The 57,065-nt window shown below is 61.2% G+C and carries 51 protein-coding genes (2 of these 51 cut by a window edge); 29 read left to right on the top strand and 22 right to left on the bottom strand.

Going from position 1 to position 57,065, the window contains the following annotated elements:
* A protein-coding gene (locus tag ABTV29_RS11090; protein ID WP_433770138.1) for a GlxA family transcriptional regulator crosses the window boundary here: on the top strand, positions 1–189 show its 3' portion. Its footprint begins 852 nt before the window's first position; 189 of the gene's 1,041 nt are visible here — the last part of the coding sequence; its start codon lies off the left edge, out of view; its stop codon occupies positions 187–189.
* A gap of 125 nt (positions 190–314) precedes the next feature.
* Positions 315–1,988, top strand: a complete 1,674-nt coding sequence (locus tag ABTV29_RS11095) for a tetratricopeptide repeat protein (protein WP_433770140.1) — start codon at positions 315–317, stop codon at positions 1,986–1,988.
* Between the two features lie 62 nt (positions 1,989–2,050).
* Here the strand turns inward: ABTV29_RS11095 and ABTV29_RS11100 are convergent, their stop codons facing one another.
* A complete protein-coding gene (locus ABTV29_RS11100; RefSeq protein ID WP_433770142.1) occupies positions 2,051–2,536 on the bottom strand; it encodes a hypothetical protein in 486 nt (161 codons plus the stop codon).
* 486 nt (positions 2,537–3,022) lie between these two features.
* Between ABTV29_RS11100 and ABTV29_RS11105 the strand changes: the two genes are divergently transcribed.
* The 3 genes from ABTV29_RS11105 (at position 3,023) to ABTV29_RS11115 (ending at position 6,322) form a co-directional block, all read left to right on the top strand.
* A complete protein-coding gene (locus ABTV29_RS11105; protein WP_433770143.1) occupies positions 3,023–3,505 on the top strand; it encodes a cupin domain-containing protein in 483 nt (160 codons plus the stop codon).
* A gap of 772 nt (positions 3,506–4,277) precedes the next feature.
* Positions 4,278–6,053, top strand: coding sequence for an S-type pyocin domain-containing protein (locus tag ABTV29_RS11110; protein WP_433770145.1), 1,776 nt, complete (start codon positions 4,278–4,280; stop codon positions 6,051–6,053).
* 35 nt (positions 6,054–6,088) lie between these two features.
* Positions 6,089–6,322, top strand: coding sequence for a hypothetical protein (locus ABTV29_RS11115; RefSeq protein ID WP_433770147.1), 234 nt, complete (start codon positions 6,089–6,091; stop codon positions 6,320–6,322).
* 71 nt (positions 6,323–6,393) lie between these two features.
* Here the strand turns inward: ABTV29_RS11115 and ABTV29_RS11120 are convergent, their stop codons facing one another.
* The gene (locus ABTV29_RS11120) at positions 6,394–6,666 is read right to left on the bottom strand and encodes a hypothetical protein (RefSeq protein WP_433770149.1); all 273 of its coding nucleotides are present in this window, start codon (positions 6,664–6,666) and stop codon (positions 6,394–6,396) included.
* Positions 6,667–7,109: 443 nt separating this feature from the next.
* On the opposite strand from ABTV29_RS11120, the gene ABTV29_RS11125 reads away from it, so the two are divergent.
* From ABTV29_RS11125 to ABTV29_RS11140, 4 genes are all read left to right on the top strand, one after another.
* Positions 7,110–8,471 (top strand): MATE family efflux transporter, encoded by a 1,362-nt coding sequence (locus ABTV29_RS11125; RefSeq protein WP_433770150.1) that lies wholly within the window; start codon positions 7,110–7,112, stop codon positions 8,469–8,471.
* A 168-nt stretch (positions 8,472–8,639) separates the two neighbouring features.
* The gene (locus ABTV29_RS11130) at positions 8,640–9,320 is read left to right on the top strand and encodes a phosphoribosyltransferase (protein ID WP_433770151.1); all 681 of its coding nucleotides are present in this window, start codon (positions 8,640–8,642) and stop codon (positions 9,318–9,320) included.
* A 115-nt stretch (positions 9,321–9,435) separates the two neighbouring features.
* Complete coding sequence (locus tag ABTV29_RS11135; RefSeq protein WP_433770153.1) at positions 9,436–10,005, top strand: YceI family protein; 570 nt, start codon at positions 9,436–9,438, stop codon at positions 10,003–10,005.
* A 291-nt stretch (positions 10,006–10,296) separates the two neighbouring features.
* Complete coding sequence (locus tag ABTV29_RS11140; RefSeq protein WP_433770155.1) at positions 10,297–11,400, top strand: DUF3616 domain-containing protein; 1,104 nt, start codon at positions 10,297–10,299, stop codon at positions 11,398–11,400.
* A 21-nt stretch (positions 11,401–11,421) separates the two neighbouring features.
* Here the strand turns inward: ABTV29_RS11140 and ABTV29_RS11145 are convergent, their stop codons facing one another.
* On the bottom strand, positions 11,422–11,835 hold the full coding sequence (locus ABTV29_RS11145) for a hypothetical protein (protein ID WP_433770156.1): 414 nt from the start codon (positions 11,833–11,835) through the stop codon (positions 11,422–11,424).
* A complete protein-coding gene (locus ABTV29_RS11150; protein ID WP_433770158.1) occupies positions 11,832–13,961 on the bottom strand; it encodes a C1 family peptidase in 2,130 nt (709 codons plus the stop codon). The genes ABTV29_RS11145 and ABTV29_RS11150 overlap by 4 nt, the downstream gene beginning before the upstream one ends.
* Positions 13,962–14,307: 346 nt before the next feature.
* On the opposite strand from ABTV29_RS11150, the gene ABTV29_RS11155 reads away from it, so the two are divergent.
* Positions 14,308–15,534, top strand: a complete 1,227-nt coding sequence (locus ABTV29_RS11155; protein ID WP_433770160.1) for an MFS transporter — start codon at positions 14,308–14,310, stop codon at positions 15,532–15,534.
* Between the two features lies 1 nt (position 15,535).
* On the opposite strand, the gene ABTV29_RS11160 is transcribed toward ABTV29_RS11155, so the two are convergent.
* From ABTV29_RS11160 to ABTV29_RS11170, 3 genes are all read right to left on the bottom strand, one after another.
* On the bottom strand, positions 15,536–16,423 hold the full coding sequence (locus tag ABTV29_RS11160; protein ID WP_433771835.1) for a LysR family transcriptional regulator: 888 nt from the start codon (positions 16,421–16,423) through the stop codon (positions 15,536–15,538).
* Positions 16,424–16,635: 212 nt separating this feature from the next.
* Positions 16,636–17,742 (bottom strand): alkene reductase, encoded by a 1,107-nt coding sequence (locus ABTV29_RS11165; protein ID WP_433770162.1) that lies wholly within the window; start codon positions 17,740–17,742, stop codon positions 16,636–16,638.
* 150 nt (positions 17,743–17,892) lie between these two features.
* Positions 17,893–21,261: an Ig-like domain-containing protein gene (locus tag ABTV29_RS11170; RefSeq protein WP_433771836.1), complete on the bottom strand. Its 3,369-nt coding sequence runs from the start codon at positions 21,259–21,261 to the stop codon at positions 17,893–17,895.
* Positions 21,262–21,753: 492 nt separating this feature from the next.
* Here ABTV29_RS11170 and ABTV29_RS11175 point away from each other — a divergent pair, with 492 nt between their 5' ends.
* On the top strand, positions 21,754–22,476 hold the full coding sequence (locus ABTV29_RS11175) for a GNAT family N-acetyltransferase (protein ID WP_433770164.1): 723 nt from the start codon (positions 21,754–21,756) through the stop codon (positions 22,474–22,476).
* Positions 22,477–22,618: 142 nt separating this feature from the next.
* Here the strand turns inward: ABTV29_RS11175 and ABTV29_RS11180 are convergent, their stop codons facing one another.
* Positions 22,619–23,059: a hotdog fold domain-containing protein gene (locus ABTV29_RS11180; protein ID WP_433770166.1), complete on the bottom strand. Its 441-nt coding sequence runs from the start codon at positions 23,057–23,059 to the stop codon at positions 22,619–22,621.
* 161 nt (positions 23,060–23,220) lie between these two features.
* Here ABTV29_RS11180 and ABTV29_RS11185 point away from each other — a divergent pair, with 161 nt between their 5' ends.
* Positions 23,221–23,838: a TetR/AcrR family transcriptional regulator gene (locus tag ABTV29_RS11185; protein WP_433770168.1), complete on the top strand. Its 618-nt coding sequence runs from the start codon at positions 23,221–23,223 to the stop codon at positions 23,836–23,838.
* A gap of 387 nt (positions 23,839–24,225) precedes the next feature.
* On the opposite strand, the gene ABTV29_RS11190 is transcribed toward ABTV29_RS11185, so the two are convergent.
* Together ABTV29_RS11190 and ABTV29_RS11195 are read right to left on the bottom strand one after the other, a co-directional pair.
* Entirely contained in the window at positions 24,226–25,356 is a 1,131-nt protein-coding gene (locus ABTV29_RS11190; protein ID WP_433770170.1) for a P1 family peptidase, read from the bottom strand.
* A 150-nt stretch (positions 25,357–25,506) separates the two neighbouring features.
* Complete coding sequence (locus tag ABTV29_RS11195; protein ID WP_433770172.1) at positions 25,507–26,610, bottom strand: polyamine ABC transporter substrate-binding protein; 1,104 nt, start codon at positions 26,608–26,610, stop codon at positions 25,507–25,509.
* Positions 26,611–26,720: 110 nt separating this feature from the next.
* On the opposite strand from ABTV29_RS11195, the gene ABTV29_RS11200 reads away from it, so the two are divergent.
* The gene (locus tag ABTV29_RS11200; RefSeq protein WP_433770174.1) at positions 26,721–27,494 is read left to right on the top strand and encodes a helix-turn-helix transcriptional regulator; all 774 of its coding nucleotides are present in this window, start codon (positions 26,721–26,723) and stop codon (positions 27,492–27,494) included.
* A gap of 108 nt (positions 27,495–27,602) precedes the next feature.
* On the opposite strand, the gene ABTV29_RS11205 is transcribed toward ABTV29_RS11200, so the two are convergent.
* Positions 27,603–28,541, bottom strand: a complete 939-nt coding sequence (locus ABTV29_RS11205) for a class I SAM-dependent methyltransferase (protein WP_433770175.1) — start codon at positions 28,539–28,541, stop codon at positions 27,603–27,605.
* A gap of 277 nt (positions 28,542–28,818) precedes the next feature.
* Here ABTV29_RS11205 and ABTV29_RS11210 point away from each other — a divergent pair, with 277 nt between their 5' ends.
* From ABTV29_RS11210 to ABTV29_RS11240, 7 genes are all read left to right on the top strand, one after another.
* Positions 28,819–29,436 (top strand): cytochrome b/b6 domain-containing protein, encoded by a 618-nt coding sequence (locus ABTV29_RS11210; protein WP_433770177.1) that lies wholly within the window; start codon positions 28,819–28,821, stop codon positions 29,434–29,436.
* On the top strand, positions 29,433–30,218 hold the full coding sequence (locus ABTV29_RS11215) for a molybdopterin-dependent oxidoreductase (RefSeq protein ID WP_433770178.1): 786 nt from the start codon (positions 29,433–29,435) through the stop codon (positions 30,216–30,218). Before ABTV29_RS11210 ends, ABTV29_RS11215 begins: the two co-directional genes overlap by 4 nt.
* Before the next feature lie 51 nt (positions 30,219–30,269).
* Entirely contained in the window at positions 30,270–30,539 is a 270-nt protein-coding gene (locus ABTV29_RS11220) for a pentapeptide MXKDX repeat protein (protein ID WP_433770180.1), read from the top strand.
* Positions 30,540–30,927: 388 nt separating this feature from the next.
* Positions 30,928–31,440: a formaldehyde-activating enzyme gene (gene fae / locus ABTV29_RS11225; RefSeq protein ID WP_433770182.1), complete on the top strand. Its 513-nt coding sequence runs from the start codon at positions 30,928–30,930 to the stop codon at positions 31,438–31,440.
* Between the two features lie 10 nt (positions 31,441–31,450).
* A complete protein-coding gene (locus ABTV29_RS11230) occupies positions 31,451–32,485 on the top strand; it encodes an aldo/keto reductase (RefSeq protein ID WP_433770184.1) in 1,035 nt (344 codons plus the stop codon).
* On the top strand, positions 32,482–33,915 hold the full coding sequence (locus ABTV29_RS11235) for an NAD-dependent succinate-semialdehyde dehydrogenase (protein ID WP_433770186.1): 1,434 nt from the start codon (positions 32,482–32,484) through the stop codon (positions 33,913–33,915). Before ABTV29_RS11230 ends, ABTV29_RS11235 begins: the two co-directional genes overlap by 4 nt.
* 172 nt (positions 33,916–34,087) lie before the next feature.
* The gene (locus ABTV29_RS11240) at positions 34,088–35,452 is read left to right on the top strand and encodes an MFS transporter (protein ID WP_433770188.1); all 1,365 of its coding nucleotides are present in this window, start codon (positions 34,088–34,090) and stop codon (positions 35,450–35,452) included.
* A gap of 123 nt (positions 35,453–35,575) precedes the next feature.
* Here ABTV29_RS11240 and ABTV29_RS11245 read toward each other — a convergent pair whose 3' ends face one another.
* The 6 genes from ABTV29_RS11245 to ABTV29_RS11270 form a co-directional block, all read right to left on the bottom strand.
* A complete protein-coding gene (locus ABTV29_RS11245) occupies positions 35,576–36,451 on the bottom strand; it encodes a LysR substrate-binding domain-containing protein (protein WP_433770190.1) in 876 nt (291 codons plus the stop codon).
* Positions 36,452–36,658: 207 nt separating this feature from the next.
* Positions 36,659–37,837, bottom strand: a complete 1,179-nt coding sequence (locus tag ABTV29_RS11250) for a hypothetical protein (protein WP_433770192.1) — start codon at positions 37,835–37,837, stop codon at positions 36,659–36,661.
* A 99-nt stretch (positions 37,838–37,936) separates the two neighbouring features.
* Positions 37,937–39,586: a dipeptide ABC transporter ATP-binding protein gene (locus tag ABTV29_RS11255; protein ID WP_433770193.1), complete on the bottom strand. Its 1,650-nt coding sequence runs from the start codon at positions 39,584–39,586 to the stop codon at positions 37,937–37,939.
* Positions 39,587–39,588: 2 nt separating this feature from the next.
* On the bottom strand, positions 39,589–40,425 hold the full coding sequence (locus ABTV29_RS11260; protein WP_433770195.1) for an ABC transporter permease: 837 nt from the start codon (positions 40,423–40,425) through the stop codon (positions 39,589–39,591).
* Complete coding sequence (locus tag ABTV29_RS11265) at positions 40,422–41,375, bottom strand: ABC transporter permease (protein ID WP_433770196.1); 954 nt, start codon at positions 41,373–41,375, stop codon at positions 40,422–40,424. The genes ABTV29_RS11260 and ABTV29_RS11265 overlap by 4 nt, the downstream gene beginning before the upstream one ends.
* A gap of 75 nt (positions 41,376–41,450) precedes the next feature.
* Entirely contained in the window at positions 41,451–43,094 is a 1,644-nt protein-coding gene (locus ABTV29_RS11270; RefSeq protein WP_433770198.1) for an ABC transporter substrate-binding protein, read from the bottom strand.
* Positions 43,095–43,475: 381 nt separating this feature from the next.
* Between ABTV29_RS11270 and ABTV29_RS11275 the strand changes: the two genes are divergently transcribed.
* The 7 genes from ABTV29_RS11275 to ABTV29_RS11305 all read left to right on the top strand — a co-directional run bounded on the left by ABTV29_RS11275 (position 43,476) and on the right by ABTV29_RS11305 (position 51,813).
* Positions 43,476–44,408: a LysR substrate-binding domain-containing protein gene (locus tag ABTV29_RS11275; RefSeq protein WP_433770200.1), complete on the top strand. Its 933-nt coding sequence runs from the start codon at positions 43,476–43,478 to the stop codon at positions 44,406–44,408.
* Between the two features lie 230 nt (positions 44,409–44,638).
* Complete coding sequence (gene aldA / locus ABTV29_RS11280) at positions 44,639–46,063, top strand: aldehyde dehydrogenase (protein ID WP_433770201.1); 1,425 nt, start codon at positions 44,639–44,641, stop codon at positions 46,061–46,063.
* 81 nt (positions 46,064–46,144) lie between these two features.
* Positions 46,145–47,476, top strand: a complete 1,332-nt coding sequence (locus ABTV29_RS11285) for an MFS transporter (RefSeq protein ID WP_433770202.1) — start codon at positions 46,145–46,147, stop codon at positions 47,474–47,476.
* A 1-nt stretch (position 47,477) separates the two neighbouring features.
* Positions 47,478–48,695, top strand: coding sequence for a mandelate racemase/muconate lactonizing enzyme family protein (locus ABTV29_RS11290; protein WP_433770204.1), 1,218 nt, complete (start codon positions 47,478–47,480; stop codon positions 48,693–48,695).
* A 179-nt stretch (positions 48,696–48,874) separates the two neighbouring features.
* On the top strand, positions 48,875–50,485 hold the full coding sequence (locus tag ABTV29_RS11295) for a GMC family oxidoreductase (protein WP_433770206.1): 1,611 nt from the start codon (positions 48,875–48,877) through the stop codon (positions 50,483–50,485).
* A 112-nt stretch (positions 50,486–50,597) separates the two neighbouring features.
* On the top strand, positions 50,598–51,005 hold the full coding sequence (locus ABTV29_RS11300) for a response regulator (protein WP_433770208.1): 408 nt from the start codon (positions 50,598–50,600) through the stop codon (positions 51,003–51,005).
* Positions 51,006–51,144: 139 nt separating this feature from the next.
* Positions 51,145–51,813 (top strand): HAD-IA family hydrolase, encoded by a 669-nt coding sequence (locus ABTV29_RS11305; protein ID WP_433770209.1) that lies wholly within the window; start codon positions 51,145–51,147, stop codon positions 51,811–51,813.
* Positions 51,814–51,932: 119 nt separating this feature from the next.
* Here the strand turns inward: ABTV29_RS11305 and ABTV29_RS11310 are convergent, their stop codons facing one another.
* Entirely contained in the window at positions 51,933–52,592 is a 660-nt protein-coding gene (locus tag ABTV29_RS11310) for a methyltransferase family protein (protein ID WP_433770211.1), read from the bottom strand.
* A gap of 146 nt (positions 52,593–52,738) precedes the next feature.
* Positions 52,739–53,686 (bottom strand): GlxA family transcriptional regulator, encoded by a 948-nt coding sequence (locus ABTV29_RS11315; protein WP_433770212.1) that lies wholly within the window; start codon positions 53,684–53,686, stop codon positions 52,739–52,741.
* A 124-nt stretch (positions 53,687–53,810) separates the two neighbouring features.
* Between ABTV29_RS11315 and ABTV29_RS11320 the strand changes: the two genes are divergently transcribed.
* Positions 53,811–54,602 carry an SDR family NAD(P)-dependent oxidoreductase gene (locus ABTV29_RS11320; RefSeq protein WP_433770214.1) on the top strand — a complete coding sequence of 264 codons (792 nt, stop codon included), beginning with the start codon at positions 53,811–53,813 and terminating at the stop codon, positions 54,600–54,602.
* A 208-nt stretch (positions 54,603–54,810) separates the two neighbouring features.
* A complete protein-coding gene (locus ABTV29_RS11325) occupies positions 54,811–55,719 on the top strand; it encodes a pyridoxal-phosphate dependent enzyme (RefSeq protein ID WP_433770216.1) in 909 nt (302 codons plus the stop codon).
* Between the two features lie 122 nt (positions 55,720–55,841).
* Here ABTV29_RS11325 and ABTV29_RS11330 read toward each other — a convergent pair whose 3' ends face one another.
* The 3 genes from ABTV29_RS11330 to ABTV29_RS11340 form a co-directional block, all read right to left on the bottom strand.
* Complete coding sequence (locus ABTV29_RS11330; protein ID WP_433770218.1) at positions 55,842–56,162, bottom strand: DUF2388 domain-containing protein; 321 nt, start codon at positions 56,160–56,162, stop codon at positions 55,842–55,844.
* A gap of 217 nt (positions 56,163–56,379) precedes the next feature.
* Entirely contained in the window at positions 56,380–56,733 is a 354-nt protein-coding gene (locus ABTV29_RS11335; RefSeq protein WP_433770219.1) for a RidA family protein, read from the bottom strand.
* A gap of 80 nt (positions 56,734–56,813) precedes the next feature.
* On the bottom strand, positions 56,814–57,065 hold the 3' end of the coding sequence (locus tag ABTV29_RS11340) for an NAD(P)/FAD-dependent oxidoreductase (RefSeq protein WP_433770220.1). The gene runs 993 nt beyond the window's last position; only the last 252 of its 1,245 coding nucleotides appear in the window; the start codon falls outside the window, past its right edge; it ends in the stop codon at positions 56,814–56,816.

The raw sequence follows: 57,065 nt of genomic DNA on the forward strand, positions 1-57,065 counted from the left end.
GTTCGACTGGAGGCCGCGTGCCGGGCGTTCGAGATGGGAGGGCGCTCGATGGAGGAGATCGCGCGCCGATGCGGCTACAACAGCATCGATGTGCTGCGCAAAGCCTTCGTCCGACGTCTGGGAGTCAGTCCCAAGGAATACGCAATGCGTTTCGCGCGCGATGACAGGGCTGCCCGGGCCTGGGGTTGACGGGCAGGGGTTGAGAGGGTCGGGCGGCGCTGACGCGGCATGTCGTCGGCTGCAACGACTGGCCACCGGGGCGGGGGTATGCTGGTGCTTCGCAGGTTTCATGCTCTGGTCGAGAGGATAAACCGATGCACGACTATTACGATTTGGGCACCTACAGCCGTCCGGTGACGACCCGTTCGCCGCAAGCCCAGCTCTGGTTCGACCGTGGACTGATGTGGTGCTACGGCTACAACCACGACGAATCCATCCGCTGTTTCCAGGAAGCCCTAAAGCACGACCGCAATTGCGCGATGGCCTACTGGGGCATCGCCTATGCCTCGGGTCCCAACTACAACAAGCGCTGGGACGCCTTCATCGAACGCGAGCTGAAAGAAGCCGTGGCCCAGGCCCGATTGGCCACGCAAATCGCCCTGGTGCATCTCGACGGCGCAACGCCGGTGGAACAGGCACTGATCCGCGCAATCCAGCAGCGCTACCAGGCCGAAGAGGCCGCCAGCGTTGAAGAGCTTTTCACTTGGAACGATGCCTATGCGACGTCCATGCGCGATGTCTACAACGCCTTCCCCGATGACCCCGACGTGGTCGCGCTGTTCGCCGAAGCCCTGATCGACTGCACGCCCTGGCAGTTGTGGGATTTGAAAACCGGTGAGCCGGCAGCCGGCGCCGATACCCTGGAGACCGTGGCCGTGCTCGAACGGGCCCTGCAACACATGGAGCAACAGGGCGCCGAGCCACACCCCGGCGTGCTGCATATGTACCTGCACACGATGGAGATGTCGCCGTATCCGGAGCGGGCCTTGCGCGCTGGCGATCTGCTGCGCGACCTGGTGCCGGACGCCGGTCACCTGCGCCATATGCCGTCGCACATCGACGTGCTCTGCGGCGATTACCGCGGGGCCATGATCACCAATCACCGGGCGATCCAGGCCGACAGCCAATACCTGGCGCAGGAAGGGCCGATCAACTTTTACACGCTGTACCGCAGCCACAACTACCACTTCAAACTCTACTCGGCGATGTTCCTCGGCCAATATCGACCGGCCCTGGACGCCGCCGAACAATTGAGCGAAACCATCAAGGAAGAACTGCTGCGCGTGGAGCAACCGCCCATGGCCGACTGGCTGGAAAGCTTCGTATCGATGAAGGTCCACGTACAGATCCGTTTCGGCAAATGGCCCGACATCCTCGCCACACCGCTGCCTGAAGACCAGGCGCTGTACTGCGTGACCACCGCCATGCTGCATTACGCCAAGGGCGTGGCCCACGCCGCCTGCGGGCAAGTCGCTGCCGCCGAAAACGAGCATCACCTGTTTCTGGAAGCCTGGGCCCGGGTGCCGGACACGCGCTACCTCTTCAACAATAAATGCAACGACATCCTGGCGGTGGCGGCCGGCATGCTGCGCGGCGAAATCGAGTACCGCAAAGGCAACGTCGACGAAGCCTTCGCCCACCTGCGCGAGGCGCAATCGCTGGACGATCACTTGCCCTATGACGAGCCCTGGGGCTGGATGCAACCGGTGCGTCACGCACTGGGCGCGGTGCTGCTGGAACAGGGCAGGGTGGAAGAAGCCTTGCACGCCTACAGCGCCGACCTCGGCCTGGACAACACCCTCAGCCGCGCGTCCTGGCATCTGGACAACGTGTGGAGCCTGCATGGGTATGTGGAGTGTCTGAAACGACTGGGGCGCGAAGTGGAAGCGGCGGCTGCGCAAGTGCGGCTCAACCTGGCCATGGCGCGAGCGGATGTGGAGATCAAGGCATCGTGTTTTTGTCGGATCGGGAAGGGGTGCTGCCAGTAAAAATGAAAAAGCCCGGCTGATCAGACCGGGCTTTTTGTGGGTGTTGCGGTGAAGCGAAGTCTTCAGGCGACAGTGTTGCCGTGCAGGCGGTCGGAACCGTCGGCGGCCACGGTGTTGCCTTGCAGGCGGTCAGAGCCATCGGCAGCGACGGTGTTGCCTTGCAGGCGGTCGGAGCCATCGGCGGCAACGGTGTTGCCTTGCAGGCGGTCGGAGCCGTCAGCGGCGACTGTGTTGCCTTGCAGGCGGTCGGAGCCATCGGCGGCGACAGTGTTGCCTTGCAGGCGGTCAGAGCCGTCAGCGGCCACTTCGTTGCCTTTCAAACGATCCGAACCATCGGCAGCTACTGCGTTACGTTTTTCCAGCAGGCGATCAGCGCCACCTTCTGCAACACGATTCTGTTGCAGGCGATCGGAACCACCTTCAGCCACACGGCTTTCGATCAGACGATCCGAGCCGCCTTCAGCGACCACGGGTTGAACGGAGGTAGCGGCGAAAGCGTTAACTGCGAAAACCGAGAAAGCGATGCTGAGGATGGTTTGGCGTTTCATGATCGTGTGCTCCGAGGGTGTTCTTGGTTGGTATGGAGCAATTGTTACCCCGCAAGCTTTTCAATAGAACTTGATTGACGTGATTGCGAACATCGACGGCATTGATAGAACGAACGGCGCACCGCTCGTGGCCGTGATGATGCACTCAGTACCTGCGAACGCGACCCCTGTGGGAGCGAGCCTGCTCGCGATGGACGCCAACGATGACGCGGGCTGTCTGGAGAAATGCGGTGTATTGGCAACCATCGCGAGCAGGCTCGCTCCTACAGGGGGATTGGCTGTGTACCCAAATCCCCGGTTCGGCACAGAACACTGTAGGAGCGAGCAAGCTCGCTCCTACAGAGGGAAATGCGGTCAGACCGTTGATTACATTGCGTATCAACTGTATTGCGCCACCCCATCGTTATCATCCTTGGCGATCACTAATACAGTGAACCAAACGGTTTCGTATGAGTGACGGAGTAGGGGTCTTTGATGAACAAAAACATGTTTAAAACCGCAGGCCTGACAGCATTGCTTGCCGCCAGCGCAGCCATCCCCTTGGCCCAGGCAGAGCCATTGCCACTGGATAAAACGGGTTCTCTGCATAACGAAGACGTGGAATGGCGCAGCTTTCCCGCCTTCCCGAAAGAAGTAAAACTCGCTGTCATCGCCGGCGACCCGAGCAAACCGGCGCCTTACGTGGTACGCGTCAAAGTCCCCAACGGCATCAAGCTGATGCCCCATGTCCATCCTGAAAATCGCATCTACACCGTCATGTCCGGTGTTTTCTACATCGGTTTCGGCACGGTTTTCGACCCCGACAAACTGGTTGCCTACGGCCCAGGCAGCGTAGTGATCCTGCCGGCCAACACCCCGCATTTCCATTGGGCCAGATCAGGGGAATACATCTCCCAGGTCTACGGGACCGGGCCGTTGGGGATCGAGTACATCGATAAACAGGATGATCCTCGCAATTCGCCGAAGTAAGAAAGAGATCTGGACGCTGGCATGCGAGCCTGCTCGCGAATTCGGTGCAGAGGCTGGCAGGCAAACGTATTGCCGGGGGACTCGGTGATACGAAAAGCCCGGCTGATCAGGCCGGGCATTTTGGGTTCGTCAGAAATCCAGGGGGCTGCAGGACGTCTGATTTGCGCGTTATCGTTCACGGTCATCGCGAGCAAGCTCGCTCCTACAGGTAGACGATTTTCTTCACATTTAATTTCACATTTAGATTCTTTGTATACATCTGATTTTATTGGGATTAATTCAAGTTATCGACCTGTTGAACCTGAGTTTTCTGCACATTTTTATTCATCAGGTATTGGTAACCGGCGCAGGCTTTGTGGGTCGATTTAGCAAGTAAATGCGTAATTTCAACCCGCAAAAAAAAGGATGCCATCAAGGCTGCAGGTTTTGTTCACTCCGCCACCTGCGCCCGAAGACGTCGTCCAATCGCATCCATCAAATCGCAACCATCTCTTTGTTTTCTGAACCAGAGGTAGATCGGTTGTATGTGTTTTGCTGCTGAGCAAGTCCGGGCAACAGTTATTGATCCCTACAACGTGCACCAAATTATCCGCTTGAAATCGGAATTTTTTATGTAGGAATTTTACTGGCGGCAGTGATTGGTATTGAAGTATGCCCATCTCTAAACATGGCATACGCGGTAAACAATTTGCTGTTGATAGGGTTCCGTTGTTGCGGCATAAATCGGCGGCTTCAATTCACATGGAATTCAAATTATTGCAAGGGATGCTGCATGCAAAAATCCAACGCTTCTCCACCGCCTTTGAAATCGTCGAATGTTCTGCTCAACCCACATAAGGAATACTCAGGAATTCCTTCAGATTTTGACAGCGCTCTAAATTGGGATGGAACTCTCCCAGCGGTTACTTTGGCTCATCGTATTGAAACTATCGATCAACAGCGTAATGCATACTCAAAGTTGGTCGCTATAGGGCGTTCGGTGCAAGATCAGATAGGAAGTGCTTTTTCGAATGGCACGACGGGTGTGCGAAATGAAATAGAAAGGCGCATAAACTTAGTTGCTGATAGTAATTCATGCAATGAGCTGGAGTGCGCAATAAAAAAGAAAGTGATTATTGTCGAGCTTCTGCAGCAAGTTAGAATGAATAGGAGTTGGCATGAAGCGAATATTTTTTTTGGTGTTGATCCATTGTCGTTGGACAGTAGGGAAAATGCCGAGGCATTCGCGGCTAGTGTGGATACGGCAGAACACGAGGAAGAACGCCTAGGCTATTACGAAGATTTTCTGAGATCTCTGACAGCCGCTTACGTTAAACGAATCCTTGTCGAGGCTGTTTCCGTTCTAGAGAACGCTTCTCCAGCTATAGATGCTGCGATCCATTCTGCCTTGGCTAGAGGTGAAACTGCCTACAACTTTAATTTAACCCTTAGTCAAGCCGCACAAGTGGTAACTGTGGCGGGTGCCGCTTCGCTCCAACACGCGGGCGGTTGGACCTTCGAGGCGGTAATCCGTAAAGGCACTCTGTTGTTGGCAGGGTTGGGAGAAGCACTTCTCAGTCGAGCGACAGCCGTAGGAATCGGTACTTTGCTCTACTCACCCGAACTGGGAAATGGCGAGCGCTATCCTCAAACTGTTCTCAAACTATCTGGTAGTGCAGTTTTGCCAGGTGCATCGACTAACCTGAATGAAATCGCCGCTGTCGAAGGAACCATCGATCTTCCCTATCGTATTTATGGCGACCGTGGCCAATACTCACTCGTTGCAACACCGGTGGGAGGGAGCATTTCGCCAGCGGTGCCAGTTCGGGCGATGGAGTTCGACCAGAAAACTAACAGCTACAGTTTCACCTCCGCCGACACACCGCCCATCACCCTCGGTTTTCCCATTATCCACTGGGATAACAGTTCGACAACTTCACCTGTCAGACCAGTGGAAGTACCGCATTACACTGGCGTTGAACTGTTGCCAATACTCGTGCAGCCCGAAACTTTGCCTGCTTTGAAGTTGCCAGACTTCAGGGATTGTATTTACTGCTTTCCGATCAGCAGTGGATTGCCGCCAATCTATGTTGTTTTCAATAGTCCTTATGAGGGGGCTACCACGAGAGGAAAGTACAGCGGTCGTCTGTTCAATCCCGCCAAGGCCGGAGGCCAAATTCTGGATTTGAATTGGACTAATGCCACCGTTACGCAAGTGGGTGTTGATCTAGTGAAATTGCATACGGGCAGATTCGGACCATCGGATGCCAATGCCATCATGATTGAGCGTTTGGAAAAAATTCTCCAAGGTAAATTAGTAGTTACGGCTATCGATAAACGTTTCTATACTCATGAACTGAGAGAGCTAGAACGTTTCAGGGCATTAGGTGTGGCAGACGGTGTAAAGCCGAATGATCAGGGTGTTACTTGGAACAATGCTCATGCCGCAACGCTGGAAGACTACAAGCTAAAAGATGATTTTGAGTTGCTCTATACGTCCGAAGCTTTAGCTGCAGAAAAAAAACAAGCTGACAGAGAGTACAAAGAAATGGGAGGAACAAAACGATGAGCGTCATAGGAACTATCGTGCTCGAGGAAGAACCCATGGAAGTAATTTTGTTTCTGACGAAAAATGAACTGGGAACCTCACTGCCTCGAGTGGACAGACTTTATAATATGGCTGGTTGGGCACATGTGGGAGACAACATGGGGTTATTAAATCTCCTGAGAAAAATGCATGAAGCTGGTTTTGTAAATTTGAGTGGCGTTGGAGTGGTGAGGGGGCCTAACTGGAGAGAACCGACATTCATGGTAGAGGGTAAATATACCTTCGATTGACATTACCAAGTGTCTGCCTCTTTAAGAGGCGATGATCAACAAGAAACGGGCGCCTTGGCGCCCGTTTTCATTTACTCCACCGCCTGCGCTCGCAAGCGCCGCCCAATCACATCCATCAAATCACAGCCATCACGCAACGGAATGGCCAGCAATTTGGAAAAGTCCGACAACACCACCGTGTCGCAGCCAATCTCGGCACGGAAGGCGATGTTCTCCAACACTTGAGTCACCGCGCGAATACGGTAATCCGCAGTGGCTTGCAGGACGTCGAGTGGGGCGTGGGTGTCGATGAGCAGGGAGGCCGGAACCAGGTCGATTCCGGTGAGGGGGATGTATCGATTCATATTGAAGGTCTCTGTTTGATTGCTTAAAGCCGCTACTCAGTCGTCGCCAAACGATTGGGTGGCGGCCGTGCGCAGGTTGGCGAACCGGCACAGAGAAAACCGGCAGACCCGAGGGTCTCCCGCGCACAGCCGCCATGACAGCGGCTTTGCGGGTGCGATGATACCTGCAATGAAGCGGGTAGCCTTCGCATTCTCTGTAACTCGAGTCGCCAAACCCGAATCGCCAATAGGGCGACGGGGCGGACTATAAGCCGCGTTCAATCAACAAAAACAGGTGAGGCATTCCGAGCTTCATGTAAGACCAGGCTGATGAAATCCCGGATCTTTCACATCACTTCAATGAAACTTTAAACACGCCCCACAAATGCTCATTGCCCCTCGGGCACATCTCGCCGAAGCTATCCTCTATTCGCACCCCTGCCGTCGAGATGGACCTCTATCCCATGCAAAACCCCGCCCAATCCCAACGCCCCCTCTGGAAAACCTACCTGCTTTTCCTCGCGCCCATGGTGCTGTCGAACTTCCTGCAATCCATGTCCGGCACGGTCAACAGCATTTACATCGGGCAGATGCTCGGCACCCAGGCGCTGGCGGCAGTGTCCGGGATGTTCCCGATCATTTTCTTTTTCATCGCCCTGGTGATTGGCCTTGGTGCGGGCGCTGGCGTTTTGATCGGGCAGGCGTGGGGCGCGCGGGAGACGCATCTGGTGAAGGCGATTGCCGGTGCGACCTTGTTGTTGGGGGTGTTGATCGGACTGGTGGCGGCGGTGGTGGGCAGTGTGTTTGCGCGGCCTTCGTTGATGGGCCTGGGCACGCCCGGGGATGTGCTGGACGACGCGGTGGCGTATGCCCATGTGATGTTGTGGTTCATGCCGTCGCTGTTGGTGTTTGTGTTGTTCACGCAGTTGCTGCGCGGGGTGAGTGACACGCTGTCGCCGTTGCTGGCGCTGCTGGTGTCGACCGTGATCGGCCTGGCGCTCACGCCGGCGTTGATTCGTGGCTGGTTGGGCATTCCCCCACTGGGGATTCAGAGTGCGGCGTTCGCCGGGCTGGCGGGCAACCTCGCGGCGATGGGCTGGCTGGCGTGGCGGCTGATTCGCAAGGGGCATCCGATGGCGCCGGACCGGGAGTTTTTCGCGGCCATGAAGCTCGATTGGGCGATCCTCGGCAAAGTGCTGCGCATCGGTTTGCCCACCGGCTTGCAGATGGTGGTGTTGTCGCTGTCGGAGCTGGTGATCCTGGCGCTGGTGAACCAGCACGGTTCCCAGGCGACGGCGGCCTACGGTGCGGTCACGCAAATCGTCAATTACGTGCAGTTCCCGGCGCTGTCGATTGCCATCACGGCGTCGATCCTCGGTGCGCAGGCGATCGGGGCAGGGCGGATCGAGCGCATCGGTGCGATCCTGCGCACGGGCTTGATGATCAATGTGTGTCTGACCGGCGGCCTGGTGGTGTTGGGGTACTTGCTGTCGCACTGGCTGCTGGGTTCGTTCCTCACCGAGGAAGCGACGCTGACCATGGCCGATCACCTGCTGCACATCATGCTCTGGAGCCTGTTGGTGTTCGGCTTCCAGGCGATCATCGGCGGCATCATGCGCGCCAGCGGCACGGTGATGGTGCCGGTGGGGATTTCGATTGTCTGCGTGGTGGGCGTGCAGTTGCCGGTGGCTTACCTGCTGGATGCGCGGTTCGGCCTGCAAGGGGTGTGGATGGCGTTTCCGGTGGCGTATCTGGGGATGCTGGCGTTGCAGACGTTGTATTACAAACTGGTGTGGCAGCATCAGAAGATTGAGCGGTTGGTGTAGGAGGTTTCGCAGCCATTCTGGCGCGGTTCAGGGTTGACTGGACTGGCCTCATCGCGAGCAGGCTCGCTCCTACAGTGATTTTGTGGTGGGTGTGGTTTTTGTGTTCCCGGCGCAAAATTGTGGGCGAAGGTGTTGACCGACAGGCCTGATCGCCTGGGGAGGTTTTCAGTGAGCCCTTTATCGCATTCTATCCTGCAGGATCGCCCGGACGCCGGCCGGCGCCTGGTGGAGCTTTTGCAGCATTACGCCCATCGCTCCGATGTGATCCTGCTGGCCCTGCCCCGTGGCGGGGTGCCGGTGGCCTATGAAGTGGCCACGGCGCTGGGCGTCCGTCTTGACCTGATGCTGGTGCGCAAGCTTGGTGTACCGTCCCGCCCGGAGTACGCCATGGGCGCGATTGCCAGCGGGGGCGTGCAGATTCGCAATGAGGAGGCGTTGCGCATGCACCCGATCGATAAGGCTGGATTCGACGCGGTGGTCGCCCGGGAAAGCCAGGAGCTGCTGCGGCGCGAGCAGGTGTATCGCGGCTCGCGTGCGCCGTTGCAGCTCAAGGAGCAGGTGGTGATCCTGATCGACGACGGCCTGGCCACCGGCGCCTCGATGCGGGCGGCGATCCGGGCAGTGCGGGCGCAGGCACCGTCACGCATCGTGGTGGCGGTGCCGGTGGCGCCGGTTGAAACGGCCGAGGCGCTGCGCGGGGAAGTGGACGAGCTGGTGTGCCCGCTGTACCCGGAGTGGTTCACCTCGATCGGGCACTGGTACGTGGATTTTTCCCAGACGTCAGACCGGGAAGTCATCGATCTGTTACAGCGGGCGTGGCAGCGCGAGGCGGGTGCCAGCGAGCGGTGAGGGCCAAGGCGACGTTCAGCTGGCACAAACAGCCGTTCTTTGCTTTAGTCCTCCTGTCATTGGCTGCGTGTGTTCAGCACTTCAACCCATCAGGGCGCCCGGCCCGGAGTGTTCCATGAGCCCCAGATTCCAGCGTTTCACTGCATTGATCGCCCTCGTTGCACTCAATGCCTTGCCTGGCGCCCATGCGGTCGAATACAGCGACGTCAATTCCAGGGCCAGCACCATCAGTTTCACCTATAACCAGATGGGGTCGAGGGTGTACGGCACCTTCGGCAAGTTTGAAGGCGACCTCGATTTCGACACCGCCCAGCCCGAGGCGGCCCACGCCAAACTGACCATCGAACTGAACAGCATCGATGCCGGCAGTGAAGACGCCAATACCGAATTGCAAAAGCCTGCCTGGTTTGACACCGCCACCTACCCGGTGGCGACCTTTGAATCGAGCCGATTCAAGAATCTGGGCAACAACCGCTACCAGATCACCGGCAATCTCACCCTTCGGGGACTCACACGGGAAGTGACGGTGCCGGTGTTATTGAAAGCGGAAAACACCATTGGCATTTTCGATGGCGAGCTGACACTCAAGCGCAATGATTTCAAGATCGGCGAGGGCGAGTGGGCCGATACAGTCGTTTCCAATGAGATCAATATTCGCTTTCGAATGGTTGCGCCGCAGCGATGATAAAAATTCCTCCGATAAAGTAGGGAAGTACGACGACAAGAGAGTCGGCCTTTTGAATTGCGAGGACCTTCGAGATCAAAGGCAGCAGAGTTAATATCAGGAACAGCTTTTCCAAATTAATGTTAAACGGGGTCTGACAGTGCTGTTGGGTTTAATCACTATTCCAAAAAAGCCTGATGCTCCTACAGGCTGAAAGTGATTTGTTTGTTGCTCGCATCTATAGTGTTGTCGAAGTTCGAGTGGTCTTGGCGTTGTACGTTGTTACCAACTAATTTTCTTAGGGTGGCTCATATGAGTCGTACAGGGAAAGTGTTGCTTAAATTTAACAGTCGGTTTGATCTGGCTATTGACAAGAAGCTGCGTGACGGATTATCTGCGGTTGTGCAGATTGGCCTGACGCTTTGGCTCGCCAATGACGAAACACTCAGTCTTGAGCGTCTTACTTTCGAAAGCAGGTCGGCGGAAGACGAAACTTATGCAGATCACCGACAATTTGCACTGGGCGAATTACTGAATCTGCCAGCTCCACCGCAACCGCACGAAAAGTTCGAAGAGGCCGATATAGAAGGGCTGGCCTACGACAAGGATCAAGGGTATTTGTGGTTGATTGGTTCCCATAGCCTCAAGCGCACGCAACCCGACTCGACTAAAAAACCAGGCAAAAACATCGAGCGCCTGAGCGATGTTACCAGCGACGGTAATCGTTATTTGTTGGCGCGTATTCCTGTGGTGGAGGAAGACGGCGAACTTAAACTGGTGCAAGCGGACGCGAACTCGCAAAGGACAGCAGCACAGTTACATGGCGAGCAGTCGTGGAGTGCGCTGACCCGAGCGCTCAAACATGATGAGCACCTGGCTGGTTTTTTTGCGATTCCCAGCAAGGATAACGGCTTTGACATCGAAGGCCTGGCCATCGCCGACGGGCGTCTGTTTATCGGCTTGCGTGGGCCGGTATTAAGAGGTTGGGCGATCATCCTTCAAATCGAGACGCACCTGGACGAGGACGATGATCACAGGCTGAAACTGACGAAAATGGGTGATGAACGTCATCTTTACCGCAAGCACTTCCTCCAGTTGGGTGGCTTGGGTATTCGCGATCTGTGTGTGGTCGGCAATGATCTTTTGATCCTCGCGGGACCCACCATGGACCTGGACGGCCCGGTCACGGTCAGCCGCTGGGTCGATGGCGTGTGTAAAAAAGAGGACAGTGTTGTATTCCGAGATGATCTGAAACCGGTTCTGGCTGTTCCCTTTGGTAAAAGGGGCGACCATGCCGAAGGTATGACACTGTTCTCCATGGCCGATGGCTCCGGACCGCAGCTGCTGGTGGTGTACGACAGCCCGATCGGACGTGGCACCGACAGCAGCGTAGAGGGTGATCTTTTCAGATTCTGAACAGGCTCCGAAGACTGTTGCCTAGCGCCAGATTTCCAGTGTGAGGCAGCCTTTGTTGTTGAAGTAAAACCCTGGAGCGTCGTTGGCGAAGCAACTCAATCGACCGGATTTCGGTGCAACCCATCCGCCACTCCAGCGGCTACCGTCGCCAATGACGAATCGACTTTCCCGGCTGCGATCGATGGACCCGATCAAGGTAAACCAGGTGGCCCCCGGCGCTCGAAAGCGCAGGATGCCTTTTGCCCAGTTCATGTAGCTGCGGTCGTAACCATTGGCGTCGCTGTCATTGTGCCAATCCAGCCAATTGCCCGTGGCACGCAGGTAGTACCGCGTGCCGCCCTCAAGCGGCAGCGGCACATCATTCCAGTAGTTGCAGGAGCAGATCTGCCCGGACCAGAGCAGTTCGCTCGCTCCGGGCGGTGCTTGGTCGCTCATCCTTTCTTCGCCCTCGGTGCTGCCGCTTTTTTCGGTTTGGCGGCAGCGGCCTTGCTGCGCGGAGCCTTGGCAGCCGGGGCTGCTTTGCCCGCCCAATTGCTGCCCCCCCCAACGCCGGACAGGTTGATGACATTGGCTTTGCTTTTGAGCACCTGCGCGACAATCCTTTTTTGCGTCGGCACATCGTTGTCGAACCCGCCGTGGGTCGAATTGATCGAATCGGCGGAGGGCGTGGTTATGAAGGTGAAGTTGGGTAGATTGAAGACAGACGAAGGCCTGACGTATTTCTCCATGCCAAGGATCGGTGTGCGCACGCCGGCTTCAAATGATTCCGAAACCAGATAGAGCAACGAACGCAGGTAAGGTCGGCACGTCGGGTCCTGGTTCTCCGCCTCATCGGTCAGGGAAAACTGCAGGCAGTTGTCCACGGTCTTGCTGATCAGGTGCGGCAGCACCAGGCGCTCGAAGGTGTCTACCCGTACCGCCGGCGCCATCAGGCTCAGCGAGGCAAAGCGCAGGCCGTCTCGGGCGAGTCGGTCGATGATAAAGCTGTGGACGATGGCGCCTGCCGAATGGCCGATGAGGTGCAGGCGGAATTTGCCGATTTTGCCGGAGTCGAGAAACGCCTTGTGCAGAATCTGCAACCCACTAAGCGGGTTACCGCTAAGGGCATCGGCGTTCTGTTTCATCTCGCCCCATAACAGGGTACCCGGGCCGGCCAGCGCGCGCTCCAGGCGCTTGTCATAGAACTGTTTGACGGCGTCGCCCAGTTCCGAGAATACCCCACCGGTGCTGCGTGGAACTTGCCTGTAGGCATCGACGATGAGATTGAGCACTGTGGTCATGGCCCCGGTTTCCCACATCAGGAAAATCGGGAAAATCTTCGCGTCGTAGAGCAGGGGGATCCACTCTTTCGCCGCGGCGGCAGCGGCTTTTTCGTCATTGAGCCCACCGTGGGCATAGATGGCGATGTCGATAGTGTCTGAGGCAGACAGGTTCCAGCGCCGACGCGCTTCACCAAGGTGGAAATCGACCAGGTCTTCCACGTCTTCTTTACGGGTGCGGAAGTCGCCGGTCTGACTCAATTCGCCGTTGTTGCCAAGGTCGATGATGAACGGATTGATTTCCCGATTGGCCAGCACTTCCGAGGACGCGACCACGACGTTGCCGGCGGGGTTTTCACGCAGGGTCGTGGCTTCGGAAATCGCCGTGTGTTCGGCGGTGATCACCCCCAGTTGCGGTGCCCAGCAGTCCATGGCGTTGTACTGCCAGTCCGCGTAGGTGAGGATCGCGTAGCCGGCGCTGCCCCAGCCGGTGCCCCAGGAGTTCTGAATCAGAAAACCGTCCTCGTTGTAGCCGACGATCACAAAGGCATGCCCGCCATCGTCGAGCCCGGCCTTTTGACAGGGAATGCGCCAGTAATCGTCCCAGGCGCCCGGTGGCGTGGCCAATTGCGCCGCCATGCTGGCGGCGACGGTCCAACCGGAGTGGCAGGCGGCGCTGGCGTAGAGCACGCCCAGGTCATTGAGGGCCACGTGCATATCGCTGATCGACAGCGGGTCCACCCGGTAATAGGCGCCGAGCGGGCGTTGCACCGAGTCGATCCACCAGTCGGTGCCGGGAAGGTTGGTGGCTGGCGGCATGTCCAGATCCGGCCACAGATCGGCCGCACAGGCACCTTGTTTGTACCAGCCCTTGAGGGCGCCGCGCAGGGTCGAGCCACTGTCGATCAGCTGATCCTCGCTTTGTGTCTCCTTGTGGGCGTTTGGCGCTTCGGGGAATTCGTCGTAGCGTCGGGCCATGCTGTACAGCATGTAGGGCGAGATGGCCGGCTTGTTTTCGCGTTTGCCTTTGCTGAGCAAGTATTCGATCACGGTCGATAGCGCGAAGCCGGTGCAGGCATTGGTTTGCAACTGGTTCTTGATGCCCAACCAGAGTGTCGGCATCAGCATTCTGGCCGGCTGCAAACCTACGGGCGGCTGGTAGAGCCGGTCACGCAAATCCAGTTGATCCGGGCAGACGGGACGCCTGCGATTCAGGCTATCGGTGACGGTAGTGGCGGGCTTTTTTGCAGACCTGGTTTTGCTGGCGGCAGTGGATGCAGTCTTGCGCGCAGGGGTTGCCATCATGGCTCCTTGGAAACTCGGCAGTTGCAGCTTCAGGGACTGACCATTACCGACACGCAGGCACCAGCAATGGGCACGTCACAGTACGGTAGATCAAGTGCGTCAGGTTTCAAGTGAGGCTGAACGAGGGGCCGCCGTCATCGCGAGCAGGCTCGCTCCCACATTGGATCGGCGTCCAATCACATGATGCGTTCACTGTGAATCACTTGTGGGAACGAGCCTGCTCGCGATGGTAGTGGGCACCTGATTACGGACCCATCGCTCCACACAGACCGGATCCTCACCCCGTTTTTCCCCGTTGCCAGCCTGCCTAGCATGGCTCCACTCATTTCTGTGGAGCTTTGCCATGAACGATACATCTGCAATACCGGCCGGCGCCGCGCTCGCGCCAGCCCAACGGTCCTCCAGGCGCGACTGGCTATCCGTGTTCAGCGTCGCGCTCGGTGCCTTTGCCTTTGTCACCACCGAGTATTTGCCGGTGGGTGTGCTGCCGCCCATTGCCCGCAGCCTGGGTATCAGCGATGGGCAGGCGGGGTTGATGGTCACTGTGCCGGGCCTGGTCGCGGCGGTGGCGGCACCGGCGATCATGGTGGGGGCCGGGCGCATGAATCGTAGGCAATTGCTGCTTGTGCTGACGCTGTTGCAGGTGGTTGCCAATCTGCTGGCGGCGCTCGCGCCGTCGTTGGCGATCATGTTGCTGGGCCGGGCACTGTTGGGCGTGGCGCTGGGCGGTTTCTGGGCGGTGGCGATTGCGGTGGCCGGGCGCCTGGTCAGCGAATCAAACGCGGCGAAAGCCACGGCACTGATTTTCGCCGGCATCACCCTGGCCACCGTGTTTGGCGTGCCCTTCGGAACCTGGCTGGGTGATGTGTTTTCCTGGCGCGTGTCGTTCGCGGTCACCGCGGCCCTGGCGTTGCTGGCGCTGGTCGCCCAGGGCCTGACCCTGCCATCACTGCCGTCGCGCGAGGGTTTGCCGGTGCGCGCACTGCTGGATTTTTTGGCGCGTAAAACCGCCCGGCGCAGCATGTTGCTGCTGGCGCTGGTGGTGGCTGCGCACTTCTCGGCCTACACCTACATCGCACCGTTTCTGGGGCGTGAAGCGGGGTTCTCGACCTCGGCTATCACTTCGATTCTGTTGGGCTTCGGGGTGGTCGGCATGCTGGCCAATTTCGCCATGGCCAGGGGCGTGGCGCAGCATCTTCGGCTGTCGCTGGGGGCGGTGGTGCTGTTGATGGTGATCGCCCAGCTGGCCTTGCCGCAGTGGCGGGGTTCGAGTGCGGTGGTGGCCCTGGCGGTGCTGGCGTGGGGCGTGGCCTACGGGGCGATTCCCCTGGGCGTGAGCACCTGGATGCAACTGACATCGCCGAAATTGCCGGAAGCCAGTTCGGCGATGCTGGTCACCATGTTCCAGGTGGCGATTGCCTCGGGTTCGTTGTTCGGCGGCCTGATGGTGGATCACCTGGGCGTACCTTCGGCCCTGTGGCTGGGTGCCGGGTTTGGCCTGTTGGGGCTGGTGGTGATGCTGGGCTTTGGCGTCGGCAAGACGCCGATTGCCCAGGCACTGCATCGCTGAGTCAGCGCTTGAGAATGTTGTCCTTGAAGTAGTCGATCAACACCCGCAACCTCGGTGCGGTCTGCTTCGACGCAGGCCAGAGCATCCACAGGTTGCCGGTGTGATCGGTGTAATCGTCCAGCACCACCTTCAGCCTGCCGTCGGCCAGTGGCTGGCGGATTGAAAAATCCGGCAGGCAGGCAATTCCCACCCCATCCATCGCCAGGTACGTCAGCGGGTCCATCGTGGTGCAGGTCAGCGCCTTCGACAGATTCGGCTCGATGTGCGTCTCGCCGATGCGCAGCGGCCAGCGCTCGATCATCCCCGTGGCCGGAAACTTGTGCAGCAGGCACACGTGGTTGATCAGGTCATCCGGGTGTGTCGGTTCGCCGTGCTGTTGCAGGTAGGCGGGCGATGCCACCAACTGCAATTGATAGCCCCCCAGCTTGCGCGCCATCAGCCGCGAATCCTGCGGCGCGCCGGTGCGGATCACCGCATCGAAGCCTTCCTCGATCACGTCCACCATGCGGTCGGACATGTCCACGTCCAGCTCGATATCCGGGTAGGCCCGCATGAACCCGGCCAGCACCGGCATGATCAACACGTTCTGGATCGGCACGCTGATGCGCACCTTGCCCCGTGGCGTGGCGGACAACTCCAGCAGTTCCATCTGCGCCGCTTCAACTTCGCTGAGGATGCGTTTGCAGCGGTCCAGGAACAGCTCGCCTTCGGTGGTCAGGGTGACGCTGCGAGTGCTGCGGTGGAACAGGCGCACGCCCAGCCGTTCCTCCATGCGCGCCACACTCTTGCCCACGGCGGAAGCGGAGATTTCCAACAGGCGCCCGGCTTCGGTGAAGCTGCGGGTTTCGGCCACCTGGATGAAGGCCGTAATACCGCTGAGGCTGTCCATCATGTGTGGTGTGCTCGGTGTTAGAGGGGGTTAAGGCAGAGTAGAGCGGGGAGGGGGAAATGCAAAGGGCAGGGCTTGCAGATCGGGGTGCCGCCATCGCGAGCAGGCTCGCTCCCACAAGGGATCTGCAGTGAACACATCATTTGTGCTCGACGCAGATCCAGTGTGGGAGCGAGCCTGCTCGCGATGACGGTATTGAATTCAGCGAAAAATCAGGCGCTTTGCTGATAGAACGGATAATCGGTGAACCCCACCTCGGTACCGCCATAGAAGGTGTCCCGGTCATAGGCATTCAACGGCCGCCCATGACGAATGCGCTCCGGCAGGTCCGGGTTGGCGATGAAGTCGCGACCGAAGGCCACGAGGTCGGCGTCGCCCGCTTGCAGGATCCGCTCGGCGGATTCGGCGGTGAAGCCGCCGGCAGCGATGATCAGGCCGGTGTAATGCTGGCGGATCAACTGTGCCGCCACCGGGTTCTGGTCCTTGCTTTCATCGATCGAGTTGCCCATTACGCGAGGCTCGATCAGGTGCAGGTAGGCAAGGTTCAGCGGCGCCAGCTGTTGCGCGACATATACGAACAGCGCCTCGGGATCGCTGTCTTTCATGTCGCCGAAACTGCCGCTTGGCCCCAGGCGCACCGCCACGCGTTCGTTGCCCCAGACCGAAATCACCGCGCGGGTGATATCCAGCAGAAACCGCGCACGCTTGGCGATGGTTCCGCCGTAGGCATCGGTGCGCCGGTTGCTGCCGTCCTGCAGGAACTGGTCGATCAGGTAACCGTTGGCGCCGTGGATTTCCACACCGTCGAAACCGGCCTGCAGACCGCGTTGCGCAGCTCGCCGGAAGTCTTCTACCAGCGTTTCGACTTCCGAAGTATCGAGCGCGCGGTGCGGCGTGCTCGGCACCCAGCCGTTGGCGGTGTAGGCCACACCGTTGTATTGCACCGCCGAAGGCGCCACAGGCTGCGCGCCGTCGGGTTGCATGTCGCTGTGGGACTGGCGGCCGGCATGGAACAGTTGCAGGAAAATCCGTCCGCCCTTGGCGTGAACCGCCTCGGTAACGGCTTTCCAGCCGGGAATCTGCGCGTCGTCGTACAGGCCGGGCGAACCGAGGTAGCCGTTGCCGGTAGGCGAGACCACCGTGGCTTCGGAAACGATCAGGCCGCCCTCGCTGGCGCGCTGGGAGTAATACTCGGCCATCAGGGCGCCAGGTTTGTCGCCGGGTTCCGAGCGCATGCGAGTCAGGGGCGCCATGACGACGCGGTGGGAGAGGGCGTGTGGGCCGATCTGGATACTGGAAAGCAGGGTTGGGTGTTTCATGGTGACCTCCAATAAAAATCTGGAGGCAACTGTAGGCAAAGCGATTGTGGAGAAAAACGGCCCAGGGTTCCGCTCTCTATGGACGGATCACTCCGTAATCGAGCGACGCCCGGTCCACATTGCATGGACCGGGCGCCAGTCGAGGTGACGTCAGCGTACGGATATCGGTGCCGTCACCGTTTTGCCATAGCCCGAAGTGATGGTCGCGGTCGGGCTTGCGCTCGGGCCGGCGCCGGTGAGGCTGACCGTCAGCCGCCAGCGTGCTCCGGTGCCGGTCGGCGTGAGGGTCGCACTGCCGAGGTTGAGCGGTCCGGCCGTCGTGGTCACCGTCACCATCACCGTGTTACCCGAGCCCCGTGACGTGGTACCGGACAGGTCCCAGGTGTAGCGGTTGTTGCTGCGCACCTGGACCGAAGCGCTGGTTACCAGCAAGTCTTCGTTGACCGTCGGCGCTGGCGTTACCGCCACCGATACGGTTGCCGGGTCAGAGACCGCATTCTTCGCGTCGCTGGCCTGATAGGTGAAGGTCGCGGTGAACGGTCCGGGGGCGGTGGCCGGTGGGGTATAGACCACACGGGTGCCGTCGGTACTGACCGTACCCTTGCCGGAGTCCGGCTGGTTCAGGCCCACCACTTTGAGCGGCAGGTTGCCGTCCGGGTCGGTGTCGTTGGCCAGCACGTTGATGGTCACCACTTGCCCGTTGTTGCTGGTGGCGCTGTCCGGGTTGGCCACGGGTTTTTTGTTGTCGCCCTGGTTGTCGTCTTCCTTGCCACCGGTGCGGAAGGTTGGCAGTGCGGCAGAGTTGACGTAGGTGACACCGTCCCAGCCAGGTAGCGGCGTTGGCATCAACTGGAACTGCCCGGGATGCTCGATATCCCAGCGCAGCAGCATCGAGGAGTCCTCATGCTGGGTGTTGTGGCAGTGCTCCATGTAGGTCCCGGCGAATTCGCGGAAGTGGATCGCCATTTCCACATCCACCGAACTGTCGATGCCCTCGCCGATGCGATACACGTCCTTGCGTGCCCATTTTTCCCATTCCGGTGGCGCCTTGCCGTCGCGGCTGATGATGATGCCTTCCTCGAAGTGCACGTGAACCGGGTGGTTCCAGCCGTTGCCGCCGTTTTTGATTTTCCATACTTCCAGGGTGCCGTCACCGGAGAACCCTGCATCGGTCGGGCCGTTGGCCAGTTGCGGGGCGGCGCTGAGCCGGCGTGGGTCCATGTTGTAGCCAAAGCCGCCGTCGGTCTTGATGGTCCATGGCGCTTCGTCTGTACCGTCGGAACGGCCGAAGATGAACTCGCGATGGCGTGCCTGTTTCAGCTTGGCCTGGACCACCGGATCATCACGGTTGAGGGTCAGCGGAATCATGACTTTGCCCGCCGCCTTGCCCGGTTTCGGTGGCTCGTAATCGGCAGGGTTCATGCTGACGTCGGTGCCGGTGTAAGGATAAACCACCATTTGCATGAACTTGCCTACGGTCGGGTCGCCCTGGTCCCACTCAAGCCCCTTGCTGCCTTGCTTGAGCACGGCCTTGTATTTCCCGGACAGCACATCGGCCAGCGTCAGGGGCGTGTCTTCCGGCCCCTTGCCGGTCTGGTGCGCCATCAGGTTGACGAAGTACAGCTTGTCGCCGGTGCTGATCCCGTTTTTCGCGAAGTTGACGATGATGTCGAAGCGTTCGGCGATGCCCTGGGTCGGCAGGATCGCGTTGTGGTTCTGCAAGTCGCCATCGCCGTCCAGGTCCATGCTGCCGTCGAACGGTACAGTGTGTTCCATGAGGTTGCCGTCGTTGGCGATCATGTGGAACGGCACGCGGGTGTAGGACACCCCGGAGCCCGCCGGGCCCGGGAATTCGCCGCCGGTACCGGCGATTTCACGCACCAGGGCGATCCTCAAGTAGCGCGATACCGAGCCGTTGAGAATGCGGAAGCGGTAGCTGCGCGCGCGCACTTTCAGGGTTGGCTGGTACTGCCAGTTGACCAGGATCTGATCGCCGAGGAATCCGTCGGTGTTGAACGGGTTGAACCACAGTTGGCCGTTCTTATCCCAGGCCTTGTCGGCCACCATCAGGTTGACGTCGTAGTCACGGTTGCCCCAGGGCAATCCCGTACCGCTGGGCAGGCGCAGGTTGACGCCGTCTTCGATCGCTTCGTTGCCACGGTCCATGGCGCTGTAGTAGTTCATCATCACCGCGTTGCCCTTGTAGACGTTCTGCGCGGTGAAATCGAGCATGTGGTCGTGGAACCAGTGGGTGCTCATGGTTTCGTGCCAGTCGCCACGGATCTTGATCGTGCCGTTCTGGCAGGTCTTGAGGCCCGGGGTGGCGTCATTGACGAACAGGGTTTCGCCCGGTGCGCAGGGGAACGCCGCACGGGGATCTTCGGCCTTGGTGTTGATGGTGTCGTAGCCGGCCAGTTGCATCGGCCAACGATAGTCGTAGTACTGGCCGGGGAAGAAAAACGCGTTGGTGTAGCCGTCGCTTTCCGCCGGGCTGTGTCCGTTGTGCTCGTGGGTGCTGATGGTATGCAGGCCGAAGCCCATGTTGGCCGCAGGGTCGATCGGCAGGGCGTTGTAGTGACGCATCAGGACGGGTTGGCCGTAACGCACCATCAACAGTTTTGCCGGGAAGGTGCCGTCGAAGGTCCACAGCGCCTTGTGGTTCTGAATCGGCATGCTGGGGTGGAAACGGGTGTCGATGCCTTTGGTCGTGCCCTTGGTGGTCGGAATGTCCGAGGTCTGATAGTAGAGCCCGCCCGGGGCGAACTCACCCACGGCATAGTTGTGCAGTTGCCTGCGATCGCGCATGCCGCCGTTGAGCTTGGCGCCTGCTTGCACGGTCTTGAAGGCGACCTGCGGGTAGAACTCGTTCCAGCGCTGATGGGACCAGCCTTTTCCTGGCGGACGACCCTCGGCCGGCGAGCCGACCGGATGGCGGTTGAGGAAGGCTTCGATCTGGCTTTTCCACGGGTTGCGGTCCAGCACGTTGGAGTACTGCGTCGGGAACGGGTACAGGCCGGGCTGGCGCATGAAGTTTTCCAGTGCCGTACTCGAAGGGCCGCTGCGGGCGATGCTTTCCGGGTCCTGCGTTGGCGCCGGGCCGACGGTGGGCACCGGGAAAGTCAGCGGTGGTGCCGGCAGGGTAGGGTCGAGTTTTTCCGTGCCGAATTCCTCGAACAGCAGCAGTTGCTGGGTATACGGCTGCGCCCCGAACAACGGGCTGGGTTTGCCGTTGGTGGGGTAGTTGAACGAGGTCTGCTGGGCAGGGGGCAGCACGTTCTCGGCACGCGGCGTATCGCGGTTGCCGAACACACCGTTGGGCAGGGCGATCGAGCCCTGGTTGGCTGACGGCATGCCTTTGATGGCTTCCAGCGCGGCAGCCGCTTCTACCGGGGTGGCGGGTGGGTTGGAGTAGGCCGAGGGGTCCGTTGGCGGTGGCTGGCTTTCATCGTCGAGCGGGGAGGCGTTGGCCGAGGCAAGGGTGATGAGCATCGCCGCGCAGGTCACTCCGGACCTTCGCATATAGCGGGTTGTTTTGGATTGCGGTTTGACAGGTTTCATGTTGGGACCCCTCGCGTCATGCCATATCGGCGAAACCCACCGCCCTCTATCGGGACGACAGCTGCTGCGGGTAAAAGGGCCCATGCAACAGACGAGCCGGGCTGCTGGTCTGGGAAAAAGTTCAAACTAATTAGTTAGTTGTTTCCAAATGTGTAATCTGGGGGTGAGGAGGGGAGTTGGGGGTAGTGGGGCATATTCCTCAATTGCGGGGAAAAACCAGCTATTTTCAGTGGGTTGCTTTCCCCAATTGCGGGGTAATGAATTTCGGCGGTTTTTTGACTTAAGCAGAATGAGAGGCTTTATCGATAAGGTTTTGATCAGGTTTTTTCCTCCTCGATGGCGGTCATTCGTTGTGTCGCAACAGCGACTGGCCGCTGGTGAAAAGACTGACGAAGGATGATGTCCGCGAGGTTATGATACGCAGCCATCGCCCCCCGGAGCCGTCCCCCCGCAATGCCCCAGATCAGCCACTTCAAGACCCCGTGCCCCGAGCACATCAACAGCCAGATCCTGCAGATGGTGGTCGACAACCTGACCGACATCAGCATGGTCGCGATCGCGCCGAGCAACCTGCTCTACAACGTCTATCAATACGCGATCGGCTTTGAAGTTCACCTGTATCTGGAGGCGTTGAACGGGGCCAAAGGGATCGATGTGGAGCTGATTGTCGCCACCGATCCGGACGACCCGGAGCAGGTCACAGGGTTCCTGTTGTACCTGCCGCTCAAGGACGACCCCGAGGCGTGTGGCGTGGCCTACATGGCGGTGCACGCCAGCCATCGGCGCCAGGGCATCGCCCGCCGGATGCTGCGCGAGATGGTCGCCCGCTACCCCCATGCCGAACTGACCTGTGCGGTAGCCAAGGTGCCGTACTTCGAGGCCATGGGTTTTCAAGTGGTGGGTGTGCGCGCGACCCAGGTGCTGATGAACACCCGCGACCACGGCAGCGATGGCTTGATGGCGCTGCTGGACGTGGCGTCGATCTACAGCTCGCTCGAGGTGCGGCAGATTCATACCTACCTGCTGCAAAAACACGGCAAACGGGCGATGCAGGATGCGGAAAAGCAGCGTGACCGGCATCTGGATCAACTGACGCGCAAGGCTCAGGCGTTTGTGCGTGAGCGGTTGGGGGATGATGCGGTGCCTGTCAGTGGGCCTCGTTTACGCCTGGTCTAATCGCGGGTCATTCAATGCCACAGATCCACTGTAGGAGCGAGCCTGCTCGCGATAGCGGTATGTCAGTCGACACATGTATTGCCTGACACACCGCCATCGCGAGCAGGCTCGCTCCCACAAGTAAACCGCATCCAGCCTGGGATCAGGCCAGCTTCACATTCATCGTAATCCGCGCCGTAAACACCTTCTTGCCTTCAACATCGTGAACATCCACCGGCACGATCTTGTCGCCTTCGCTACTCCAGTCCAGCCCCTCGCCATCAGCCACCGCCGTCAGGTCAGTCCTGGCCTTGGCTAGGTACTCCACCGTCATGCCCTTTGGAATCCAGCGCGCCCCCTTGGGGATGGACACGTCGGTCATCATCCCCGCCGCCAGCTCGGCGGCATTGCACATGGCAATCGCATGCACCGTGCCCAGGTGATTGGTGATCTCTTTGGCAAACGGCACCTGCACGGTGGCGCAGCGTTCGCGCAGGTCGGTGACCAGCGGGTTGATGGTGGAGAAATAGGGCGCCACCTGGCAGGCCATTTTGCTGAATGCCTGGGGACCGGCGCTGTTGAACATGCTGAGGAACTGACTCATGTGAAGGCCTCTGTGATGGGTGGTTTGCAGAATGTTGCTCGGTAACAGAACAATATTCTGTGACGGAACAGTATTCTGTCGGCGGGAAATCTGTCAACCTAGCGCCACGTTTGCGTTGGCAGCCGCCAGCCTCCACCCATGATTTTCGGTCTGTGTTCAGTATGGAAACTTCGGATTTACTCGAGCGCTGCTATCCCGGCCGCCGCGCCGAGCTCAAGCGCGACATCTTTCGCAAGGCCTTGCAGCTGTTCAACGAACAGGGGATCGAGGCCACGACCATCGACATGATCCGCGCCGAATGCGATACCAGCGTCGGCGCGATCTACCATCATTTCGGCAACAAGGAAGGCCTGGTGGCCGCGCTGTTTTTCACCGCGCTGGATGACCAGGCCCGGCTGCGCGACAGCTACATGGCCGACGCCGGCACCGCGCAGGCCGGGGTGTATGCACTGGTGCACAGCTACGTGGATTGGGTCGACAGCCAGCCGGAATGGGCGCGTTTTCAGTATCACGCGCGATTTGCCGTGACCAAGGGACCGTTCAAGGACGAACTCGCCGAGCGCAACAAGGCGCGCAACAAAGTGCTGCTGCAATGGCTGTCCGATCCGGCACACCGCGGTGAAATGGGGAGTTTCCCCTCCGAATTGCTGCTATCGCTGATCATCGGCCAGGCCGACAGCTACTGCCGCGCCTGGTTGTCGGGGCGGACCAAGGGCAGCCCGAAGGCCTACCGCGATGTGCTGGCCGAGGCGGCGTGGCGCTCGATTTGCTGGCAATAAATACCCTGTAGGAGCGAGCTTGCTCGCGATGGTCGTGAACGATGACGCGTGAAATCAGGTACCCGGCGGCGCTCTCGGGTTTTTCGCGAGCAGGCTCGCTCCTACAGGGATGGTGGTGGTCTTGAGAAAGCAAAAAAGCCCGGCTTAAGGCCGGGCTTTTCAATGTCTGGTTTTGCGAGGGTTAAAAAAGAGCCTCAAAGCTCTTTGATGGGGAGGAGTGGAGCCATTGAGGCTCAAGATGCGCATGAAGCAGGCGGTGGGCTTGATAGGGGTTCAGTACACTCACCACCTACGCAACGGCTTGGGCAAGCAAGCGGCTGCGCAACTCCATCGTAGGAACATGGGGGATGGCCCTCAAGTACCGCACGTCTAATCCTCCCACAAATGTCAGCTTCTGCGATTTCGCGCTCCCGGCCAACCGGCCTGATTCAAGGCTTCGAGCAGTGTTTCGGCATCCAGCCCGGGCACCGCGTGGCCGTTACCTTCGGTCGTTTCGGCGGCGAGCAGGGCGTTGATGATGGCTTCTTCCACAGCTTCGGTGGCCGCCAGGAACAACTCGCTGATGTGATCGTTATTGACCATGCTCAGATGATCGGTTGTCGGCGCGCGTTTGCGTTCGTAGGCGGCGGGTGGCACGTGGGAATTGCCGGTGGCGAAGGCGATGAAAATGTCGCCGCTGTGGTCTTCGTTGCCGCCACCGGTACGAGCCAGGCCGAGGCTGGCCCGTTGTGCCAGGCGCGTGCATTGGTGCGGCAGCAACGGCGCATCGGTGGCCAGGCAGACCACGATCGAACCCATGCCCGGATGCGGCAGCGAAGCCTTGAGGAACGGCGAATCGACCCGTGTCATGTAGCGCCCGACCGGATAGCCGTCGACTCGCAGTTCATTGCGCACGCCATGGTTGGCCTGGACGATGGCGCCGACCGTCCAGCCGCCCTGGGCACTGTCGAGCCGTCGTGAAGCGGTGCCGATACCACCCTTGAACTCGTGGCAGATCATGCCGCTGCCGCCGCCGACATTGCCTTCGGCCACCGGCCCGCCCACCGCCGCATGCAGCGCCTGCGCCACATGTTCGGGCTTTACGTGAAAGCCATTGATGTCGTTGAGCAGGCCGTCGAAGGTCTCCAGCACCACCGGCATGTTCCAGTACAGCCGCCCGTCGTCCGGTTGCTGCTCGCGGTCCAGCACGATCAAGGCATCGCGCACCACGCCCAGGCTGTGGGTGTTGGTGAAGGCGACCGGGCTGGTCAACAGGCCGGCCTCGCGAATCCATTCAAGCCCCGTGGCGTCGCCATTGCCGTTGAGCACATGGACACCGGCAAAGCATGGTTGTTGGCTGGTGGAACCGGCACGGGGCTCGATCACGGTGACGCCGGTCAGGATGTCGCGACCCTGCGCGGTACGACCCCGCACCTGGCTGTGCCCGACCCGTACGCCGGGCACGTCGGTGATGGCGTTGAGCGGGCCGGGTTGCAGCTGGCCGGGTTGGATGTTCAGGTCGCGGGCACGTGGTTTCATGGATATCTCTTCTTCAAATGAATGGCGCAAAAGTGAAAACCTGTGGGAGCGAGCCTGCTCGCGATAGCGGTAGGTCAGGCCACATCAATGTTGGATTTGATGGCCTCATCGCGAGCAGGCTCGCTCCCACAGGGAATGGCAGTGTCTGGGTTACTGTCCGTTTTTGACCTTGCTCCAGATCCGCGTCCGCACCCGTTCAGTCGCCGGCGGCAGAGGCTGCAAGGTGTACAAGGTGGCCAGCGCCTCGGCCGACGGGTACACCGCCGGATTGCTCCGGGTCGCTTCAGCCACCAGCGCCGTCGCATTGCGATTGCCATTGGGATAGTTCAGGTGATTGGTCACCGGGGCGATGACCTCGGCGCGCATCAGGTAGTCGATGAACGCCAGTCCCTGTTGCGGGTGCGGTGCGTCCTTGAGCAACACCAGGGTGTCGAACCACACCGGCGCGCCTTCCCTGGGCAGGCTGTAGGCGATCTTCACGCCGTTGCCGGCCTGTTCGGCAGTCGTCCTGGCTTCGAGCATCGCCCCGGACCAGCCCACCGCCACGCAGATATTGCCGTTGGACAGATCGCTGATGAATTTCGACGAGTTGAAGTACGCGATGTGCGGGCGCAGCTTGAGCAGCAGCGCCTCGGCCTTTTTGTAATCCTCGGGGTTGGTGCTGTTGGGCGGCAGGCCGAGGTAGTGCAGGGCGACCGGGAGCATTTCCGCGGGCGAGTCGAGCATCGCCACGCCGCACTCGCCGAGCCTGGCCAGGTTTTCTTCCTTGAACACCAGGTCCCAGGAATCCACCGGCGCCTTGTCGCCGAGCACCGCGCGCACCTTGTCGATGTTGTAGCCGATGCCGTTGGTGCCCCACAGGTACGGCACGGCGTACTGGTTGCCGGGGTCGTTGTTGGCCAGTTTCGCCAGCAGGTCGCCGTCCATGTTCTGGAAGTCCGGCATCTGGGCCCGGGGCAGTGGCGCCAGCGCGCCGGCCTTGATCAGCGTCGGCAGGCTGTAGTTGCTGGCCACCACCACGTCGTAGCCGCTGCGACTGGTCAACAACTTGCCTTCCAGCACTTCGGCGCTGTCGAAGGTGTCGTAGACCGGCTGGATCCCGGTGTCACGCTTGAAGTCCTGCAGGGTGTTCGGGCCGATGTAGTCGTACCAGTTGTACACGTGAACGGTCGGGGCATCCGATGCGCCCGCGGATAGTGAAACCGCCAGGCAAGCACCCAGCCCCAGATTGAAATACGCGCGGTGACCACTCATGATGCGGCACTCCTGGCCTGCTGCGGCCGGTGATATTCAGGAGCTTGCAGCGTATCGACCGGGGTGGCCGTTACCCATTCCCATCATGGGTTACTCGAAAGGGGTAGTGAGTGGACGCGTTGTTGAAAGAGTTGCCGCTGCACCAGGGCCTGGCGCGGATGTTCGGCAGCGTTGGCGAGGCGGGATTCTGGCGTGCGCTGGTCGATACCCTGCGTCTGCTGGTGCCGCTGGACAACGCCCTGGTCGCGGTGATGAGGCCCGGCCGGGTGCCGCGCCTGCTGATCGATTTCGACGCCAAGGGCGGCGGCGACGAACAGGAAGAACTGGCCGACTACAGCGCCGGCATGTACTTGCTCGATCCGTTTTATCAGGCAGTGGGTGCCGGCATCGCCGACGGTTTGCACAGCCTCGATTCAGTGGCCCCCGACCAGTTCCAGCAGAGCGAGTACTACCAGAGCTACTTCTGCAAAGTGGTCGGCGGCGATGAGTTGCAGTTCATGGTCAATGTCGACGGTGCCGTGCTGGGTCTGTCTCTGGGACGTTCGACGCGCTTTACCCTTGAAGAACAGGGCCGCCTGCTGTGCGTGCGCGACTGGGTGCTGGCGGCGATGCGTCGGCACCTGCAACTGTTGCCGCCGGAAGGGCCGGTTGCCGAGGCCGTGGCCGGTGACCTGGCGACCTTGCTCGACCGTTTCGACGCGCGCCTGTCAGCGCGGGAAATCGAAACCGCGCGGCTGATCTTGCAAGGCTTCTCCAGCAAGGCCATCGCCCAGCAGATGGGCATCTCGCCGGAGACGGTGAAAGTGCATCGGCGCAACCTGTATCACAAGCTCAATGTGAACGGGCATGGGGAGTTGTTTGCGTTGGTGCTGCAGCCGCGCTGATAGATCTCTTCCCTGTAGGAGCGAGCATGCTCGCGATGGTCGCCAACGATGACGCTGGCTGCCTGACACCCCGCGGTGACCTGTCGTCCATCGCGAGCAGGCTCGCTCCTACAGGAGCTGGAACACCAAAGCCTTCAACCCACACTCCACATCCGCATCCGGAAATTCCGGCGGGTTGTCCAGCCGCTGCTCGAACCGCAGGCTCGGTGCCTCGCGGGTCACGCCATCGATCAGGAAGTCCGCGCCGAACGCCGGATCGTTCATGCATGCCAGCACTGTGCCCTGCGGGCTGAGCAGTTCCGGGAGGCGGCGCAGCACGCGCTGGTAATCCTTGGTCAGCAGGAAGCTGCCTTTCTGGAACGACGGCGGGTCGATGATCACCAGGTCATACGGGCCCTTGCCGATCACCTTGCCCCAGGATTTGAACAGGTCGTGACCGAGGAAAGTGACCTTGCCCAGGTCATGCCCGTTGAGCCGATGGTTGTCGCGACCACGGCTCAGGGCCGGGCTCGACATGTCGAGGTTGACCACATGGGTCGCGCCGCCTTCGATGGCCGCCACCGAGAAACCACAGGTGTAGGCGAACAGGTTCAGCACCCGTTTGCCCTCGGCGTTGGCCCGCACCCAGTCACGGCCATAACGCATGTCGAGGAACAGGCCGGTGTTCTGCTTGCGGCCCAGGTCCACCCGGTACTTCAGGCCGCCCTCGGTGATGGTCATTTCCTCGATGACATCCCCCAGCAGCCATTCGGTGGTGCTTTGCAGCAGGTAGCGATGTTGCAGCAGCAGGGTGTGGGCGCCGGATTGTGCCCACTGGCTGGACTGGGTGATCGCCATCAGCACCTGCTTCAAGTCTTCCAGTTGCCCAGGCTCCGGCTCCTTGAACAGCGCCACCAGCACCACGCCCTGCAACCAGTCGACGGTCACTTGTTCCAGCCCAGGCCAGCAGCGCCCACGGCCATGGAACAGGCGGCGGGTTTCGGCGGGGACGGACGCGAGGGCGGTCAGCAGGTGTTCGTGGAGGGTGGCGAGGGCTTCGGTGTTCATGGGTTTGGGTCGGCGAATTTGCGGGGGCGGCATTTAACCATAGTTGCACCCTGAAAGGATCACGCACCCCCTGTAGGAGCGAGCATGCTCGCGATGGTCGTCAACGATGACGCTCACATCCTGACACCCCGCGGTGATCTGTCGTCCATCGCGAGCATGCTCGCTCCTACAGGGGGACGCAGAGCAGTTATCACGAATAATTTAACTCTGCGTGAGGATTTGGCGATCTTGTCGCTCCCATACTCGGCCCCATCGAACAACAAACCAGGAGCCGGTCATGTCGCAGTCAACTGCTTCACCTAAGGCCAGCCACCCACGCTGGCTAAGGCTCACCCATTGGTTGAACGCCCTGGCGGTGCTGGTGATGGTGACCAGCGGCTGGCGGATCTACAACGCTTCGCCTCTCTACGATTTCAGTTTTTCCAGTTCCATCACCCTCGGCGGCTGGCTCGGCGGTGCGTTGCAGTGGCACTTCGCGGCGATGTGGCTGCTGGCGTTCAACGGCCTTGTGTACCTGGCCTTCAACCTGTTCAGCGGTCGCCTCAAACGGCGCTTTTTCCCGGTTTCACCCAAGGGCGTTCTGCATGACCTGTGGGCTGCCTTGCGCGGCAAGCTCGGCCACGCCGACCTGAGTCATTACAACCAGGTACAGCGGTTTGCGTACCTGTTCGTGATGCTCGACATCACGCTGCTAGTGATCTCCGGACTGGTGTTGTGGAAGTCGGTGCAGTTCCCGCTGTTGCGTGAATTGCTGGGCGGTTATGACACCGCGCGACATGTGCACTTCATTGCGATGGCGCTGCTGGTGGCCTTTGTCGCGGTGCATCTGGTGATGGTCGCACTGGTTCCGAAAACCCTGCTCGCCATGATCGTCGGGCGCAAGGAGTCCGTATGAAAAAGCGCATTCAGCATCCGCAGCTGGATGAGTCCTCGATCCTGACCGACGCCCGCAAGATCCTCGCGCCGCAGATCGAAGACCGCTCACGTCGCTCGTTCCTGCTGCGTGGCCTGACCCTCGGCGGTGTCGCCATGCTGTCCGGCTGCAACCTGACCGACAGCGAAAGCGTCGAGACCGCGCTGTCGTCGATGTCGCGCTTCAACGATCGGGTGCAGGGCTGGCTGTTCAACCCCAACGCCATGGCGCCGACCTATCCGGCATCGATGATCACCCGGCCGTTTCCGTTCAATGCCTTCTACGGCATCGATGAGGCGCCGACGGTGGAGGAGGCGAGTTATCGCCTGGAGGTGTCCGGCCTGGTGGCGGACAAACGCAGCTGGCGTCTCGAAGAGTTGCGCGCCATGGCGCAGACCGATCAGATCACCCGGCACATCTGCGTCGAAGGCTGGAGCGCCATCGGCCGCTGGGGCGGCGTGCGCTTCAGTGATTTCCTCAAGCGCATCGGCGCCGACACCGACGCCAAATACGTCGGCTTCAAGTGCGCCGACGACTACTACACCAGCATCGACATGGCCACGGCGCTGCATGCGCAAACCCTGCTGGCGCTGACGTATGACGGCGCGGTGCTGCCGCGCGAGTACGGCTTCCCGATGAAGCTGCGCATGCCCACCAAGCTTGGCTACAAGAACCCCAAACACATCCAGGCGATTTTCGTCAGCAACACCTACAGCGGCGGCTACTGGGAAGACCAGGGCTACAACTGGTTCGGTGGCAGCTGACGAACGTCCGCAAACTTCACCCCCCAAAAACGAGCTGCAAGGAGATTCATCATGAAAAAGCTGACCACCGTTGTTCTGTCCATGTGCCTGGCCGTTGGCGCTGCTTCCGTGTTCGCTGCCGACACCATGAGCAACGACAGCATGAGCAAGGATTCGATGTCCAAGGACGCGATGAAAAAAGACACGACGATGAAGAAGGACTCCATGGCCAAGGACACGATGAAGAAAGACAGCATGTCCAAGGACTCGATGAGCAAGGACGGTATGAAAAAAGATGCCATGTCCAAGGATGCGATGAAAAAGGACGCCATGTCGCAATAACCCCAAACCACCACAATCCACTGTGGGAGCGGGCTTGCCCGCGAAGGCGGCGTGTCAGTCAACATTGATGTTGAAGCTGACGGCCTCTTCGCGGGCAAGCCCGCTCCCACAGGTTTTTGTGCAGGATTCAAAGGGTATGACCTGAAGTCATACCCCCATGATTTTATATGGTTACAGCCCCGCCAACCCCCGGTGTTAAAAAATCGCAAACCAGCTCATCAACAACAAAAAAGAGCGTTTGCACCATGATGAACAATCACTGCCGCGTCCCCGCCAGCCCCGTGCTGCGCTCTTCGAATCCCGACTTTTGCCATGCCGAGCCCCAGGCCCGCGTGCGCTTCTGACCACCCAAACAAATCCCTCTGCGTCCTGACAAGAGTAACGACACATGAAAGAACTCGACCTGTACATCGGTGAAGGTTTCGAAAGCCCGGGCGTGAACGCCGCGCACATCAACATCCTGATCGGCCCGCGCAACGGCCCGGCAGGACAGGCGTTCGCCAACAGCCTGGCCTCGCCAAGCCAGGGTCATTGCCCGTTCATGGTGATCGCCCAGCCGAACATCCCGGTCAAACCGATGACCCTGTACGTCAACAAGGCCGCCATCGGCAGCGACCTGCACGGCAACGCTACCTGGGGCGCGTCCCAGGCCGGTATCGCCAAGGCTGTCCTGGAAGCGCTGCTGGACGGCACCCTGCCGCCGGAAGCCGAAGATGAGTGGGCCATCGTCACCGCCAACTGGGTCAACCCGTCCTGCGACGACCTGGATGCCGTGTACCTGAACAACTACAACGCCTGCCGCACCGCGATCCGCGCCGCCCTGACCGGCAAGCCGGAAACCGCGCAGCTGGCGGACGTGGTCAACCACATCAGCAACCCTTTCTACACGCCAAAAGCCTGAGGTCCGCGCCATGCAATACATTCGTTTGGGTAACTCCGGCCTCGAAGTCTCCCGCCTGTGTCTGGGCACCATGAACATGGGCACCCCGGACTGGAAACCGTGGATCTTCGATGAGAAGAAAAGCGAACCGATCGTCAAGCACGCGCTGGACAACGGCGTGAACTTCATCGACCTGGCGGACTTCTATTCCGCCGGCGTCGGCGAGGAAGTGGTAGGGCGCATCGTCAAGCGCCTGGCCCGTCGCGAAGACCTGGTGATCACCACCAAGGTCGGCTACGGCACCCGCCCGGGCATCAACGCCAGCGGCCATTCGCGCAAGCACATCATGGACAGCATCGATGCGTCCCTGAAGCGCCTGGACATGGATTACGTCGACGTCTTCATGCTGCACTACTTCGACGTCAACACCCCGGTCGAAGAGACCATGAGCGCCATGAACGACATCGTGCGTTCCGGCAAGGCCCGCTACATCGGCGTGTCGACCATGCTCACCGGGCAGCTGGCGAAGATCCTCATGACCTGCGAGCGCAACGGCTGGGTCAAGCCGATCAACATGCAGCTGCAACTGAACTGCGCCTACCGCGAAGAAGAGCGCGAGATGATTCCGTTCTGCCGCGACCAGGGCCTGGGTGTTTCGGTGTTCAGCCCGTTGGCCCGTGGCCTGCTGACCGGTGACGTGCAGTCGACCCGCAACCAGACCGACTTCTTCACCCAGCAGATGTACAGCGACGAAGCGTCGTTCGAAATCGCCCGCTCGGTACAGCGCGTAGCCCGTGCCCGTGGCGTGTCCAACGCGCAGATCGCCCAGGCCTGGGTCGCCAATCACCCGGGTGTGGATTGCATGCTGGTCGGCGCCGACACCACCGAACAGTTCGACAGCGCCCTGGCTGCGCTGGAAACCAAACTCGATGCCGAAGAGCTGCACGAACTGGAGCGCAACTACACCCCGTGCGACGTGATCAACGATTACACCGCCGGCAAGCGCATCCTGCGTACCGCCCGTCCGGGTTCTGAACGCTTCACCCTGACCGAGGCCGTGGCATGAGCGATTTGATCCGCCACGGCAATTTCATAGATGGTCGCTGGTCAAGCGGCGGGGCAACCTACCCGGTGCTGAACCCGGCAACCGGCGAGCTGATCGCCGACGTACAAAAGGCCGGCGCCGAAGAAACCAACCTGGCCATCGAAGCCGCCAACCGCGCCTTGCCGGCCTGGCGCAAGCTGACCGCCAAGGAACGCAGCCAGCGCATCAAGCGCTGGGGCGAGCTGATGCTGAGCAACCAGAAGGACCTGGCCACCTTGCTCAGCCGCGAGCAGGGCAAGCCGCTGGCCGAAGCCATGGGCGAAGTGGTGTACGCCGCGAGCTTTCTGGAGTGGTTCGCCGAGGAGGCCAAGCGCGCCTACGGCGATGTGATCCCGAGCCACAAGGCCGATGCACGCATCGTCGTGGTCAAGGAAGCCATCGGTGTGGTCGCTGCGATCACCCCGTGGAACTTCCCGCTGGCCATGGTCACCCGCAAGGTCGGCCCGGCATTGGCCGCAGGTTGCACCATGATCCTCAAGCCATCGGAAGAAACCCCGCTGTCGGCCTTTGCCCTGGCGGTGCTGGCTGAGCAGGCGGGCATTCCGGCCGGCGTGTTCAACGTGGTGTCCGGCGATGCCGTGGCGATCGGTGGCGCGCTGCAAGCGTCCGGCATCGTGCGCAAGCTGTCGTTCACCGGCTCGACCCGCACCGGCAAGCTGCTGATGCGCCAGGCCGCCGACACGCTGAAAAAGGTCTCGCTGGAACTGGGTGGCAACGCGCCGTTCATTGTCTTCGACGACGCCGACATCGACGCCGCCGTGAAAGGCGCCATGGCCTCGAAATTCCGCAACACCGGGCAAACCTGTGTCTGCGTGAACCGCTTCTTCATCCAGGACGGCGTGTACGAAGCCTTCACCGGCAAACTCGCCGAAGCCGTGGCGGCCATGCGCGTGGGCAATGCCCTGGAAGGCGAAACCGAACAGGGCCCGCTGATCAACGCTGCCGCCCTGGCCAAGGTCGAGTTGCATGTCAGCGACGCGGTAGGGAAGGGCGCCAAGGTCCTGTGCGGCGGTCGCCGTCACGCCCTGGGCGGCACGTTCTACGAGCCGACGATTCTTGCCGAAGCCAGCGGCGACATGCTGATCGCCCAGGACGAAACCTTCGGTCCGGTGGCGGCGTGCTTCCGCTTCAAGGACGAAGCCGAAGTGCTGCAGCGGGCCAACGACACGCCATACGGTCTGTCGGCCTACTTCTACAGCCGCGACATCGGTCGCGTCTGGCGCATGGCCGAAGGCCTGGAAGCGGGCATGGTCGGGATCAACGAAGGGATCATTTCCACGGAAGTGGCGCCTTTCGGTGGCATCAAGGAATCGGGCCTGGGTCGCGAGGGTTCCAAATACGGTCTGGATGACTACCTGGAAATCAAATACCTGTTGATGGGTGGCCTGTAACCCGCATGCCCCCTGTAGGAGCGAGCCTGCTCGCGATGGTCGTCAACGATAACGCTGCAAGCCTGACACCCCGTGGCGTTCTCAAGTCCATCGCGAGCAGGCTCGCTCCTACAAAAGACAAAAACAGTTATCGGTTTCATTTCTCCGTCAATAACAACAAATGGAGACGAAAATGTCCGTACAACCCGTAAAGATCGACGACCTGCCCATTGGCCGTTTCCACATCAAAATCGCCGGCCTGACGTTCGGCGCGCATTTCACCGACGGCTACATCCTCGGCCTGATCGGTATCGCTTTCACCCTGCTGAGCCCGCAGATGCAACTGGACGCCTTCTGGCAGGGGCTGATCGGTGCTTCGGCGCTGATTGGCCTGTTCCTCGGCAGCCTGTTTTTCGGCTGGATTTCCGACAAGGTCGGCCGGCAGAAAATCTTCCTGGTCAGCTTCGTGCTGATCACCATTGCTTCGGTGATGCAGTTCTACGTCGAGTCGGCGCTGACCCTGTTCCTGTGCCGGGTGCTGATCGGTATCGGCCTGGGCGGCGACTTCAGTGTCGGCCACGCCATGCTCGCCGAGTTCGCGCCGAAGAAACACCGTGGCGTGTTGCTCGGATCGTTCAGCGTGATCTGGACGTTCGGTTATGTGGCGGCGACCTTTGTCGGCACCGCGATGCTCAGCCTCGGCGACGATGCCTGGCGCTGGATGCTGGCCTCGTCGGCGATCCCGGCGGCGCTGATTCTGATTGCCCGCATCGGCACATCGGAATCGCCGCGCTGGCTGGTCAACCAGGGGCGCATCGCCGAAGCCCGTGCCATCGTCAAGAAGTTCCTGGGCGAGCACGTCGAACTCGACGAAACCCGTTCCACTGAAACCCGTTCCGGCTACGCCGTGCTGTTCAGCCCCGAGTACCGCAAGCGCACGGCGTTCAACTGCCTGTTCTTCGTCTGCATCGTCATGCCGTACTTCGCCATCTACACCTTCCTGCCGTCGGTCCTGCAGAAGATGGGCCTGGCCGAAGGCTTCGGCACCGAGCTGATGCTGAACATGCTGCTGATCCTCGGCGCGCTGATCGGCATCTGGTGCACCATCAAGTTCACCCGGCGCGGGTTCCTGATCAACTCGTTCATCATCCTCGCCATCGCCCTGTTCCTGTTGGCGGTGTTACCAAGTAGTGCCGCGGCGTTGATGGTGCTGGTGTTCGGCCTGTTCACCCTGGTGCTGTCGGCGGTGAGTAACCTGGTGGGCGTGTTCCCGGCCGAGAGCTTCCCGACCGAAGTGCGTGCCAGCGGTATCGGCCTTGCCACGGCGGTGAGTCGCCTGGGCTCGGCGGTCAGCACCTTCCTGCTGCCGGTGAGCGTGGCGGGTATCGGCCTGAGCCCGACCATGGGCATTCTCGCGGCGATCCTGGCCATTGGTGCGCTGCTGTCCTGGGCCTGGGCACCGGAGACCAAGTCGCTGACCCTGAGCCAGGCGTGCAAGGCGCAGAGTCCGGTGGAGGCGGGTGTGGGTGTGGCCGTGAAAGCCACAGCTCCAATCTAGAAATCTACACCGGCCCAATGTAGGAGCGAGCCTGCTCGCGATGGCGGCCTGGCAGTCGACATGGATGTTGGCTGGAAGGGCCTCATCGCGAGCAGGCTCGCTCCTACAGGTGAATGTGGTGTTCTAGGGGTTACTGACCAACTCCAGCCACTCGGTAAACAACTTCACCTTCGACAACCCCCACTTATCATTCGCCACATCCAGCCAATAGCCATACGGCCCGACCACTTCCACCGGGGTGATCGGCAGCAGGCTGCCATTGGCCAATTCCTTCTCGATCATCTGCCGGTCGATCACCGCCAGCCCGCCGCCTGCCAGCGTGGTGTGGATCACCTGGTCCAGGGTGCTGAATTCCAGGCCTTGCCCTGCATCGACATCATCGCGGCCCATGGCCGCCAGCCAGTTTTCCCAGACCTTCAGGCGCTTGCCGTCGTTGAGGATGTGCAGCAATGGAAAGCGCCGCAGGTCCGGCGGCTGGTCGCCGTCGAACAGTTCCGGGCTGGCAACGGCGATGTGTCGCTCCATGACCAGCAATTGGCTGTGGCAATGGCTCGCCGCTTCGAGGCCGAAGCGGATATGGCAGTCGATTTCCGCCAGGCTTTCGTGGCCCACCTGGTTGATCACGCTCAGGCTGATGTCGGGATAGCGCTGGACGAAGGCGCGCAGATGCGCCGACAGCCAGCGCGTGGCCCAGGTCGGTGGCGCGACGATGCGCAGGCGTTGGCGCAGATTGGGCACGCGCACCGCTTGCAGCGCCCGCTCGATGTGGTCGAAGGCGTCGCTCAGGTGAGGGGAGAGGGCGTTGCCGGTTTCAGTCAGCGTCAGGCCCTGGGGCGTGCGAATGAACAGCGCGACGCCCAGGTAATCTTCCAGTTGCTTGATCTGCCGGCTGACGGCGCCCTGGGTGACATTCAAACCCAGGGCTGCCTGGCTGAAACTGCGATGCCGCGCGACCTCTTCGAAGACGCGCAGCATGTTGAGCGAGGGCAGTTGACGCATGTAAGGGCTCATTTTTTTTGCGTTGTTTTGTGGCGTCTATCTGACTATTGCCAATGAGCGGATGCAAGTGTTGTTTGGGCGGACGCTATCGCGGGCAAGCCTTGCTCCCACGGAGTCAGGGTGATGCACAAAATTGTGTTCACTCTAAAACCTGTGGGAGCAAGGCTTGCCCGCGATGGCGTCATTAAGGACAGCGAATATTCGGGATCAGAAGTAGTACCCAATGTTCATGTAAAGCTGGTTCTCCCACTGATCAGTCCCGCCCGCTCCCAGGCTCTGGGTATAGCTGCTGCCGCCAATGTACGGATCGTTCTTGCCGATCAGCCATTCGGTGTAGACCCACAATTTGCTGACCGCGAACGAGGTGCCGAGGATCATCCGCTGGGAGGTCTTGAAGTCGCTGGCGGATTTGTCGAAGGCGCTGTAGTTGGCGTACAGCTTGATCCCGCTGACCTGGTCGAACAGGTACTTGCCGTCCACGTCATAGCTCAGGTCCGCCACGTACAGGTTGCCGCGACTGGCGACGTTGTAGGTGCCGTCGTAACCGCCGAGGGTCACCAGTTCATCGGTGCCGGGGTTGCGCGGTGACATCTGCTGGCGTGCGGCTTGCAATTGCACTTCCCACGGACCGTTCTTGCCCAGGTAGTGCACGGCCACGGCATTGCGTCGGCCATTGTTGTCGGTGTCGCGGTTTTCCAGGGTCGACGTCAGGCCGGACAGGCCGACTTCGGATTTCCACGGTCCCAGGTCCATCGCCTTGGCCACTCGCAGCACCACGGTATTGCGCTCCTGGTTGTCGCTGCCGTCGGCCACATAGCTGTCGGCTTCCGACACCACGCTGGAGTAGGTGACGCCGTTACTGGTGCCTTTGCCTTGCCAGGCCGGGCGCAGGTAGTAACCGGCCTGGACGTTCCAGTCCCCGCTTTGCTGGATGTACTTGGCGCCGACCTGCTGCACATCTTCCAGGCCGATCACGTTACCCAGGGTTTCGTAGAAGGTGCTGCCGAAGTACGGCTGCAAACCGAATGGCACCGTGTTCAGGCCCACTTGTACCTGCTGGTCGGGGTTGAACTTGTAGCCGGCCCACGCGTACTTGGCGAATTGGATATCGCCATAGTTCTTGGTGTACTGGTAAGGGTAGGACCGTCCGTAGAAACGGTACTGGGCCTCACCGATCCAGGTGTCGGAGTTGTACTTGGCGCTGAGGAATATCGTGTCCAGGCCGAACTTCTGGATGTCGCGGTCCGGATCGTAGTCCCAACGGGCACGGATGGCACCGCCGAGGTCGAGGTTGTCGGTGACCTGGATGGCCATGGCCGGTGCGGCCAGGGCACCGAGGACAGGAATCAAAGCAATGGAACGGATAGCACGAGGGGTGGTGCGCACAGTCTTACTCCCGATATTTTTTGATTTTTTATGGCAACAGCAATCCCAGCCGCAGCCAGTGCTGCAGCATGGGAAAAAGGGTTTTCGTACCAGGTTGGCCTAAGGTCGGATCAACCTCAAAACCGGGCCATCGTCTTCAAGGGCGGGCAGCGCCGAGGCCCCGGGCGCCGCGGCGAGCAGCGTCTGGGTGTAGCTGTTGTGCGGCCGCAGCAGCACCTGTTCGGCGCTGCCGTATTCGACGACTTCGCCCTGGCGCATCACCGCGATGTAGTCGCTGATCTGCGCCGCCACCCGCAGGTCGTGGGTGATGAACAGGATGCTCAGGTTCAGTCGCTCTTGCAGTTGCGCCAGCAGCTCCAGCACCTGCTTTTGCACCGACACGTCCAGCGCCGAAACGCTTTCATCGGCGATCAACACTTCCGGGCGCATCGCCAGTGCCCGGGCAATCCCGATGCGCTGGCGCTGGCCACCGGAAAACTGCCGGGGCTTGCGTTTGAGGGCGTCGCGCTTGAGCCCCACCTGCTCCAGCAAATCACCGGCTTCGGCCCAGGCATCCTTGGCCGACAAGCCGCGCAACTGCGCCGCGCGGGCGATGATGTCGCCGACCCGGTGCCGTGGATTGAGCGAGCCGTAGGGGTCCTGGAAAATCATCTGGATCCGCCGGCGATTGGCCGCCAGCGCGGCGCCGCGCAAGGCGAGGAAGTCGGTGTCGCCGACCCAGACGTGACCGCTGTCGCTGTCCACCAAGCGAATCGCCGCCTTGACCAGGGTGCTCTTGCCCGAGCCGGACTCGCCGACAATCGCCAGGGTCTTGCCCCGTGGCAGTTGCAGCGAGACGTTGCGCAGTGCCGCCACCGAGCGGCCGCCAACGTTGTAGGTCTTGTTCAACTGCTCGATGCGCAGCGCCAGTTCGCCGTCGGCGCTGGGCGCGTGCAATTCCGGGTGCAGCGCCGGCACGGCGGCGATCAGCTTGCGGGTGTACGGATGCACCGGGGCGTTGAGCACCTGGTCGCGATCGCCGATTTCCACCAGGCAGCCACCTTCCATCACCGCGATACGGTCGGCGATCTCCGCCACCACACCGAAGTCGTGGGTGATGAACAGAATCCCGTGCTGGCCGCGCCCGCGCAGTTCACGTACCAGTTTGAGCACCTGCGCCTGGGTGGTGACGTCCAGCGCCGTGGTCGGTTCGTCGGCGATCAGCAAGTCTGGGTTCATCGCCAGGGCCATGGCGATCACCACGCGCTGGCATTGGCCGCCGGAAAGCTGATGGGGAAAGCTGTTGGCGATCCGTGGCGGGTCGGGCAAATGGGTCGAGGCGAGCAGGGCGAGCATGCGTTCGCGGCGCTCGCTGGCGGGCATCTGCGATGCGTGGATGTCGAAGATTTCCTCGACCTGCTGGCCGATGCGGATCGCCGGGTTCAGGGCCGCCATGGGCTCCTGGAAAATCATCGCGATGCGATTGCCGCGCAGCTGGCGCAAGGCGTCTTCCGGCAGGCGGCAGATGTCGTCGCCAAGGAAATCGATGACCCCTTCGCTGTGGCGCAGGCCTTTGGCGTAGTCGCCCATGATCGCCGCCGACAGCACTGATTTGCCCGAGCCGGACTCGCCGATCACGCAGAGGATTTCGCCCTTGCGCACATCCAGGTTGATGCCTTTGACGGCGTGGCTGCGGTCGGCGCCAGCCGGCAGTTCGATGGAGAGATTCTCCACGCGCAGCACTTGTTGCAGGTTGTTCAGGTTGCTCATGCTCAGCTCCTTGCGCCTTTCTGGGCGTGTTCGTCCAGGCCGTCCGCCAGCAGGCTCAGGCCCAGCATCAGGGTGGAGATGGCAATGCACGGGAAAATCACCAGGTGCGGAAAGGCGATGGCCATGCTGCGGCCTTCGTTGATCATCCCGCCCCAGTCCGGGGTGGGCGGCGGCAGGCCGAGGCCGAGGAAACCCAGGGCGCCGATCATGATCGCGGTGTAGCCGATGCGCAGGCAGAAATCGACGATCAGCGGCCCGCCGCAGTTGGGCAGGATTTCCACCAGCATGATGCGCAGCGAACCTTCGCCCTGGGTGATGGCGCTGAGCACGTAGTCCCGGGAACGGATGTCGATGGTCAGGGCGCGCATGATCCGGAAGATCGCCGGGGCGCTGGTGAAGGTCACCGCGATCAGGATGTTCAGCGCCGAAGCGCCAAGGGCGATGATGATCACGATGTACAGCACCAGCACCGGGAACGACAGCACGGTGTCGGCCACGTACGACAGCAGGCCGTCGACCTTGCCACCGAAGTAACCGGCGCACAGGCCCATGGCGATGCCCACGGCGAAGGCGGTCAGGGTGGCGAGGATCGACCAGAACAGCACGGTGCGGGTGCCCCAGATCAGCCGCGAGAGAATGTCCCGGCCAATCATGTCGGTGCCTAGCAGGAAGCTCTGGCCGTCGGGGTCCGGGGTCATTGGCGTCAGCAGGGGGCTGAAGCTTGCCAGCGGATCGTGGGGCGCCAGCCACGGCGCGAAGGCCGCGATCAGCACCCAGCCGCCCACCAGTATCAGGCCGAGCAGCGCCAACGGATGTTTGAACGATTGCAGGAAGCTCATTGGCCACCTCCGCCAAGACTGCGCAAGGTGATGCGCGGGTTGAGCCAGGTGTAGGCCAGGTCGGAAAAGATCTTGGTCGCGCCCACCACGGCGCCGCTGATCATGGCGCAGGCCTCGATCAGGTAGACGTCGTGGTTCAGGGACGCGGTGTACAGCAGCGAGCCGAAGCCCTTGTAGGCGAAGAACACCTCGACCACGATCACGTTCGACAGCAGCCACGGGATGTACAGCATGATCACCGTGATCGGTGCGATCAGCACATTGCGCAGGGCATGGCGCAGCACGATGCGCGAGGTCGACGCACCCTTGAGGCGCGCGGTACGGATGTACGGCGCCTGCATCACTTCGACCATCGAGGCACGGGTAATGCGCGCCAGGTAACCGATGCCGAACAGGCACAGCACCATCAGCGGCAAGGCCAGTTCGGCGGCGCTGAAGCCTTCGCTCATGCTGCTCACGCCCGGCAGCCAGTTGAGCCAGAAGACGAAGATCGCCGAGACGAACACCGCGCTGGCAAAGTCGGGAATGGACGTGGTGACGATCGACAGGAACGACACCAGCCGGTCAATCGCAGAGCCCTGGCGAATGCCCGCCAGAATGCCCAGGGTCAGGGCCACCGGCACCATCACCAGCAACGCCAGCCCGGCGAGGATCAGGGTTTGTGCCAGGTTGGGCAGTAACAGGTTCATCACCGGCTCGCGAAAGTGCACCGAAGTGCCCCAGTCGCCACTGACGAAATCCTTCAACCACACCAGGTAGCGCCAGAGGAACGGCTGGTTGTAGCCATGTTCCACCAGCCATGCGGCGCGCTGGTCGGCGGCGGAGTAGGGGCCGAGGACGTTGATCGCCACGTCCTCGATGTTCAGTTCCAGGGCGACGAACACGATCAGCGACACCGACAGCAGGGTCGCGATCAACGCCATCAATTTGCGCAACAGAAATTCAGCCATGCTTGCAGGCTCCGGCTAATCAAGGGATGCCGGCCCGCGCACCGGACGGTGGGCGGGCGCTGGTGGGGCTGCGCGTCAGGCGCTGAGCCAGACTTCATCCATTGGGTAGAAGTCCGAAGGGTGCACCTTGAAGCCCTGGACCTTCTTGCTGGTGGCGGTGAACTTGTCGCCCCAGAACGGCTGCACCATCACGGCGGCGTCCTGCAGGATGCGTTCGACGTCCTGCATCGCCAGGGCGCGTTGCTTGGGATCGATGATGCCCATGGCCTTGTCCAGCGCGGCGTCGAACGCCGGGTCGCTGTAGTGGCTTTCGTTCCAGGCGGCGCCGCTGCGGTAGGCCAGCTCCAGGGACATCACGCCCAGCGGGCGGTGTGCCCAATAGGTCAGGCTGAACGCGGCCTTGTCCCAGATCGGCCAGTACTGGGTGGCCGGGATCACCTTGAGGTTGATGCGGATGCCGGCTTCCAGGCAGTTCTGTTGCAGGATCTGCGCGCAGTCCTGTTCGTAGCGGCCCTGGGTGTTGCCGACGATCAGATCAATGTCGATGCCATTGGGGTAGCCGGCGTCGGCCAGCAGTTTTTTCGCACCGGCCACGTCACGTTCACGCTTGGGCAGCGGCGAGTATTCCGGGTGGGAGGGCGCGACGTGGTGGTCTTCGCCCAGGGTGCCCATGCCGCGATAGGCGATTTTCAGCATTTGCGCGTTATCGGCACAGAGCACCACGGCCTTGCGGATGCGTGCGTCAGTGAACGGCTTCTGATCGCAGGCCATGCGCATGACCACGGTCTGCGCCGACTTGCAGCTGAGCAACTGGGCCCCCGGCAGACGCTTGGCCAGGTCCAGCTCGGCGACGGTGATCCGGTAAAGCACGTCCACTTGACCGGCCTGCAAGGCCGCCAGATGGGTGGAGATGTCGGTGCCCATGTCGACGTAACGCAGCTCGTCGAGGTTGGCCGGCTTGCGCCAGTAGTCCGCGCGTTTGGCGAAGGTGGCCTGCTTGTTGACCGCGAACGAAACCAGCTTGAACGGGCCGGTGCCGATCGGGTTTTTCGTCCAGTCGTCGCCGGCCTTGAAGCTGCGGTGCACCAGGGTGCAGGTGAAGGCGCTGAGCATTTCCGGAACGGCCAGGATCGGGCGCTTGAGCACCAGGCGGAACTGATACGGGCCAACTTTTTCGAAGGCGGCGACGTCCTGGAACGCGGTGCGGTTGACCGACTTGGAATCGGCGGCGATCCAGCGATTGATGTTGTGCTCGACGTCGTCGGCGGTGAACTCGTCGCCGTTGCTCCACTTCACGCCCTGGCGCAGGTTGAAGGTCCAGGTCTTGAGGTCTTCGGACGGGCTCCAGCTCTCGGCCAGGTACGGGTGGGTGATGTTCTCGGTGTCGACCCAGGTCAAAAACTCCAGGGAATTGCGCAGCAGGTTCGAGGCTTCGATCCAGGTGATCAGCATCGGGTCCTGGATTTCCTGGATGGCGCAGGCAAAACGCAGGCTGCCGCCCTGGCGCGGCGGTTGTGCTTCGGCGGCAAACGCCGAATCACCCAACAGGGCCGAGCCCACGAAGGTGCTGGCGCTGGCGACGGTGATGCCCAGCAGGGCAGCGGTACGCAGGAACTGTCGACGATTGATCTCGCCGCTTTTGACTTGGGTACACAGGTCGTTGACCGCCGGGTGCGGCGCATTGCCGTCGAGGGTTTTCAACTCGTCGAGATGGGACATAGGGGCAGCTCTCATGTTGTTTTTATTTGAGATGGCCGCAGTTTTGGCATCGGTGAAAAAATCGACAAACGATAAATTCAGCGAACAAACCTTCAAAAAATGCAGGTTACTGGCAGGTGGCTATTCCAGCGCCCGATCCAGACCGGCTGGACGCGATCCCCGGTAGGAGCTGTGTAGGAGCTGTCGAGTGAAACGAGGCTGCGATCTTTTGATCTTTCAAAGGGCAAAATCAAAAGATCGCAGCCTTCGGCAGCTCCTACATAAAGCAGTCGGGGTTGGTCTGGGATTGTCCTACACAACACAAAAATGCACGTTACTCAGGAAAATTCCTACAAGGCATGGGATGCTTTACACCTGGTCAGTCTTCCACGAGTGCCTTTCATGAAACGCAAAATGCCCGGCCTGAATGCCCTCAAAGCCTTCGAAGTAGCCGGCAGCACCGGCAGCTTCACTCGCGCCGCCGAGCTTCTAAACGTCACCCAGAGCGCGGTCAGCCGGCAGGTTCGCCAGCTTGAAGAACAGCTGGGCGAAAACCTGCTGGAGCGGCGCCATCATCACCTCGACCTGACCAGCGCCGGCCGCGTGCTGCTGCGGGCGCTGCACCAGTCGTTCGACAAGATCGAGCTGACGGTGCGCAGCATCCAGCAAAAAACTCATTCCAACCGTTTGCACATCAATGCGCCGCCGACCTTCACCAGTCGCTGGCTGATGCCGCGCCTGGGGCGTTTGCGCGAGCAGCATCCGGACCTGGAACTGAGCATCACCACGCGCTTGCAGGACAGCCTGGCGGAGACCAGCACGCTGGACTGTGCGATCCGTTTCGGCGATGGCGAATGGGACGGGCTCGACAGTTCGCTGCTGATCCAGGAACGGCACATCGCGGTGTGCGCGCCGTCACTGTATGCGCGGGAATGGAGCGAGCAGGGCCTGGACCTCAATCGCCTGACACTGCTGCATGTGCTGGCCCGGGAAGACCAGCGCTACCTGACCTGGAAACACTGGCTGGATGCGGCGCGCATCACCGGGGTCGACACCCAGGGAGGCTATGAGTTCGACCTGCTGGACCTGGCGATCCGCGCGGCGACCGACGGCCTGGGCATCACCATCGCCGACTGGCACATGGTCGCCCCGGAACTGGCAAGCGGACAGTTGACCCAGGTGCTCAACGTGCACGTCGACGGGCATCAATCCTACTGGCTGGTGACCCGCCCCGAGCAGACCGAAATGCCGCAATTGCAGGTGTTCAGCCAGTGGTTGCAGGAAGAGATCTGGCTGGCGCAGCGGCAGTTGGAGCCGTCTACCGCGGCCTCCTGACACAACGCCCCCCCCTGTAGGAGCGAGCATGCTCGCGATGGTCGTCAACGATAACGCTGGGTGTCTGATACCCAGCGGTGTTCTCAGGTTCATCGCGAGCATGCTCGCTCCTACAGGGAATGAGGTAACCTGCATTTTTCGAATGTTACGCCGCTCAATAAATCGTTTGTTCAACGAGGGTTGATTGCCAAGACTGCTCGAACTGAAAAAAACAACGATGGGCGATTCACATGCGACTCGAGCGAAACTTTGTTAACGGGCAATTTATCGAGCCGGCCAGTGCCGCGCTGATTGCCGTCTACAACCCGGCCACCGAGGCGCTGCTGGGCCAGGTCTCGGCCGCCACCGCCGATGAAGCGACCGCTGCGGTCGAAGCCGCCGCGGCGGCGCAGAAAACCTGGGGCAAACTCACCAGCATCGAACGCGCCGAGCACCTGCGTGCTTTCGCCGATGCCCTGGAAGCCCGCGCCGAAGACATTGGCCAGGCCCTGGCCGCCGAGTCCGGCAAGAGCGTCAGCGACGCCAGCAACGAAGCCCGTTACGCCGCACAAATCACCCGCTATCACGCCGAATGGGCGCGGCGGATCGAAGGCGAGATCATTCCCAGCGACACGCCGAACGAAAACCTGTTCCTGCACCGCGAGCCGATTGGCGTGGTGGCCTGTCTGATTCCGTTCAACTACCCGGTCTACACCCTGTTGCGCAAAATCGCCCCGGCGCTGATTGCCGGCAACACCGTGGTGGTGCGCCCAAGCAACAACACGCCGACTTCGGCCTTCGAAATCGCCAAGGCTGTGCAGCAGTCCGGCCTGCCGGCCGGCGTGGTGAACATCCTGACCATGGACCACGCCACCGCCGCCGCGGTCTGCACCCACAAAGCCGTGGGCCTGATCACCCTGACCGGCAGCGTCAATGCCGGGCGCATCGTGCTCGATTACTGCAAGGCCAACATCGCCAAGCCTTCCCTGGAGCTGGGCGGCAAGACGCCTGCGATCATCGAAGCCGATGCCGATCTCGAAGCCGCCGCCACGGCGATCATCGCTTCCAAGACCACGCACTGCGGCCAGTTGTGCACGGCGGTGGAGCGTGTCTACGTGCAGGAAAGCGTCTACGAGAAATTCCTCGGCCTGCTGAAAGAGAAAATCAGCGCCGTGAAGTTCGGCGACCGCGCCACCGACGCAAGCCTGATGGGGCCGTTGGTCAACGCCAGTTCGCAACAGAACATCCATGCCATGGTCGAGCGCGCCATCGCCGACGGTGCTGTACTGGAAACCGGTGGTGTGCTGCCCGAAGGCAAGGGCCATTTCTACCCGCCGACCCTGCTGAGCGGTTGCCGCCAGGACATGGAAATCATCCAGGAAGAAATCTTCGGCCCGGTGCTGCCGGTACTCAAGTACCGCGACATCGACGAAGCCCTGTCCATGGCCAACGACCACCAGTTCGGCCTGTCGTCGGTGCTCTACACCGAGAACTACCGCACCGCGCAGAAAGTCGCCAACGCCATCGAGGCCGGCGAGCTGTACGTCAACCGCACCCCGGCCGACCCGTACCAGGGCTTCCACGCCGGCTGGAAACGTTCGGGCCTGGGCGGCGATGACGGCAAGCACGGCATGCTCGAATTCACCCAGACCCGTCTGGTGGTCATGAAGTACTGATTCACCGCTACAGGCTTCACGCTGCACTTATAAAAACAATTATCAGGGCGTCCGGACCACCGGGCGCCAGAGGTCTACTTGATGTCCAAGCAAGCATCCCCTGCTGCGGCTGTTCAGGGTTCGAACGCCGGTTCTCAAAGCCACAGCGACACGGGAAGTCGCTATTTCCAACTGATGCTGCTGGTGCTGGCCGCCGGTGCGATCTACCCGATCCTCTACCTGCGCCAGGTCTACCAGACGACCATGCTCGAAGTGTTCCAGATCAACCACAGCGAGCTGGGTTATCTGTATTCGATGCTCGGGACGATTTTCCTGTTGTCCTATCTGCCCAGCGGCTGGCTCGCCGACCGTATCGCCCCGCGTTTCCTGATCTTCTTCTCGCTCGTGGCGACCGGCGCCCTGGGCCTGTGGTACTCCACCGCGCCCTCGATGACCAGCCTGATGATCATCTTCGGTTGCTGGGGCCTGACCACCGGCCTGACCTTCTGGGCCTCGGTGCTCAAGCGGGTGAAGATGATTGCCCATCACTCCGAGCAGGGCCGCTTCTTCGGCATCCTCGACGGCGGTCGCGGACTGGTGGAAGCCTTGCTGGCGACGATCGCACTGGCGCTGTTTGCCTTCGCCACCGAAACCCGTGGCGAGTCGACGGCCGAAGGCTTCAAGCATGTGGTGTACCTGTACGCCTTCACCTGTATCGCCATCGGCTGTGTGCTGGTGCTGATCAAGGATCCGAAGTCGATGGATGACACCGCGCCGGTGGAGAAGGGCAAGTTCAACCTGCTCACCGATCTGGCCACCCTGGTGAAGATCCCCGAGCTGTGGCTGGTTACGGCCATCGTGTTCTGCGGCTATCACATCTTCTGGGCCACCTACAGCTTCTCCGATTACTTGCAGGGTGGTGGCATGACCGCGGTCATGGCCGGCACCATCACCACCATCAAGTTGTGGATGCGTCCTATCGGCGGCATCGGCGGTGGCTGGCTGGGTGACAAGTTCTCCAACATTTCGGTGCTGGTGGTCGCGCTCTTCCTCGCGACCCTGGCAATGGTCGGCCTGATCGTGTTCCCGGCCCTGGGCAGCATGGGCCTGTTGATCGCCACGGTGATTTTCATCGGCCTGATGACCTACGCCATTCGCGGCCTGTACTGGGCGATCCTCGACACCTGCAACATTCCGCTGCGCATCACCGGCCTGGCCATCGGCATTGTCTCGGTGGTGGGTTACCTGCCGGACACCTTTATCCCGCTGATCAATGGCTACCTCACCGAGCAATACCCCGGTGCCGTCGGCTACAAACTTTACTTCGGCTACATCGCCAGCGTCGGCCTGATCGGGACCCTCGCGGCCCTGACCCTGCGCGCTCGCGTCAATCGTCAATCTTTCAACAAGTCCGCTTTGAAGACAGGTGCCTGAGATGAAAATCGTCGCCCTTGAAACCCATATCGTTGCCGTCCCGCCACCGCACATCGGCGGCATGTACTGGCTGTTCGTCAAGATCAAGACCGATTGCGGCATCGAAGGCGTGGGCGAAATCTACGCCGCGACCTTCGGCCCCAAGGCCATGCTGCCAATCATCGAAGACGTGTTCGAACGCTACCTGCTGAACCAGGACCCGCACCACATCGAGCGCTTCTTCCGCCAGGCCTATTCCAGCGGTTTCACCCAGCGTCCGGACCTGACCATGATGGGTGTGGTCAGCGGCCTGGAGATGGCCTGCTGGGACATCATCGGCAAGGCCGCGAACAAGCCGGTGTACGAGCTGCTCGGCGGCAAGGTCAACGAGCGCCTGCGTTCCTACACCTACCTGTACCCGGTCAACAGCCGTGGCGAGTACGACTACGACGACCCGGACCTGGCCGCCGAGTGCGCCATCGAGAACATGAACAAGGGCTTCACCGCCGTGAAGTTTGACCCGGCGGGCCCGTACACCGCGTACTCCGGGCACCAGATTTCCCTGGAAGTGCTCGAGCGCTGCGAAACCTTCTGCCGCAAGATCCGCGAAGCGGTGGGTGACAAGTGCGACCTGCTGTTCGGCACTCACGGGCAAATGGTGCCGTCTTCGGCGATTCGCCTGGCCAAGCGCCTGGAGAAGTACGACCCGCTGTGGTTCGAAGAACCGGTACCACCAGGCCAGGAAGACGCCATGGCGCAAGTCGCGGCCAAGACCAGTATCCCGATTGCCACCGGCGAGCGCCTGACCACCAAGTACGAATTCTTCAAGCTGCTGCAGGCCGGCGGTGCGTCGATCCTGCAAATGAACGTCGCCCGTTGCGGCGGTCTGCTGGAAGCCAAGAAGATCGCGAGCATGGCCGAGGCGTATTACGCGCAAATCGCCCCGCATCTTTACAACGGCCCGATCGGCGCGGCGGCGAGCTTCCAGCTGGCCACCTGCACACCGAACTTCCTGATCCAGGAAAGCATCATGACCTGGGGCGGTTTCCATGCCGAAGTCCTGACCAAGCCTTTGCAATGGGAGGACGGCTACATCATCCCGTCCACCGAGCCGGGCCTGGGTGTCGAGCTGAACATGGACGTGGTGCGCAAGCATTCGCCGTACACCGGTGAACGCCTGCACCTGCAGATGGCGCCGACCCCGGCGGACGTCAAGGACACCTCGCCGGCCAAGGGCTGACGGGATTTTTCACCGGTCATGGGAACACCACCTGTGGGAGCGAGCCTGCTCGCGATAGCGCCAGATCAGTCGACTTCGATGCTGGATGTACCGCCATCATCGCGAGCAGGCTCGCTCCCACAGTGTTTGTGCATGCCTTTGCCGGATTATTTGTACAACGACTTACGCGGTAACCGTGCATGACTTACGACTACATCATCGCTGGCGCTGGCGCCGCAGGCTGCGTCCTGGCCAATCGCCTGTCGGCTTCGGGCAAATACACGGTGCTGCTGCTGGAAGCGGGCGGCAAGGACAGTTCCCCGTGGTTCAAGATTCCGGTCGGCTTCGCCAAAATGTATTACAACCCGACCTTCAACTGGATGTACTACAGCCAGCCGCAAAAGCAGCTGGGCAACCGTGAAATCTACGCCCCGCGCGGCAAAGTGCAGGGTGGTTCGGGTTCGATCAACGCGATGATCTACGTGCGTGGCCAGGCCCATGATTTCGACGATTGGGCGGCCAATGGCAACGACGGCTGGGGCTTTTCCGACGTGCTGCCGTATTTCCGCAAACTGGAAAACCACCCCCTGGGCGACAGTGAATACCACGGGGGTAGCGGCCCGATCAGCATCACCCCGATGAAGGGCCAGACCCACCCGATCTGCGATGTGTTCCTCCAGGGTTGCGGTGAGCTCGGCTATCCGCTGAGCGAGGACTTTAACGGCGCCAGGTTCGAAGGCGCGGGCATCTACGACGTCAACACCCGCGACGGCCAGCGTTGCTCCAGCAGCTTCGCCCATCTGCATCCGGCCCTCAGCCGGACGAACCTGACCATCGAGCACTACGCCCTGGTCGACCGCGTACTGTTCGATGACCAGCAGCGTGCCACTGGCGTGTCCATCACCCAGCACGGTGTGGTGCGCACCTTTACCGCGAACAAGGAAGTGATCCTCTGCGCTGGCGCCGTGGACACCCCGAAGATTCTGCAATTGTCCGGCGTGGCCGATCAGGCGTTGCTGGCCAAACACAACATCCCGCTGGTCAAGCACCTGCCGGCGGTGGGGCAGAACCTGCAGGACCACCTGTGCGCCAGTTACTACTACAAGGCCAACATCCCGACGCTCAACGATGAGCTGAGCTCGCTGTTCGGCCAATTCAAACTCGGCCTGAAATACCTGTTCACCCGCAAGGGCGCGCTGGCGATGAGCGTCAATCAGGCGGGCGGGTTCTTCCGTGGCGACGAGCAGCAGGCCAACCCGAACCTGCAGTTGTACTTCAACCCGCTGTCGTACCAGATCCCGAAAAACAACAAGGCCAGCCTCAAGCCCGAGCCGTATTCAGGCTTCCTGCTGTGCTTCAACCCGTGCCGGCCGACCAGCCGCGGGCACGTCGAGATCGCCTCGAAAAACCCCCGTGACGCTGCATTGATCGACCCGAACTACCTGAGCACGCAGAAGGACATCGACGAGGTGATCCAGGGCAGCCGCCTGATGCGCAAGATCATGAACGCACCGGCGCTCAAGGGCATCACGGTCGAAGAGGTACTGCCGGGACCGGTGGTCGAGACCGACGAGCAGATGCTGCAGTACTTCCGGGAAAACAGCGGTTCGATCTATCACCTGTGCGGCTCCTGCGCCATGGGTTCGGACCTGGAGAAATCCGTGGTGGACAAGCGTCTGAAGGTGCATGGCCTGGACGGTTTGCGCATCGTCGATGCGTCGATTTTCCCCAACGTGACCTCCGGCAATACCCATGCCGCGGTGCTGATGGTGGCGGAGAAGGGCGCCGACCTGATCTTGCAGGACGCCTGATTGCACCGATACCTGTATCAAAAATGAATTTCCGCCGGCGCTGCTGCTCATACCTGTAGGTGGCGGATGAGCGCTGGCGAAATCATAGAGGCATACAGGGAGCGACAAGGTCATGAGTCGAGAACCGACTGCAGGTGGACACCTTCCGGGCGGGTTGATCCTGGTGGTCGAGGACGACCCGCTGATCCTGGAATTTCTCTGCGAAATTCTCCAGGACGAAGGCTATGCGGTGCATTCCCACAGCAGTGCGGACGCCGCGTCGGTGTACCTGCAGCGCCATGCGCAGGAGGTCGGGTTGTTGCTGACCGACATCACCATGCCCGGCACGCTCAACGGCGCGGACCTGGCCAACCTGTTCGGCGATCGCTGGCCGGAAAAGCCGATCATGATCATGTCCGGCTATGAGACCCCGGAAAGCTCCGGGGTGCGGCACGAAGTCTCGTTCATCAAGAAACCCTGGGCGCTGGGGCAGTTGCTTGATTGCGTACAAGGCGCCCTGAAATCACGCAACCCCCTGTAGGAGCGAGCCTGCTCGCGATGGTCGCCAACGATAACGCTGGCTGCCTGACACCCCGTGGTGCTCAGTAGTGCATCGCGAGCAAGCTCGCTCCTACAGGGATGGTGTAGATTGCGTGAAATACCCTGACAGGAACGTCCCTTTGCCCGCCGCCAAATCCGTATTCAACACCCCATACCGCGCCTTCCTGTTCGACATGGATGGCACCATCCTGACCTCCATCGCCGCCGCCGAGCGCGTCTGGGCCACCTGGGCCCGGCGTCACGGTGTCGATGTCGAGGCCTTCCTGCCCACCATCCATGGCGCTCGCGCCGTCGATACCATCCGCCGCCTGGATTTGCCCGGTGTCGATGCCGAGGTGGAGGCGGCGTGGATCACCCAGGCGGAAATCGAGGATGTCGAAGGGGTCGAAGAGGTGGCCGGCGCGGCGGCTTTTCTCAAGGCGCTGCCGGCCCATCAATGGGCCATCGTCACCTCCGCGCCGAGGACGCTGGCGTTGCGTCGCATGGCGGCGGCCGGGATTCCCGAACCGGATGTGATGGTCACTGCCGAGGACGTGACGGTGGGCAAGCCTGATCCCTCGGGCTATCGGCTGGCCGCGCGCCGGTTGGGGGTAGAGATCAGCGATTGCCTGGTATTCGAAGATGCCACCGTGGGGATACTGGCGGCGCAAGCGGCGGGGGCGGATTTGCTGATTGTCACGGCGGCGCATGAACAGCCGCTGGTGACGGAGCATGCGACGTTGGGTAGTTATGAGTCGATCACCGCGAAGGCGGATGCAGACGGTTCCATTAGCCTGTACACCCTCTAAAACTGTAGGAGCGAGCCCTGCTCGCGATGGTCTTCAACGATGACGCTGGGTGCCTGACACCCCGCTGCGTTCTCGGATTCATCGCGAGCAGGCTCGCTCCTACAGGGAATGGTGGTGTGTCAGTAAATACCTGGAATCAACCGCCAGCTCCGCGCGCAATACGCTTCATACTCCGCCCCGAACTGCGCCCGCAGCAGCGCCTCTTCCGAATGAATCCGCGCAATCAGAGGAATCAGGGTCAACGCCGCCAGCAACAGCCCAACCCCTGAACGAAACGCCAGCGCCCAGCCGATGCCGATGACCATCATCCCCAGGTAACTGGGATTGCGCAGGTGGCGATAAAGTCCGTCGGTGACCAGCCGATGCCCTGGCTGGATCGCCACCAGGCCGCTGAAGCGCTTGCCCAGCACGAACACCGGCCACATCCGCAACGCACCACCGACGCTGTACAGGATCGCCCCGAGCCAGCGCACCCCCTCGCCACCGAAGGTCCAGACGTCGAGGCGGTCGGTGAGGGCTGGCAGGTAGCTGCTCAGCAAACCCAGTACGGCGAACGCCGGCAGCACCCAGCGATTGGCCCGGTCTTCACGTTCGCCGGAACTGAGGTTGACCTCGGTGAACAGCGAGGCAATGACCATCACCAGCGTGGCCAGCGCCACCAACACCAGCGCGCCATGGGAGAAAAAAGCAGCAAAGCCACCCAGCCCCCAAATGGCCAGGCCAAGGTAGGCGAGGGTGGACACGACGGCGAAAAACGCCAGTTTGGCCGAGATTTTCATGACGCGCACACCTTCCACTGTAGGAGCGAGCCTGCTCGCGATGGTCGTTAACGAAGACGCGTTCTTCCTGAATGCATACATTATCGTTGACGACCATCGCGAGCGGGCTCGCTCCCACAGGGTTATTGATCGTTCCCGCGCACGGATCAGGCGGAAATCTCGGAACGGGCACTGCGGCGAATCACCTGCGGCGGCTGCCCGAACGCCCGCAGGAAGGCTTCGCGCATGCGGCGACGGTCGCCCAAGCCGGTTTCCAGGGCGATCTGGTCGAGGCTCAGGCGGCCGCGTTCGAGCAGTTGCCGTGCCGCCTCCAGGCGCAGGTTTTCGATGGCCTTGGCCGGCGATTGTCCGGTTTCGGCGCGAAACGCGCGGCTGAACTGTCGCGGACTGAGGCGGGCCACCTCCGCCAGTTGCTCCACCGACAGTGCCTGGGCCAGGTGTTCCCGGGCATAGCCGAGCACCGTCTGGATGCGATCGGATTTCGGCTCCAGCTCCAGCAAGGCCGAATGCTGCGACTGGCCGCCGCCACGGCGGTGGTACATCACCAGTTTCTGCGCCACCGAGCGGGCCAGTTCGGCGCCGAAATCCTTTTCCACCATGGCCAGCGCCAGGTCGATGCCGGCGGTCATTCCGGCGGAAGTCCAGATCGAACCGTCGATTACATAGATGCGGTCGGCTTCCACCTTGATCGAGGCAAAACGTTCCTGCAGTTGTCGGGCGTAGGCCCAATGGGTGGTGGCCCGCCGTCCATCGAGCAGGCCAGCCTGGGCCATGACGAAGGCGCCAGAGCAGATCGACGCAGTGCGCCGGGCGGTTCTGGCACTGGCCCGCAGGTAATCGAGCACCGCCTCGGGCGCCTGTTCGAGGATCGAATCGCCGCCGACCACGATCACCGTATCGAACACCCGCTCATCGAACGCCTCGGTGCCGACCGACAAGCCGCCGGACGCGCGCAAGGTGCGACCGTCCTCGGACAGCACGCGCACGTCGTACAGGTCTTCTCCTGCGCTGAAATTGGCGTATTCGAACACCGGCATCGCCGCCAGCGCCATGGACTGGAACCTGTCGAAAACCACAAACGCCACGCTGATCATGGGGATGTCCTCAAAAGGTCATGTCCGAAAAACGTACTTTAAACGTCATTTGCGACGCGTGCGAGCCCCCTTATAACTGCTCACACCCGGCGAATGTCTCGCCTCTTCGTGAAGGAAACTGAACATGACGCTTTCATCCAAAGGCACCGCACTGATCACCGGCGCGTCATCGGGTATCGGAGCGGTGTACGCCAACCGGCTCGCCCGTCAGGGTTATGACGTGATTCTGGTAGCCCGCAGCCGGGCCAAACTCAATGACCTGGCCAACCGTTTGAGCGACGAAACCGGGCGCAGCGTGGAGGTGCTGGCCGCTGACTTGAAGAACCCGGCGGACTTGTTGCGGGTCGAGCAGATCCTGCGCAGCGACGCCAGCATCACCCTGCTGGTCAACAACGCCGGGGTCGGCGCGGTCATGCCGCTGCTGGGCAGCCCGGTGGATGACATGCAAGAGATGATCAACCTCAACATCACCGCGCTGACCCGCCTGGCTTATGCGGTGGTCCCCGGCTTCGTCGCCCGTGGCGGCGGCACCCTGATCAACATTGGCTCGATCGTGGCCATCGCTCCGGAAATCCTCAACGGTGTGTACGGCGCCACCAAGGCGTTCGTCCTCGCCCTGAGCCAGTCCATGCAGCATGAACTGGCCGACAAGGGCGTGCGTATCCAGGCCGTGTTGCCGGGCGCCACTGCCACGGATTTCTGGAGCGAGGCCGGTAACCCGGTGGAAAACCTGCCGCAGGAAATCGTCATGTCCGCCGAAGACATGGTCGACGCGGCGCTGGTGGGGCTGGCCAGTGGCGAGGTGATCACCATTCCGGGGCTGCATGACGGTGCGCAGTGGGATCAATACGAAGCACAGCGCCGGGTGTTGTCCGGGTTGTTCGGCAATTCCGCTCCGGCGCCGCGCTACCTCTGATACCCGACCCGTCTCTGTAGGAGCGAGCCTGCTCGCGATGCACGCCAGGACACCTCGGGGTGTCAGGCAGCCAGCGTTTTCGTTGACGACCATCGCGAGCAGGCTCGCTCCTACAGGGGGCGCGTCGTCAGCTATGGGTGAACTAGACTTGAAGCAGCACCGTTCACCACCGGCCCTCAAGGCCCGTGGCCTGCAACAGGAGCCCATCATGCTTCACATCAGAACACCCTTGATCCTTCACCCGGACCTCTCGACGGCGTCCCGCCGAATCTGGCTCAAACTGGAAAACCTGCAACCCGGCGGCTCCTTCAAGGTGCGCGGCATCGGGTTGTTGTGCAGCCAGGCCGTGGCGCAGGGCAAGCGCAAGGTTATTTGCCCTTCAGGGGGCAATGCCGGCTTTGCCACCGCTGTGGCCGCTGCCCGCCTGGGGTTGAAAGCCTGTGTCGTGGTGCCCAACACCACCCCGGAGTCGACCCGGGCCAGGATCAGAAAAACCGGGGCCGAGGTGATCGTTCACGGCAAGGTCTGGGACGAGGCCAATCTGCGGGCCAAGGAACTGGCGCAAGGCGCGGACACCGAATACGTGCCGGCCTTCGACCATCCGGTGCTGTGGCAAGGGCACAGCACGATGATCGATGAAGTCATCGAGGATTGCCCGCAGGTCGATGCCATTGTCACGTCGGTGGGAGGCGGTGGATTGCTCGCTGGCATACTCACCGGGCTGATTCGCCACCAGCGTATGGATTGCCGGATCGTCGCCTGCGAAACCGAGGGTTCAGCCTCGTTCGCCGCCGCCGTGAAGGCCGGGCATCCGGTCAAGTTTCCCCGCATCGATACCGTCGCCCGTTCGCTCGGCGCCTCCCTGGTGGCGGCCTGGCCGGTGGAACACATCCTCGACTTCGACCACGAATGCGTGGTGCTCGGCGATGACGAGGCGATCATGGGCGTGGTGCGTTACGCCAGCGATCTGCGTCAGCTGGTCGAGCCGGCCTGCGGTGTCTCGCTGGCAGTCGCCTACCTGGATCACCCGGCGATTGCCGGGGCCCACGATGTGGTGGTTGTGGTGTGTGGCGGGGTCAGCATCAGCGCGCAACTGGTGGCTGGCTGGGCGCGTTGAAGCTCCCTTGCTTCCTGTAGGAGCGAGCATGCTCGCGATGCACTTCAGGACACCACGGGGTGTCAGGCTCCCAACGTTATCGTTGGCGACCATCGCGAGCATGCTCGCTCCTACAAGAGCGCTTAGTGATTGGCGACCGCACTGTCCTGCACGAGTATCGCCTGTGCCAGGTCTTTGTCGCTGGCGTTGGCGAGGTCAGGATGATCCTGCCGCAGTTGCTGGAACACCGACTCCAGGTACGCGCCGCGAATCGTGCCGCCACTGGCCACGAAGCTGGAGGCGTCATCCCGGGCGGGAATCATCAATTTGTGATCCTTGAAAGTCGAATACAGCGAAGCGGATACGCCGGCCGAGGTGGCGACGTCACCCGCGTCCACGTCGGCCAGTGCAGAGCCGACAGGTAAACACAGCAGCAGGGAAGAAACGATAATCAGACGGCGCATGATGGTGTCCTCTGCAGCAAAAGGGAAATGCCTCATATTTTGAGATGCATGGCCGTTGCCAAGAGTTCCCTTTTGTTGGCGGGCTGCAAAATCCATGGGCGATTCACAACCCCTGTAGGAGCTGCCGAAGGCTGCGATCTTTTGATCTTGATCTTGAAAATCAAAAGATCGCAGCCTCGTTGCACTCGACAGCTCCTACACAGCACCTACACAGCGCTTACAGGTCCCTCGCCGCGCAGACAATCACCTCAACGAGCAGCGCCGGATCCGCCAGTTTCGCCTCGCCGCAGGCCCGGGCCGGTGCATGTCCTTCCGGGACCCAGGCGTCCCACACCGCGTTCATCGCCGCGAAGTCCGCCATGTCGGCGAGCCAGATGGTGGTTTGCAACAGGTGCTTGCGGGAGGAACCGGCCTGGGCCAGCAGGGCATCGACCCGGGCCAGGGCATCGCGGGTCTGGCCGGCGACGTCGTGTTGCGGTTCGCCCACTTGCCCGGCCAGGTACACCGTATTGCCGTGGGTGACGATCTGGCTCATGCGCTTGTTGGTCTGTTGGCGCTCGATGGTTGGCATCAATGATTCTCCTGTTGGAAGGCGTTGCTCGGAAACGTAGCTCGGAAACGTGGCTCGGAAACGTAGCTCGGAAACGTTGCTCAGAAGCGTTGCACGGAAAAACTGTCGAGCCATGCAGGTGCCTTGCCGGCGATGCAGTCGGCCACCAACTGGCCGGTGGCCCCCGCCAGCGTCAGGCCCAGGTGCTGATGACCGAAGGCGTAGATCAGGCGCGGCTCGTTCGGCGAGGGACCGATCACCGGCAGCGAATCCGGCAGGGAAGGGCGAAACCCCAGCCACTTGCGCGCCACCGGCTGGGTCAGGCCCATGACGCGGCGCACGTTTTGCTCCAG

The organism is Pseudomonas putida (assembly GCF_050989985.1).
Classification (GTDB): Bacteria; Pseudomonadota; Gammaproteobacteria; order Pseudomonadales; family Pseudomonadaceae; genus Aquipseudomonas; species Aquipseudomonas putida_AI.

Bases quoted from the DNA above. Each gene is read 5' to 3' on its own strand.
- ABTV29_RS11095 (WP_433770140.1), top strand. From the start codon at position 315: ATGCACGACTATTACGATTTGGGCACCTACAGCCGTCCGGTGACGACC.
- ABTV29_RS11100 (WP_433770142.1), bottom strand. From the start codon at position 2,536: ATGAAACGCCAAACCATCCTCAGCATCGCTTTCTCGGTTTTCGCAGTT.
- ABTV29_RS11105 (WP_433770143.1), top strand. From the start codon at position 3,023: ATGTTTAAAACCGCAGGCCTGACAGCATTGCTTGCCGCCAGCGCAGCC.
- ABTV29_RS11110 (WP_433770145.1), top strand. From the start codon at position 4,278: ATGCAAAAATCCAACGCTTCTCCACCGCCTTTGAAATCGTCGAATGTT.
- ABTV29_RS11115 (WP_433770147.1), top strand. From the start codon at position 6,089: ATGGAAGTAATTTTGTTTCTGACGAAAAATGAACTGGGAACCTCACTG.
- ABTV29_RS11120 (WP_433770149.1), bottom strand. From the start codon at position 6,666: ATGAATCGATACATCCCCCTCACCGGAATCGACCTGGTTCCGGCCTCC.
- ABTV29_RS11125 (WP_433770150.1), top strand. From the start codon at position 7,110: ATGCAAAACCCCGCCCAATCCCAACGCCCCCTCTGGAAAACCTACCTG.
- ABTV29_RS11135 (WP_433770153.1), top strand. From the start codon at position 9,436: ATGAGCCCCAGATTCCAGCGTTTCACTGCATTGATCGCCCTCGTTGCA.
- ABTV29_RS11140 (WP_433770155.1), top strand. From the start codon at position 10,297: ATGAGTCGTACAGGGAAAGTGTTGCTTAAATTTAACAGTCGGTTTGAT.
- ABTV29_RS11145 (WP_433770156.1), bottom strand. From the start codon at position 11,835: ATGAGCGACCAAGCACCGCCCGGAGCGAGCGAACTGCTCTGGTCCGGG.
- ABTV29_RS11150 (WP_433770158.1), bottom strand. From the start codon at position 13,961: ATGGCAACCCCTGCGCGCAAGACTGCATCCACTGCCGCCAGCAAAACC.
- ABTV29_RS11155 (WP_433770160.1), top strand. From the start codon at position 14,308: ATGAACGATACATCTGCAATACCGGCCGGCGCCGCGCTCGCGCCAGCC.
- ABTV29_RS11160 (WP_433771835.1), bottom strand. From the start codon at position 16,423: ATGGACAGCCTCAGCGGTATTACGGCCTTCATCCAGGTGGCCGAAACC.
- ABTV29_RS11165 (WP_433770162.1), bottom strand. From the start codon at position 17,742: ATGAAACACCCAACCCTGCTTTCCAGTATCCAGATCGGCCCACACGCC.
- ABTV29_RS11170 (WP_433771836.1), bottom strand. From the start codon at position 21,261: ATGCGAAGGTCCGGAGTGACCTGCGCGGCGATGCTCATCACCCTTGCC.
- ABTV29_RS11175 (WP_433770164.1), top strand. From the start codon at position 21,754: ATGCCCCAGATCAGCCACTTCAAGACCCCGTGCCCCGAGCACATCAAC.
- ABTV29_RS11180 (WP_433770166.1), bottom strand. From the start codon at position 23,059: ATGAGTCAGTTCCTCAGCATGTTCAACAGCGCCGGTCCCCAGGCATTC.
- ABTV29_RS11185 (WP_433770168.1), top strand. From the start codon at position 23,221: ATGGAAACTTCGGATTTACTCGAGCGCTGCTATCCCGGCCGCCGCGCC.
- ABTV29_RS11190 (WP_433770170.1), bottom strand. From the start codon at position 25,356: ATGAAACCACGTGCCCGCGACCTGAACATCCAACCCGGCCAGCTGCAA.
- ABTV29_RS11195 (WP_433770172.1), bottom strand. From the start codon at position 26,610: ATGAGTGGTCACCGCGCGTATTTCAATCTGGGGCTGGGTGCTTGCCTG.
- ABTV29_RS11205 (WP_433770175.1), bottom strand. From the start codon at position 28,541: ATGAACACCGAAGCCCTCGCCACCCTCCACGAACACCTGCTGACCGCC.
- ABTV29_RS11210 (WP_433770177.1), top strand. From the start codon at position 28,819: ATGTCGCAGTCAACTGCTTCACCTAAGGCCAGCCACCCACGCTGGCTA.
- ABTV29_RS11215 (WP_433770178.1), top strand. From the start codon at position 29,433: ATGAAAAAGCGCATTCAGCATCCGCAGCTGGATGAGTCCTCGATCCTG.
- ABTV29_RS11220 (WP_433770180.1), top strand. From the start codon at position 30,270: ATGAAAAAGCTGACCACCGTTGTTCTGTCCATGTGCCTGGCCGTTGGC.
- fae (WP_433770182.1), top strand. From the start codon at position 30,928: ATGAAAGAACTCGACCTGTACATCGGTGAAGGTTTCGAAAGCCCGGGC.
- ABTV29_RS11230 (WP_433770184.1), top strand. From the start codon at position 31,451: ATGCAATACATTCGTTTGGGTAACTCCGGCCTCGAAGTCTCCCGCCTG.
- ABTV29_RS11235 (WP_433770186.1), top strand. From the start codon at position 32,482: ATGAGCGATTTGATCCGCCACGGCAATTTCATAGATGGTCGCTGGTCA.
- ABTV29_RS11240 (WP_433770188.1), top strand. From the start codon at position 34,088: ATGTCCGTACAACCCGTAAAGATCGACGACCTGCCCATTGGCCGTTTC.
- ABTV29_RS11245 (WP_433770190.1), bottom strand. From the start codon at position 36,451: ATGCGTCAACTGCCCTCGCTCAACATGCTGCGCGTCTTCGAAGAGGTC.
- ABTV29_RS11255 (WP_433770193.1), bottom strand. From the start codon at position 39,586: ATGAGCAACCTGAACAACCTGCAACAAGTGCTGCGCGTGGAGAATCTC.
- ABTV29_RS11260 (WP_433770195.1), bottom strand. From the start codon at position 40,425: ATGAGCTTCCTGCAATCGTTCAAACATCCGTTGGCGCTGCTCGGCCTG.
- ABTV29_RS11265 (WP_433770196.1), bottom strand. From the start codon at position 41,375: ATGGCTGAATTTCTGTTGCGCAAATTGATGGCGTTGATCGCGACCCTG.
- ABTV29_RS11270 (WP_433770198.1), bottom strand. From the start codon at position 43,094: ATGTCCCATCTCGACGAGTTGAAAACCCTCGACGGCAATGCGCCGCAC.
- ABTV29_RS11275 (WP_433770200.1), top strand. From the start codon at position 43,476: ATGAAACGCAAAATGCCCGGCCTGAATGCCCTCAAAGCCTTCGAAGTA.
- aldA (WP_433770201.1), top strand. From the start codon at position 44,639: ATGCGACTCGAGCGAAACTTTGTTAACGGGCAATTTATCGAGCCGGCC.
- ABTV29_RS11285 (WP_433770202.1), top strand. From the start codon at position 46,145: ATGTCCAAGCAAGCATCCCCTGCTGCGGCTGTTCAGGGTTCGAACGCC.
- ABTV29_RS11290 (WP_433770204.1), top strand. From the start codon at position 47,478: ATGAAAATCGTCGCCCTTGAAACCCATATCGTTGCCGTCCCGCCACCG.
- ABTV29_RS11295 (WP_433770206.1), top strand. From the start codon at position 48,875: ATGACTTACGACTACATCATCGCTGGCGCTGGCGCCGCAGGCTGCGTC.
- ABTV29_RS11300 (WP_433770208.1), top strand. From the start codon at position 50,598: ATGAGTCGAGAACCGACTGCAGGTGGACACCTTCCGGGCGGGTTGATC.
- ABTV29_RS11310 (WP_433770211.1), bottom strand. From the start codon at position 52,592: ATGAAAATCTCGGCCAAACTGGCGTTTTTCGCCGTCGTGTCCACCCTC.
- ABTV29_RS11315 (WP_433770212.1), bottom strand. From the start codon at position 53,686: ATGATCAGCGTGGCGTTTGTGGTTTTCGACAGGTTCCAGTCCATGGCG.
- ABTV29_RS11320 (WP_433770214.1), top strand. From the start codon at position 53,811: ATGACGCTTTCATCCAAAGGCACCGCACTGATCACCGGCGCGTCATCG.
- ABTV29_RS11325 (WP_433770216.1), top strand. From the start codon at position 54,811: ATGCTTCACATCAGAACACCCTTGATCCTTCACCCGGACCTCTCGACG.
- ABTV29_RS11330 (WP_433770218.1), bottom strand. From the start codon at position 56,162: ATGCGCCGTCTGATTATCGTTTCTTCCCTGCTGCTGTGTTTACCTGTC.
- ABTV29_RS11335 (WP_433770219.1), bottom strand. From the start codon at position 56,733: ATGCCAACCATCGAGCGCCAACAGACCAACAAGCGCATGAGCCAGATC.